This is a genomic window from Mycobacterium ostraviense (assembly GCF_002705925.1).
In the GTDB taxonomy this organism is placed as follows: domain Bacteria; phylum Actinomycetota; class Actinomycetes; order Mycobacteriales; family Mycobacteriaceae; genus Mycobacterium; species Mycobacterium ostraviense.
In genome coordinates, this window is sequence record NZ_NKRE01000001.1 from 3,703,193 (window position 1) to 3,759,061 (window position 55,869).

General features: G+C 65.2%; 54 protein-coding genes, 4 tRNA genes and 3 pseudogenes (1 of these 61 running past the window's edge). 28 read left to right on the forward strand and 33 right to left on the reverse strand.

Going from position 1 to position 55,869, the window contains the following annotated elements; genetic code table 11:
* The first annotated feature begins 20 nt into the window (after positions 1-20).
* Together CDN38_RS17245 and CDN38_RS17250 are read left to right on the forward strand one after the other, a co-directional pair.
* Positions 21-674 (forward strand): nuclear transport factor 2 family protein, encoded by a 654-nt coding sequence (locus CDN38_RS17245; protein WP_142361292.1) that lies wholly within the window; start codon positions 21-23, stop codon positions 672-674.
* A 44-nt stretch (positions 675-718) separates the two neighbouring features.
* Positions 719-910 carry an enoyl-CoA hydratase/isomerase family protein gene (locus tag CDN38_RS17250; protein ID WP_075510061.1) on the forward strand — a complete coding sequence of 64 codons (192 nt, stop codon included), beginning with the start codon at positions 719-721 and terminating at the stop codon, positions 908-910.
* Here the strand turns inward: CDN38_RS17250 and CDN38_RS17255 are convergent.
* Positions 865-1,671, reverse strand: coding sequence for a family 1 encapsulin nanocompartment shell protein (locus CDN38_RS17255; RefSeq protein WP_075510060.1), 807 nt, complete (start codon positions 1,669-1,671; stop codon positions 865-867). The two genes, CDN38_RS17250 and CDN38_RS17255, sit on opposite strands and share 46 nt — an antisense overlap.
* Positions 1,668-2,687: a Dyp-type peroxidase gene (locus CDN38_RS17260; protein WP_075510059.1), complete on the reverse strand. Its 1,020-nt coding sequence runs from the start codon at positions 2,685-2,687 to the stop codon at positions 1,668-1,670. The genes CDN38_RS17255 and CDN38_RS17260 overlap by 4 nt, the downstream gene beginning before the upstream one ends.
* A 52-nt stretch (positions 2,688-2,739) precedes the next feature.
* Between CDN38_RS17260 and CDN38_RS17265 the strand changes: the two genes are divergently transcribed.
* The 5 genes from CDN38_RS17265 to cpdA all read left to right on the forward strand — a co-directional run bounded on the left by CDN38_RS17265 (position 2,740) and on the right by cpdA (position 8,441).
* On the forward strand, positions 2,740-4,026 hold the full coding sequence (locus tag CDN38_RS17265) for a M18 family aminopeptidase (protein ID WP_075510083.1): 1,287 nt from the start codon (positions 2,740-2,742) through the stop codon (positions 4,024-4,026).
* An 11-nt stretch (positions 4,027-4,037) separates the two neighbouring features.
* Positions 4,038-4,385, forward strand: coding sequence for a VOC family protein (locus tag CDN38_RS17270; RefSeq protein ID WP_075510058.1), 348 nt, complete (start codon positions 4,038-4,040; stop codon positions 4,383-4,385).
* A 125-nt stretch (positions 4,386-4,510) separates the two neighbouring features.
* On the forward strand, positions 4,511-6,787 hold the full coding sequence (gene purL / locus CDN38_RS17275; RefSeq protein ID WP_099319417.1) for a phosphoribosylformylglycinamidine synthase subunit PurL: 2,277 nt from the start codon (positions 4,511-4,513) through the stop codon (positions 6,785-6,787).
* On the forward strand, positions 6,775-7,434 hold the full coding sequence (locus CDN38_RS17280) for an Rv0804 family intramembrane glutamic endopeptidase (protein WP_142361359.1): 660 nt from the start codon (positions 6,775-6,777) through the stop codon (positions 7,432-7,434). Before purL ends, CDN38_RS17280 begins: the two co-directional genes overlap by 13 nt.
* A gap of 50 nt (positions 7,435-7,484) precedes the next feature.
* Positions 7,485-8,441, forward strand: a complete 957-nt coding sequence (gene cpdA / locus CDN38_RS17285) for a 3',5'-cyclic adenosine monophosphate phosphodiesterase CpdA (protein WP_099319087.1) — start codon at positions 7,485-7,487, stop codon at positions 8,439-8,441.
* On the opposite strand, the pseudogene CDN38_RS17290 reads toward cpdA, so the two are convergent.
* From CDN38_RS17290 to CDN38_RS17300, 3 genes and pseudogenes are all read right to left on the reverse strand, one after another.
* Positions 8,386-9,980: pseudogene (locus tag CDN38_RS17290) on the reverse strand (stealth family protein). The gene cpdA and the pseudogene CDN38_RS17290 overlap by 56 nt on opposite strands.
* A 211-nt stretch (positions 9,981-10,191) precedes the next feature.
* Positions 10,192-11,454 (reverse strand): haloacid dehalogenase-like hydrolase, encoded by a 1,263-nt coding sequence (locus tag CDN38_RS17295; protein ID WP_233026916.1) that lies wholly within the window; start codon positions 11,452-11,454, stop codon positions 10,192-10,194.
* Between the two features lie 25 nt (positions 11,455-11,479).
* Positions 11,480-12,682, reverse strand: a complete 1,203-nt coding sequence (locus CDN38_RS17300) for an MCE family protein (protein WP_075510054.1) — start codon at positions 12,680-12,682, stop codon at positions 11,480-11,482.
* Between the two features lie 19 nt (positions 12,683-12,701).
* Here CDN38_RS17300 and CDN38_RS17305 point away from each other — a divergent pair, with 19 nt between their 5' ends.
* From CDN38_RS17305 to purM, 3 genes are all read left to right on the forward strand, one after another.
* Positions 12,702-13,094 carry a sterol carrier family protein gene (locus CDN38_RS17305; protein ID WP_075510053.1) on the forward strand — a complete coding sequence of 131 codons (393 nt, stop codon included), beginning with the start codon at positions 12,702-12,704 and terminating at the stop codon, positions 13,092-13,094.
* Between the two features lie 142 nt (positions 13,095-13,236).
* Positions 13,237-14,766, forward strand: coding sequence for an amidophosphoribosyltransferase (purF, locus tag CDN38_RS17310; protein WP_075510052.1), 1,530 nt, complete (start codon positions 13,237-13,239; stop codon positions 14,764-14,766).
* Positions 14,767-14,863: 97 nt separating this feature from the next.
* A complete protein-coding gene (gene purM, locus CDN38_RS17315) occupies positions 14,864-15,967 on the forward strand; it encodes a phosphoribosylformylglycinamidine cyclo-ligase (protein ID WP_075510051.1) in 1,104 nt (367 codons plus the stop codon).
* A gap of 142 nt (positions 15,968-16,109) precedes the next feature.
* Here the strand turns inward: purM and CDN38_RS30960 are convergent.
* From CDN38_RS30960 to ygfZ, 3 genes and pseudogenes are all read right to left on the reverse strand, one after another.
* Positions 16,110-17,910 (reverse strand): annotated as a pseudogene (locus tag CDN38_RS30960) (PE family protein).
* A 433-nt stretch (positions 17,911-18,343) separates the two neighbouring features.
* Positions 18,344-18,526, reverse strand: a complete 183-nt coding sequence (locus CDN38_RS17325) for a DUF3073 domain-containing protein (RefSeq protein ID WP_075510049.1) — start codon at positions 18,524-18,526, stop codon at positions 18,344-18,346.
* Positions 18,527-18,683: 157 nt separating this feature from the next.
* Complete coding sequence (gene ygfZ, locus CDN38_RS17330) at positions 18,684-19,775, reverse strand: CAF17-like 4Fe-4S cluster assembly/insertion protein YgfZ (RefSeq protein ID WP_075510048.1); 1,092 nt, start codon at positions 19,773-19,775, stop codon at positions 18,684-18,686.
* A 120-nt stretch (positions 19,776-19,895) separates the two neighbouring features.
* Between ygfZ and CDN38_RS17335 the strand changes: the two genes are divergently transcribed.
* A complete protein-coding gene (locus CDN38_RS17335; RefSeq protein WP_075510047.1) occupies positions 19,896-20,810 on the forward strand; it encodes an aminodeoxychorismate lyase in 915 nt (304 codons plus the stop codon).
* A 242-nt stretch (positions 20,811-21,052) separates the two neighbouring features.
* Here CDN38_RS17335 and CDN38_RS17340 read toward each other — a convergent pair whose 3' ends face one another.
* The 8 genes from CDN38_RS17340 to lmeA all read right to left on the reverse strand — a co-directional run bounded on the left by CDN38_RS17340 (position 21,053) and on the right by lmeA (position 28,752).
* The gene (locus CDN38_RS17340; RefSeq protein WP_075510046.1) at positions 21,053-22,552 is read right to left on the reverse strand and encodes a sensor domain-containing protein; all 1,500 of its coding nucleotides are present in this window, start codon (positions 22,550-22,552) and stop codon (positions 21,053-21,055) included.
* 109 nt (positions 22,553-22,661) lie between these two features.
* Positions 22,662-25,064, reverse strand: coding sequence for a hypothetical protein (locus CDN38_RS17345; protein WP_075510045.1), 2,403 nt, complete (start codon positions 25,062-25,064; stop codon positions 22,662-22,664).
* A gap of 129 nt (positions 25,065-25,193) precedes the next feature.
* Positions 25,194-25,865 carry a heme-binding beta-barrel domain-containing protein gene (locus CDN38_RS17350; RefSeq protein ID WP_036412818.1) on the reverse strand — a complete coding sequence of 224 codons (672 nt, stop codon included), beginning with the start codon at positions 25,863-25,865 and terminating at the stop codon, positions 25,194-25,196.
* A gap of 131 nt (positions 25,866-25,996) precedes the next feature.
* A complete protein-coding gene (locus CDN38_RS17360) occupies positions 25,997-26,299 on the reverse strand; it encodes a DUF1416 domain-containing protein (protein ID WP_075510044.1) in 303 nt (100 codons plus the stop codon).
* Between the two features lies 1 nt (position 26,300).
* Positions 26,301-27,143 (reverse strand): sulfurtransferase, encoded by an 843-nt coding sequence (locus CDN38_RS17365; RefSeq protein ID WP_075510043.1) that lies wholly within the window; start codon positions 27,141-27,143, stop codon positions 26,301-26,303.
* 39 nt (positions 27,144-27,182) lie between these two features.
* The gene (locus CDN38_RS17370; protein WP_075510042.1) at positions 27,183-27,650 is read right to left on the reverse strand and encodes a DUF4395 domain-containing protein; all 468 of its coding nucleotides are present in this window, start codon (positions 27,648-27,650) and stop codon (positions 27,183-27,185) included.
* Between the two features lie 98 nt (positions 27,651-27,748).
* Positions 27,749-27,955, reverse strand: coding sequence for a putative leader peptide (locus tag CDN38_RS32435; RefSeq protein ID WP_099319089.1), 207 nt, complete (start codon positions 27,953-27,955; stop codon positions 27,749-27,751).
* Positions 27,952-28,752 (reverse strand): mannan chain length control protein LmeA, encoded by an 801-nt coding sequence (lmeA, locus tag CDN38_RS17380; protein ID WP_075510041.1) that lies wholly within the window; start codon positions 28,750-28,752, stop codon positions 27,952-27,954. Before lmeA ends, CDN38_RS32435 begins: the two co-directional genes overlap by 4 nt.
* 1,050 nt (positions 28,753-29,802) lie before the next feature.
* On the opposite strand from lmeA, the gene CDN38_RS17385 reads away from it, so the two are divergent.
* The 6 genes from CDN38_RS17385 (at position 29,803) to pstB (ending at position 35,536) form a co-directional block, all read left to right on the forward strand.
* Complete coding sequence (locus CDN38_RS17385) at positions 29,803-30,567, forward strand: winged helix-turn-helix transcriptional regulator (protein WP_075510040.1); 765 nt, start codon at positions 29,803-29,805, stop codon at positions 30,565-30,567.
* A complete protein-coding gene (gene mshD / locus CDN38_RS17390; protein ID WP_075510039.1) occupies positions 30,564-31,508 on the forward strand; it encodes a mycothiol synthase in 945 nt (314 codons plus the stop codon). The genes CDN38_RS17385 and mshD overlap by 4 nt, the downstream gene beginning before the upstream one ends.
* A gap of 118 nt (positions 31,509-31,626) precedes the next feature.
* Positions 31,627-32,751: a phosphate ABC transporter substrate-binding protein PstS gene (pstS, locus tag CDN38_RS17395; protein WP_075510038.1), complete on the forward strand. Its 1,125-nt coding sequence runs from the start codon at positions 31,627-31,629 to the stop codon at positions 32,749-32,751.
* Between the two features lie 58 nt (positions 32,752-32,809).
* Complete coding sequence (gene pstC / locus CDN38_RS17400) at positions 32,810-33,835, forward strand: phosphate ABC transporter permease subunit PstC (RefSeq protein ID WP_075510037.1); 1,026 nt, start codon at positions 32,810-32,812, stop codon at positions 33,833-33,835.
* Positions 33,832-34,746, forward strand: coding sequence for a phosphate ABC transporter permease PstA (gene pstA / locus CDN38_RS17405; RefSeq protein WP_075510036.1), 915 nt, complete (start codon positions 33,832-33,834; stop codon positions 34,744-34,746). Before pstC ends, pstA begins: the two co-directional genes overlap by 4 nt.
* A 13-nt stretch (positions 34,747-34,759) precedes the next feature.
* On the forward strand, positions 34,760-35,536 hold the full coding sequence (gene pstB, locus CDN38_RS17410) for a phosphate ABC transporter ATP-binding protein PstB (RefSeq protein WP_036407678.1): 777 nt from the start codon (positions 34,760-34,762) through the stop codon (positions 35,534-35,536).
* Between the two features lie 10 nt (positions 35,537-35,546).
* Here pstB and phoU read toward each other — a convergent pair whose 3' ends face one another.
* From phoU to CDN38_RS17435, 5 genes are all read right to left on the reverse strand, one after another.
* Complete coding sequence (gene phoU, locus CDN38_RS17415; RefSeq protein WP_075510035.1) at positions 35,547-36,215, reverse strand: phosphate signaling complex protein PhoU; 669 nt, start codon at positions 36,213-36,215, stop codon at positions 35,547-35,549.
* Between the two features lie 44 nt (positions 36,216-36,259).
* Complete coding sequence (locus CDN38_RS17420) at positions 36,260-38,413, reverse strand: LCP family protein (protein ID WP_099319090.1); 2,154 nt, start codon at positions 38,411-38,413, stop codon at positions 36,260-36,262.
* Between the two features lie 152 nt (positions 38,414-38,565).
* Complete coding sequence (gene dusB, locus CDN38_RS17425; protein WP_233027203.1) at positions 38,566-39,708, reverse strand: tRNA dihydrouridine synthase DusB; 1,143 nt, start codon at positions 39,706-39,708, stop codon at positions 38,566-38,568.
* Positions 39,709-39,763: 55 nt separating this feature from the next.
* Complete coding sequence (locus CDN38_RS17430; RefSeq protein WP_099319092.1) at positions 39,764-40,780, reverse strand: acyl-ACP desaturase; 1,017 nt, start codon at positions 40,778-40,780, stop codon at positions 39,764-39,766.
* A gap of 109 nt (positions 40,781-40,889) precedes the next feature.
* Complete coding sequence (locus CDN38_RS17435; RefSeq protein ID WP_075510031.1) at positions 40,890-41,531, reverse strand: TetR/AcrR family transcriptional regulator; 642 nt, start codon at positions 41,529-41,531, stop codon at positions 40,890-40,892.
* Positions 41,532-41,606: 75 nt separating this feature from the next.
* On the opposite strand from CDN38_RS17435, the gene CDN38_RS17440 reads away from it, so the two are divergent.
* Positions 41,607-42,659, forward strand: coding sequence for an oxygenase MpaB family protein (locus tag CDN38_RS17440; RefSeq protein WP_075510030.1), 1,053 nt, complete (start codon positions 41,607-41,609; stop codon positions 42,657-42,659).
* Between the two features lie 9 nt (positions 42,660-42,668).
* Here the strand turns inward: CDN38_RS17440 and CDN38_RS17445 are convergent, their stop codons facing one another.
* The 3 genes from CDN38_RS17445 to CDN38_RS17455 are packed head-to-tail and all read right to left on the reverse strand — an operon-like array spanning position 42,669 to position 43,859.
* On the reverse strand, positions 42,669-42,881 hold the full coding sequence (locus CDN38_RS17445) for a zinc transporter Slc39a7 (RefSeq protein WP_082277037.1): 213 nt from the start codon (positions 42,879-42,881) through the stop codon (positions 42,669-42,671).
* A gap of 49 nt (positions 42,882-42,930) precedes the next feature.
* Positions 42,931-43,311, reverse strand: a complete 381-nt coding sequence (locus CDN38_RS17450; RefSeq protein ID WP_075510028.1) for an ArsR/SmtB family transcription factor — start codon at positions 43,309-43,311, stop codon at positions 42,931-42,933.
* Positions 43,312-43,358: 47 nt separating this feature from the next.
* Positions 43,359-43,859: a nucleoside deaminase gene (locus tag CDN38_RS17455; RefSeq protein WP_075510027.1), complete on the reverse strand. Its 501-nt coding sequence runs from the start codon at positions 43,857-43,859 to the stop codon at positions 43,359-43,361.
* Between the two features lie 89 nt (positions 43,860-43,948).
* On the opposite strand from CDN38_RS17455, the gene CDN38_RS17460 reads away from it, so the two are divergent.
* The gene (locus tag CDN38_RS17460; protein WP_099319093.1) at positions 43,949-44,854 is read left to right on the forward strand and encodes a class I SAM-dependent methyltransferase; all 906 of its coding nucleotides are present in this window, start codon (positions 43,949-43,951) and stop codon (positions 44,852-44,854) included.
* A 24-nt stretch (positions 44,855-44,878) separates the two neighbouring features.
* On the opposite strand, the gene CDN38_RS17465 is transcribed toward CDN38_RS17460, so the two are convergent.
* Together CDN38_RS17465 and CDN38_RS17470 are read right to left on the reverse strand one after the other, a co-directional pair.
* Positions 44,879-45,694 carry a TIGR04255 family protein gene (locus CDN38_RS17465; RefSeq protein WP_023367937.1) on the reverse strand — a complete coding sequence of 272 codons (816 nt, stop codon included), beginning with the start codon at positions 45,692-45,694 and terminating at the stop codon, positions 44,879-44,881.
* A 208-nt stretch (positions 45,695-45,902) separates the two neighbouring features.
* Positions 45,903-45,975 (reverse strand) — tRNA-Lys (locus CDN38_RS17470).
* 123 nt (positions 45,976-46,098) lie between these two features.
* On the opposite strand from CDN38_RS17470, the gene CDN38_RS17475 reads away from it, so the two are divergent.
* From CDN38_RS17475 to CDN38_RS17490, 4 genes are all read left to right on the forward strand, one after another.
* Positions 46,099-46,172, forward strand: a tRNA-Glu gene (locus tag CDN38_RS17475).
* Positions 46,173-46,209: 37 nt separating this feature from the next.
* Positions 46,210-46,283 (forward strand) — tRNA-Asp (locus tag CDN38_RS17480).
* 29 nt (positions 46,284-46,312) lie between these two features.
* A tRNA-Phe gene (locus CDN38_RS17485) sits at positions 46,313-46,389 on the forward strand.
* A 285-nt stretch (positions 46,390-46,674) separates the two neighbouring features.
* Positions 46,675-46,890, forward strand: a complete 216-nt coding sequence (locus CDN38_RS17490) for a hypothetical protein (RefSeq protein WP_075510025.1) — start codon at positions 46,675-46,677, stop codon at positions 46,888-46,890.
* Between the two features lie 191 nt (positions 46,891-47,081).
* On the opposite strand, the gene CDN38_RS17495 is transcribed toward CDN38_RS17490, so the two are convergent.
* From CDN38_RS17495 to CDN38_RS17505, 3 genes are all read right to left on the reverse strand, one after another.
* Positions 47,082-47,846: a hypothetical protein gene (locus CDN38_RS17495; RefSeq protein ID WP_075510024.1), complete on the reverse strand. Its 765-nt coding sequence runs from the start codon at positions 47,844-47,846 to the stop codon at positions 47,082-47,084.
* A gap of 98 nt (positions 47,847-47,944) precedes the next feature.
* A complete protein-coding gene (locus CDN38_RS17500; protein ID WP_233026917.1) occupies positions 47,945-48,742 on the reverse strand; it encodes a hypothetical protein in 798 nt (265 codons plus the stop codon).
* Between the two features lie 31 nt (positions 48,743-48,773).
* Entirely contained in the window at positions 48,774-49,178 is a 405-nt protein-coding gene (locus tag CDN38_RS17505) for a hypothetical protein (RefSeq protein ID WP_075510023.1), read from the reverse strand.
* Positions 49,179-50,306: 1,128 nt separating this feature from the next.
* Between CDN38_RS17505 and CDN38_RS17510 the strand changes: the two genes are divergently transcribed.
* Together CDN38_RS17510 and CDN38_RS17515 are read left to right on the forward strand one after the other, a co-directional pair.
* Positions 50,307-50,534: a hypothetical protein gene (locus CDN38_RS17510; protein ID WP_099319094.1), complete on the forward strand. Its 228-nt coding sequence runs from the start codon at positions 50,307-50,309 to the stop codon at positions 50,532-50,534.
* A gap of 10 nt (positions 50,535-50,544) precedes the next feature.
* Positions 50,545-51,324, forward strand: coding sequence for a hypothetical protein (locus CDN38_RS17515; RefSeq protein ID WP_075510021.1), 780 nt, complete (start codon positions 50,545-50,547; stop codon positions 51,322-51,324).
* A gap of 15 nt (positions 51,325-51,339) precedes the next feature.
* On the opposite strand, the gene CDN38_RS17520 is transcribed toward CDN38_RS17515, so the two are convergent.
* The 3 genes from CDN38_RS17520 to CDN38_RS17525 are packed head-to-tail and all read right to left on the reverse strand — an operon-like array spanning position 51,340 to position 54,551.
* Positions 51,340-52,944, reverse strand: coding sequence for a glycosyltransferase family 2 protein (locus CDN38_RS17520; RefSeq protein WP_161951606.1), 1,605 nt, complete (start codon positions 52,942-52,944; stop codon positions 51,340-51,342).
* Positions 52,945-52,970: 26 nt separating this feature from the next.
* Positions 52,971-53,096, reverse strand: coding sequence for a hypothetical protein (locus tag CDN38_RS31905; RefSeq protein WP_267888232.1), 126 nt, complete (start codon positions 53,094-53,096; stop codon positions 52,971-52,973).
* 39 nt (positions 53,097-53,135) lie between these two features.
* Positions 53,136-54,551: a condensation domain-containing protein gene (locus tag CDN38_RS17525; protein ID WP_075510018.1), complete on the reverse strand. Its 1,416-nt coding sequence runs from the start codon at positions 54,549-54,551 to the stop codon at positions 53,136-53,138.
* A 35-nt stretch (positions 54,552-54,586) separates the two neighbouring features.
* On the opposite strand from CDN38_RS17525, the gene CDN38_RS30970 reads away from it, so the two are divergent.
* From CDN38_RS30970 to CDN38_RS17535, 3 genes and pseudogenes are all read left to right on the forward strand, one after another.
* Positions 54,587-54,787, forward strand: a complete 201-nt coding sequence (locus CDN38_RS30970; protein ID WP_233026919.1) for a hypothetical protein — start codon at positions 54,587-54,589, stop codon at positions 54,785-54,787.
* Between the two features lie 72 nt (positions 54,788-54,859).
* On the forward strand, positions 54,860-54,952 hold the full coding sequence (locus tag CDN38_RS33060) for a DUF3592 domain-containing protein (protein WP_438502293.1): 93 nt from the start codon (positions 54,860-54,862) through the stop codon (positions 54,950-54,952).
* Positions 54,953-55,543: 591 nt separating this feature from the next.
* A pseudogene (locus CDN38_RS17535) lies at positions 55,544-55,708 on the forward strand (ribonuclease Z); the annotation flags it as partial.
* Here the strand turns inward: CDN38_RS17535 and CDN38_RS17540 are convergent.
* Positions 55,704-55,869 carry the 3' portion of a hypothetical protein gene (locus CDN38_RS17540; RefSeq protein WP_075510017.1) on the reverse strand. It continues 152 nt past the right edge of the window, so the window shows 166 of its 318 coding nt (coding positions 153-318); its start codon lies beyond the right edge, outside the window; it ends in the stop codon at positions 55,704-55,706. The pseudogene CDN38_RS17535 and the gene CDN38_RS17540 sit on opposite strands and share 5 nt — an antisense overlap.

The following is a 55,869-nucleotide window of genomic DNA, read 5'->3' on the forward strand; positions in this document are numbered from 1 at the left end:
CGGGCCGCCACACTGATGCGGTGGCACCCGCCGGTGTCCTGTTGCATGACCATCATCCGAAAGCACCGCGGAACCCTTGGGCTGCACAACTTTTCCGCAGAACCCACGTCGAAGACACCGAGCTCACAAAATTCGAAAGGGAAGATCGATCAATGTTGACACCACAATCCGCGCCGGTCGCAGATGTCGGGGGCGTGAACTTCGACGCCGCAGATCGACTGGCAATCATGAACTTGTTCGGCGCTTACGCCTACACCTACGACCAAGACAGGCTTGATGACTTTCGTGCCTTGTTCACGGATTCGCCGGAACTTGTCTTGCTGCACGACAACCGCGAGCTTACGGCGGACATCGATACGGTGCTGCGGTTGCTCTCGGTGCGGAAATCGGGTTTCAGGGCGTCGGTAAACAAACGGCGTCACGCCTTGAACTCGTTGTGGTTCACCGGCCAAAGCGCTGATGAAGCTACCGGGTACTGCTATGTCCAAGTGTTCTCGATCCGGCAAGGTGGTTCGCCCGTTGCCGATCTCACCGGCTGTTACGACTTCACCGTGATCAAGCAGCAAGGCGTATGGAGGATCAGTCGATGGGTCGTGACCGCCGACCAGACCGAAACCGGACTGCCGAGTGACGCCGGCTCGGCAAGCGTGAGCACGGTGTCGTCAGTCGCTTAGCCGGCGCGGGCGGCGGGTGCGCAACGGCAGCCTGCCTCATAGCCATGACCGCACTACCCGTTCCGGTGATCGCGGCGATCCGCGATCTTGCCGTAGGCGGCGGCTGCAAACTCATCGCCGCCGGCGATGTCCGTATCGCGGCCGACGACGCGCGCTTTGGCATCCCGATCGGCAAGCTCGGAGTCACGCTTTATTCCAAGGGTGGGCTGAGCGCGACCGAAGCCTCGGCGGTGTAGCACAAGAAGGTCAGGGTTTCCTGCAGATAGAGCTGCACGGTGTCGGCGTCGTGGCTGGTGTACCCGATCGCGACGTCGGTGCCCAGCTGCAGGTCGAAGTCACCCCCGCGGGTGGTCAACACGAAAGCCCCGTCGATGGCCGGCGCCCAGATGATATCGCCGTCGACCAGCCGGTTCAGGTGTTCGCGGATAGGGTAGCCGTGCTCGGTGGTCTCGCTGACCTTGGTGTAGACGTCGGCTGCGAGCAGCACCGAATACGGCCCGTCGACGCCGGCCAAGCGCAGCTCGGTCAACGCCTGCGAGATGACATCCGGGATTGCGCGCGGGTCCTTGGGCAAGGTCAGTGGGCGGTTCGAGCTGGCGCTGCGGATGCCCTCGATCGACGCGGCCGGGTAGCCCTCGAAGATGGTGCGGTCCTCGACGAAGGCCAGCTTTTTGGCGGCCGCCTTCACCGGGTCCCAGTCCGAGTTCTGGGAACCACGCTCGACATCGTCGATCTCGTTGCGAGACAAGGTGAACGGGACACGCAGCCGAACCAGAGGCTTGCTGGCACGCAGGTGGGCGATGACGCCGTCGGTGGGCGAGGTCACGTCGATCAGCCGACCGGTGCTGATGGCCGCGGCGACCGGCCCGCCGGGACCGCTGACGTCGACCACCCGGCGCCCGGCGATATGCCGCTTGAACGTCCGGGTGGCCTCCAATTCGATTTCGGCCCAAGCTGATTCGGTGACCGGAGCCAGTTCGCAGTACAGGTTGTTCATCGGGAGGTTCCTTTCAGGCTGCCGATCGAGAGTGAACCGTCGTCGGGGGCCGCCACGGTCGCCGCAGCGGGCGCCGGTGATTGGGGCAGCGGCGGTGGATCGTCGAGGAAGTCGACGGTGGGGGAGAAGAACAACCCGCCGGTGACTGCGGTGGAAAAATCCAGAATGCGGTCGGTGTTTCCGGCGGGATCGCCCAGAAACATGTTGTGCAGCATCTGTTCGGTGACTTCGGGCGCGCGTGAGTAGCCGATGAAGTACGTGCCGTACTCGCCCCTGCCGACCTCGCCGAACGGCATGTTGTGCCGCACGATCTTCAACTCGGTGCCGTCGTCGTCGGTGACGACGTTGAGCGCGATATGCGAGTTGGCCGGCTTCAGGTCATCGCCGAGTTCGATATCTTCCAGCTTGGTACGCCCGATCACCCGCTCCTGCTCGGTGACCGACAGCGAGTTCCAGGACCGCATGTCGTGAACATACTTCTGCACGTGCACGTAGCAGCCGCCGGCGAACTCCGGATCCTCGTCACCGACGGTGGTGGCGCTGACAGCGATTGCGCCGCTTGGGTTTTCGGTGCCGTCGACGAAACCCAACAGGTCGCGGTTGTCGAAGAAGCGGAATCCGTGGACCTCGTCGACCACGGTGACGGCGCCGGCCGTCGCGTTGAGAATGCGCCCGGCCAATTCGAAGCACACGTCCATACTCTCGGCTCGAATGTGGAACAGCATGTCCCCCGGGGTGGCCGGCGCGCGGTGCCGCGGCCCGTGCAGCGCGACGAACGGATGCAGCTTCGCCGGCCGCGGGCCGGCAAACAACCGGTCCCACGCGTCCGAGCCGATCGAGGTCACCACCGACAAGTGCTTGGCCGGGTCGCGAAACCCTGTCGCGCGCACCAATCCCGAGATGTCTGCCAGCGCGTCGTGCGCGGCCGCTTCACCACCGTCGTCGATGGTGGCCACTAGAAAGATCGCGGCCGGCGTCAGCGGCACGAGGATGGGTTGCGGCTGAACTGGAGGCACTCTGCCGACCCTAGCGTGAACCAGGCAGCGCCCGACAGCCATGATGGTGAGCATGTCCGGCGGGCCCACACCCACAGCTAGTGCGCGAGGCCTCTGCGAGTTCGTCGACGCCTCGCCGTCGCCGTTTCACGTGTGCGCCACCGCGGCGCGGCGGTTGCTGGACGCCGGATACACCGAACTCAGCGAAACCGACCGCTGGCCGCAGCAGCCGGGCCGTTACTTCACCGTCCGGGCCGGCTCGCTGGTCGCCTGGAACAGCGATAACGCCACCGCCACCCCCGTGCCGTTCCGGATCGTCGGCGCGCACACCGACAGCCCCAATTTGCGGGTCAAGCAGCACCCGGACCGGCTGGTCGCCGGCTGGCGGGTGGTGGCGCTGGAGCCCTACGGCGGGGCGTGGCTCAATTCCTGGTTGGACCGCGACCTGGGCGTCAGCGGGCGGCTGTCGGTGCGAGACGGCTCCGCGGTGTGTCACCGGCTGGTCCGCATCGACGAGCCGATTCTTCGGGTGCCGCAGCTGGCCATCCACTTGGCCGAGGACCGTAAGTCGCTGACGCTGGATCCCCAACGGCATGTCAACGCGGTCTGGGGGGTTGGTGCGACGCCCGGTGCTTTTGTCGACTATGTCGCTGACCGCGCCGGAGTGTCCGCATCCGACGTGCTGGCCGCCGACCTGATGGCCCATGACCTGACCCCTGCGGCGCTGATCGGAGCCGGCAGCGGCCTGTTGAGCGCGCCGCGGCTGGACAACCAAGCCAGTTGCTATGCCGGGCTGGAAGCATTGCTGGCCGCCCAACCGCGCGATGTGCTGCCGGTTTTGGTGATGTTCGACCACGAGGAGGTCGGCTCGTCCTCGGACCGCGGCGCGCAGTCCAACCTGCTGGGCACCGTGCTGGAACGGATCGTATTGGCTGCCGGCGGTACCCGGGAGGACTTCCTGCGGCTGCTGCCGGCGTCGCTGCTGGCGTCCGCCGACATGGCCCATGCCACTCACCCCAATTACCCCGATCGGCACGAGCCGGGCCACCTCATCGAAGTCAACGCCGGGCCGGTGCTCAAGGTGCACCCGAATCTGCGATACGCCACCGACGGACGTACCGCCGCGGCGTTCGCCATGGCCTGCCGGCAGGCCGGTGTGCCGCTGCAGCGGTATGAGCACCGGGCCGACCTGCCGTGCGGGTCGACCATCGGGCCGCTGGCGTCGGCCCGGACCGGCATCCCCGCCGTTGACGTGGGTGCTGCCCAGCTTGCGATGCATTCGGCACGGGAGCTGATGGGCGCTGCCGACGTGGCGGCCTATTCCGCAGCCTTGCAAGCGTTTCTGTCGCCCGGGGCATAGGGTTTTGGGGCATGGCGCTCAGCGTGGAGATGGTCACTTTCGACTGCGACGACCCGGTGCGGCTGGCCGGCTGGTGGGCCGAGCACTTCGGCGGTACCACCCGCGAGTTGCTGCCGGGCGAATTCATCGTGGTGACCCGCGACCAAGGGCCGCGGCTGGGTTTTCAGAAGGTGCCCGATCCCACACCCGGGAAGAACCGGGTGCATCTGGATTTCACTGCCGAGGATGTGGACGCCGAGGTGGCGCGGTTGACGGCCGGCGGTGCCACCGAGGTGGAGCGGCAGCAGTTCGGCGAGAACTTCCGTTGGGTGGTACTGGCCGACCCCGAGGGCAACTTGTTCTGCGTGGCGGGACGGTGACCCAGGCGCGTCGCCCAGCGTGACGTGGCTGCGAGAATTTGGCCGCAAATCGCGCGCTGACGTCACGCTCGGCGACAAGAATCGCCCGCCCTAGACTGTCTGGCGTGACGAGCGCGCAGATCCACGTGATTGACACCGTCGAACATGCCGCCAGCACCCCCGACCAACCGCAACCCTTCCACGAGCTGGGCCTCAAAGACGACGAGTACCAGCGGATCCGCGAGATCCTCGGCCGCCGGCCCACCGACACCGAGCTGGCCATGTACTCGGTGATGTGGAGCGAACACTGTTCGTACAAGTCCTCCAAGGTGCACCTGCGCTACTTCGGCGAGACCACCACCGACGAGATGCGCGCCGGGATGCTGGCCGGCATCGGTGAGAACGCCGGCGTGGTCGACATCGGCGACGGCTGGGCCGTCACGTTCAAAGTGGAATCGCACAACCACCCGTCCTACGTCGAGCCCTACCAGGGCGCGGCCACCGGTGTCGGCGGCATCGTGCGCGACATCATGGCCATGGGCGCGCGCCCGGTCGCGGTGATGGACCAGTTGCGGTTCGGTGCGGTCGATGCCCCCGATACCCGCCGCGTCGTCGACGGCGTGGTCCGCGGTATCGGCGGCTACGCCAACTCGCTGGGCCTGCCCAACATCGGTGGCGAGACCGTCTTCGACCCGTGCTATGCCGGAAATCCGTTGGTGAACGCGTTGTGCGTCGGCGTATTACGCCAGGAGGACCTGCATCTCGCGTTCGCCTCCGGGGCCGGCAACAAGATCATCCTGTTCGGCGCGCGCACCGGGCTCGACGGCATCGGCGGGGTGTCGGTTCTGGCGTCGGATACCTTCAGTGCTGATGGCGCCGACGGCGCCGCGCGCAAGAAGTTGCCCTCGGTTCAGGTCGGCGACCCATTCACCGAGAAGGTGCTCATCGAGTGCTGCCTCGAGCTGTACGCGGGTGACCTGGTGATCGGCATCCAGGATCTTGGCGGAGCCGGGCTAGCTTGTGCCACTTCGGAATTGGCTTCTGCCGGGGACGGTGGTATGGCGATCCGTCTCGATGCCGTCCCGCTGCGCGCCAAGGACATGACGTCCGCCGAGGTGCTCTGCAGCGAGTCGCAGGAACGCATGTGCGCGGTGGTCGCCCCGGAGAACGTGGACGCCTTCATGGCCGTGTGCCGCAAGTGGGAGGTGCTGGCCACCGTGATCGGCGAAGTCAGCGACGGTGACCGGTTGCGGATCAGCTGGCACGGCGAGACCGTCGTCGATGTGCCGCCCCGCACGGTGGCCCACGAGGGGCCCGTGTACCAGCGCCCGGTCGCCCGCCCCGAATCGCAGGACGCCCTCAACGCCGACACTTCGGCCAAGCTGCCGCGCCCGGTCACCGGCGCCGAGCTGCGCGCGACTTTGCTTGCGCTGCTGGGCAGTCCGCACCTGTGCAGCCGGGCGTTCATCACCGAACAGTACGACCGGTACGTGCGCGGCAACACCGTGCTGGCCGAGCACGCCGACGGCGGCGTGCTGCGCATCGACGAGTCGACCGGCCGCGGCATCGCGGTCTCGACCGACGCGTCGGGGCGCTACACCATGCTGGACCCTTACGCCGGCGCCCAACTCGCACTGGCCGAGGCGTACCGCAACGTCGCCGTCACCGGCGCCACGCCGGTCGCGGTGACCGACTGCCTCAACTTCGGCTCGCCCGAAGATCCCGGCGTGATGTGGCAGTTCGCCCAGGCGGTCCGTGGACTCGCCGACGGCTGTGCGGCCCTGGGCATTCCGGTGACCGGCGGCAACGTCAGCTTCTACAACCAAACCGGGTCCACAGCGATCATGCCCACCCCGGTCGTCGGGGTGCTCGGCGTCTTGGACGATGTAAGTCGACGCCTTCCCACCGCGCTCGGCCGTGAGCCCGGTGAAACGCTGATGCTGCTGGGCGACACCCGCGACGAGTTCGACGGATCGGTCTGGGCCCAGGTGACCGCCGACCACCTGGGCGGCCTGCCGCCCAGTGTCGATTTGGCCCGCGAGAAGCTGCTGGCCGAGGTGCTGCGCTCGGCCTCGCGTGACGACCTGGTGTCCGCCGCGCACGACTTGTCCGAAGGTGGGCTCGCCCAAGCCGTCGTCGAAGCCGCGCTGGCGGGTGAAACCGGTTGCCGGATAGTGCTTCCCGAAGGTGCCGATCCTTTCGTGATGCTGTTCTCCGAGTCGGCGGGCCGGGCATTGGTCGCGGTGCCGCGCACCGAAGAGGGCCGGTTCCGGGCGATGTGCGACGCGCGCGGCCTGCCCGCGGTTCGAGTCGGCGTCGTCGATCAGGCCTCGGATGTCATCGAGTTCCACGGATTGTTCACGGTGTCGCTGGCCGAACTGCGCCAGACGTCCGAGGCGGTGCTGCCGCGATTCTTCGGGTAAGCCGTTTGCGCGCAGTGTCTTTGGCTACCGGCCTGGTGGGCTGGAGCTTCATCGGTCCACGGCTGCCCACTGCCTGGCGGGTACCGCTGCAGGCCGGGCTGGGGTGGTTGCTGGTGTGGCTGACCCGGGCGCCACTGGGTCTTCGTCCACCGCGGCTGTGGGCCGGGTTACGGCTGGGCTCGGCCGCGGCGGCGGCGGCGACGACGGCGATCGCGGCGACGACACCGGTGCCCGCGGTGCGATTGTCGATGTCGGCGCGGCCGTTGCCGGTATCGGCGCCGGGCTGGCTGGTACTGCACATACCCGTCGGCACGGTGTGGGCCGAGGAGGCCGCGTTTCGGGCGGCGCTGGCCACCGCCGGCACTCAGGCATTCGGCCCGGCGGGTGGGCGGCTGTTGCAGGCCGGGGCCTTCGGTCTTTCCCACATTGCCGACGCGCGCGCGACGGGTGCGCCGGTGGTGCCCACGGTGCTGGTCACCGGCCTGGCGGGGTGGGTGTTCGGATGGCTCGCCGAGCGTCGCGGCAGCCTGGCGGCGCCGATCCTGACGCACCTGGCGATCAACGAGGCCGGCGCGGTCGCGGCGCTGACCGTCCAGCGGCGCCGGCGAGCGAGCGCTGCGAGCACGCTGGCACGCCGTTATACTTGACGGGCTGTGCTTTTCCAGCGATCACCAGACCGAGAGGGTTGGCACCTCAGGTGCACAGACTTAGGGCCGCGGAACATCCGCGGCCGGAACACGTTCTCCTGCATATCAGCGACACGCATCTGGTTGGGGGGGATGACCCTCTCTACGGCGACGTAGACGCCGACGGACGGCTGGGTGAGCTGCTCGACCAGCTGACCCACTCCGGAATGTGTCCGGATGCCATCATCTTCACCGGCGACCTGGCCGACACCGGTGAGCCGCAGGCGTATCGCAAGCTGCGAGCCGTGGTGGAACCGTTCGCGGCCGAGCTTGACGCCGAACTCATCTGGGTGATGGGCAACCACGACGACCGGGCAGCGCTGCGCAGCTTCCTGCTCGACCAGGCGCCGTCGATGGCACCGCTGGACCGGGTGCACATGATCGACGGCCTGCGGATCATCACCCTGGACACCTCGGTACCCGGCTACCATCACGGCGAACTGCGACGCTCCCAATTGAGCTGGCTAGCAACCGAATTGGCGACGCCAGCCCCGCACGGCACCATCCTGGCGCTACATCATCCGCCGATTCCCAGTGTCCTGGACCTCGCGGTCACGGTGGAACTCCGGGACCAGGCTGCCCTGGGCCGGGTGATCGAGGGCAGCGACATCCGGTCCATTCTGGCCGGGCACCTGCACTACTCGACGAACGCCACCTTCGTCGGGATCCCGGTGTCGGTGGCATCGGCCACCTGCTACACCCAAGACCTCACCGTTGTCGCTGGGGGGACCCGCGGCAGAGACGGCGCGCAGGGTTGCAACCTGGTGCACGTCTACCAGGACACCGTCGTGCACTCGGTGATCCCGCTCGGTAGCGGGAAAACCGTGGGCACCTTCGTCTCGCCTGCCCAGGTAAAACATCAAATCGCCGAAAGCGGAATATTCATCGAACCGTCGCGACGGGATTTGCTGTTCAGCCACCCTCCAATGGTGCTGACGCCAGCGGCGCGGCCGGGGCCGGCCCGCTGACGTCCGCGGCGACCTTCTCCCACGGCGCGGGGATCGGAAAGTACCGCTCCAAGAAACTGACCACCCGTTGCGCCCGCTCGGCCGGGTCGACTTCGGGGAAGCTGCCGTCGTTCAGGCAGAAGAAGTGGTACTGACGGTGTTTCCGCAATTCCTCCAGCAGGTCCAGGCCGGCGTGGGTGGTGGTGTCGACGTACAACACCTTGGCCTTTTCCTGTTGGACGGCACGGCCGGTCATCAGCGCATAGTAGTGATACAGCGAGTTGGTCACCGAAATGTCGGTGCCGGACCGAAACGCGCTGGCCTGCGTGCGGGCGAACTCGTCGGGAAATTCCTGTTCCATCTCGATCAGCACGCTTTTGCGCAGCGGAACAGCCGTGTGTTCGAGGTGACGGGTAATCAGCTGCCCGAATCGCTCGAACAGCAGCTGACGGTTCACCCGGGCCGCGTTCTCGAAGCCGCTACGAGTGGGGTCGTTCGCCCCCAGACCTATCCGGGTGGTGGCTTCGACGAACCTCGTGACACCGCCCGGAGAGAAAAACATGGTGGCTTTCAGCGGCCGAAGAACATGTCGTCGTTGGAGTACAGGAAATGCTCGCTCAGCCCGGGGATGTGGTGTAGTTGGCTTTCCACCGCATGCGAGTTATAGGTCGGCAGCGCGGCAGGATCGGTGAAGTGCTCCTCGGCACGGACAATGGTGATCTTGGGATGCTCGGCTAACCACCGGGGCGGGGCTGAATCGGTCGCAATGAAGATGCGACGGATCCACGGGGCGAACATGTTCACCGATCGCAGCGCGTATTTCAATTCGTCGATCTGGCGGATGCGCGCTTCGGCGTCGTCGCCTTCGCCCACCACGTGAGCCGACATTTGCGCTGCGCGCCGCGCCCGGAACTCGGGGTCACTGCCGTCGACCCAGGAGAACACCAGGTCAATGTCGAATGTCACGTCGCTGGCATGGGGTGTGAACATCCCCTCCAGCGTCGGCCACTTGTACCCGTACAATTTGACAGTCGCCGGGGTCAGCTCATTGCGGGGCAACACTGTGCGGGTGAGTGAGTTCTCCACCGGACAGCGGATCAGCGTCTCGTCGAAAACCCAGAATTGAAGCTCAACGCCGAATGCCGGGCCATACCGAAATCCGCCCGGCGCAATCCGTCGCCGATACAGCCGGAGAATTCGCGGATCACCCATTGCGGAGAGCCGGCCATTGGCCAGCAACACCGGCGGGATTCCCTTTTCGTCCATTGTTTTGGCGTACATCGGTTCAGTGACACACGCCGCAGCAAGTGCCTGCCCGACGGCAGGCCGGAGTTGGATGTCGACGGCCAGAATCGGCCTGCTCTTGTGGCCGCGGACGAAGAGAAAGGGAATACCAGCCCGGCTCAACGTCTTTCGCACAAATACCAGATCCTCGATCTGTGCTTCCTGCGGAGTGAGGCTAGATTCCAGGCGGGCGATCTTGCCGCGCCGGGTAACGATGATGGGCTCCAGGACCGGCTTGGCGGACCAGCTGCCATCGCGTGAAGTGAATTCGGACATCGGAACACCGCCTTAGGTATAAGTGGTTGGGGGCACGGAGAGGATCTCACACTTTGTGCGCCGGTGCAGGGTGAGCGTGCTCTCTACTGGCGAAGCGCATTGAATGCGAGGTGATCCAAGTCTACAACGCTTGCGCGACAGCCGATTTAGCGTTGCCCGGATACGCGCCGGCAACCTGCCTGTTGCGGCTGCGTCACACCGAGTTCGATCTTCAGTGGACCCGGTCCTGCTGGTCGGGCACGACGGTGCCGTCGGCTTGACGAAGCGGTGCCTGGCCGCCGTCGGGCTCGTCGAATCCCTGGGTTGCGCACGGGTAGGGCGGGCTCATCGGCAGGGGATTGATAAAGGTCGGGTTGACCATCCACTTGCCGTCGGCATTGGCGTACGCCCGGCACATCAACTCGATCTGGTTGCGATTCAGGACGAGGCGCAGCGTGGTCGCGTCGGCGATGAACGTCACGTCTCCGTCGGAGTCGCCGGCGGCGAACACCTGCCGACGCTGCTCGGGCAACTGCTGGAAAGCAGCTGCGCCCTGAACACCGGAAACCTGCTCGTTGACCCGGCACCGCTTGCCCTCGTTGAAGGGGATCGACGGTTCGCCGCCGCACAGCGCCAGCCGTGGCGTCAGGACGTCACCGTCATGGTCGGTGCGCACGCCCATCACGTGGTCCCCCGGGATGCCGATGTGGCCCGCCCACACCCGGACCACCGGCTCAGCCGACGCGGAGATGATCCGCACGTCGAACCCATTGGCTTGCAGCGTGCCGACGAGGTCTCGCATCTGGGTGTAGTAGCGCACCCAGCCGGTCTGTCGGGTACTGCCCACGGTCTGCTCGGACCCCTCGGCGGCGTCGAGGCTCTGCTTCCTGGCCGCGGCAGCGAATTCGGTGATCTCGGCATCGGTCCAGCCGGCGAGCAGCTCGGCCGCCCAGGCGTCGCCGGGTTGTATGCGACGGCGGTTGTAACCGGTGAACGCCGCTGCCCCCGAACGGGTTTCATGCCTGGTATAAACGGTCACCAGCTCATCAGCGCAGCCGGTGTTGGAGCCGGTGGGCAGCGGTTGTCCGGGATCCGCGAGGCCGCCGCAAGCGGCGGCCAACGCCGCTGCCGCTTCAGTGGTGAGGTACGCGCTGGTGGTAGACCAGTTGCCACCGGCAGGCTGACGCATTTTGGAGTTGTTAATCATCCAATAGAACGTCGCGTTGCCGACGTCGTTTCGAACCATGGTGTTGTCCCAGTCGAACGACACCAAAGGAGCACCGGCGGTGGCCGATTCGGCCTTGCCGCAGCTGCCCAGCCGGTTGATCATCGCGTCGATGCGCTCGCGGTTGTCGCCATGCCAACCCGGGTCGGCGGCCAAGGTGCGGCAGTTGTGCGCGGCCGCATCCGAATGCCGGCCGGCGTGGCTACAACCGGTGAGCGCCAGCACCGGTGCCAGCGCAGCGGCAAGCAGCCGCAAAGGCCACAGCCTCATCGATTCTTCCCGTCGCCGGCGTCCGTCAAGGATTGATGGTGTACTCGCCGAACTGACGTCCCCAGACATATTCGGTGAACATCGGCTGGCCGAGTTCGACATGGTTGTAGGGTGCCACGCTGGCGCCGACGTCCATCACCAGAAACGGGGCGGGCCACAAGTCGTGAGTGATCGGTTGCCAGCACCCCGGTTTCCCGCCGGGTCCTCCCCGGGCGTTGACCCGCGGCAGGTTCTCCGGATAGATGTAGGGGTTGGGTGCGCCGGTAATGCTGCCGGAAGCGGCCCCCAGCGAGTAGCCGGTGAAGCCGAGGGCGGCGCGGATTTTGGGCCCGACTTCGTTGTAGTTGCGGATGGTACAGAAGATTTCGGGGCTGTACTCGTCGAGCAGTTGGCTGGGGATGACCAGATCGGCGGCCCCCCGCGCCAGGTATGGCCCGCCGCGACCGAACACGTCAGAACCGTTGTTGCCCAACCCAACCGCCGCCAGCAATGCCGCATCAAGGCCGGCCTGCTGGTGGTTCACAGTTCGCGCGGTGGTGACCGCCTGGTCCAGCGCGGTCCACAAGTCCGGCGCCGCGTTGGCGTAGACGTCGCCCAGGGCCGCCAAGCCTTGTATGTCGGCCCGGACCCGAGGCAGCCGCGGGTTCACGTCGTCGAGGATGGCGCTGCCGTTGACCAGTGCGGCGCCGAACTTGTCCCCGAGACCGCTCAGGGCCTGGGCGGCCGCGCCCAGCGTCAGGTTGAGCTTGACCGGATCGACCTTTTCGGCAATGGCCGTCAGCGTCTGGAACAGCGTGTTGAACTCCGTCGTCACCGCCGTCGCGTCGATCACCATGGATGGGGTGATGTGCTGTGGATCAGCGCTTTTCGGTGACATCAGCGACACGTACTTGTTGCCGAAGACCGTCGTCGCCTTGATCTCGCCGGTCACATTGGCCGGAATCGCGTCAATGTACTTCGGATCGACATCCAATACCAGCTTGGCCGCCGGAACGCCGTCCCGCGTGACCTCCGATATGCTGGCCACCCGACCGATCGGCACACCGTTGTAGGTGACCTTGGCGCCCGGATCGGTCACCAGACCCGCGCGCGGAGCAAGCATCGTCAACTTGGTCTTCGGGATGAAAGTCCCGCGAAACTGGGCGTAGAGCCCGGCGCCGACGAGCGCCAACACCATCAGCCCCAGCAGACCGATGATCTTGTACGGTGGCCGCGTTCGCGGATCCATGATTCTGAGACCCTAGAGCATGGCCATCCGCGGTAAAGCCGATCCGGCTAAGACTCGGCAGGCTGTGTTGGCCGTTGCGGACTGGCTGCGCGACGAGACGCGTCCGGTGCCAGACCGGGGTGCCCTAGGGACGGCGGTTCGGCTCACCGCGCGCACCCTGGCCGCACTGGCTCCCGGCGCCAGCGTCGAGGTCCGGATCCCGCCGTTCGTCGCGGTGCAGTGTGTTTCCGGGCCCAGGCACACCCGCGGCACGCCGCCCAATGTCGTGGAAACAGCTCCGCGCACCTGGTTGCTGCTGGTCACCGGGCTATTGACGATCGAGGACGCAGCGGCCAACGCAGGGCTGATCCTGTCAGGTCCGCGGGCGCGCGAGATCGCGCCGTGGCTGCCGCTGCCGGATCTGGCGATCTGAACATCGGCGGCAGCAAGCCGCTCCTGCGGTGTGCCGGCACGACTTGCGGTGCTTGGACACGCCACGTCGATTCGGCGACATGCCCGGGTTACCCGTAGACTTCCTATACGTCACCATTCGCGCCCCAGGGAGTCGCCTAACCGTGACCGTCCAGCAGCCCGAGCAAGACCTGAACTCGCCCCGTGAAGAGTGTGGTGTATTCGGGGTGTGGGCCCCGGGGGAAGATGTCGCGAAACTGACCTACTACGGCCTGTACGCATTGCAGCATCGCGGCCAGGAGGCCGCGGGGATTGCGGTAGCCGATGGCTCGCAAGTGCTGGTATTCAAGGACCTCGGCCTGGTCAGCCAGGTATTCGACGAGCAGACTTTGGCGGCCATGCCGGGCCACGTCGCCATCGGGCACTGCCGCTACTCCACCACGGGCGACACAACCTGGGAAAATGCCCAACCGGTGTTCCGTAATACCGCTGCCGGCACCGGGGTCGCCCTGGGACACAACGGGAATCTGGTCAATACCGCCGCCCTTGCCGCCCGCGCCCGCGAAGCGGGATTGATCGGCGGCCGCTGCTGCCCCGCTCCGGCGACCACCGACTCCGACATCCTGGGCGCCCTGCTGGCCCACGGCTCGGCCGATTCCACCCTGGAACAGGCGGCACTGGAACTGCTGCCGACCGTGCGCGGCGCGTTCTGTCTGACGTTCATGGACGAGAACACGCTGTATGCCTGCCGAGACCCGCACGGCGTGCGGCCGCTGTCACTCGGGCGGCTGGATCGCGGCTGGGTGGTGGCCTCGGAAACCGCTGCACTCGACATCGTCGGCGCATCCTTCGTGCGCGACATCGAACCGGGCGAATTGCTGGCGATCGACGCCGACGGCGTGCGATCGACCCGCTTCGCCAACCCTACGCCGAAGGGCTGCATCTTCGAATACGTCTACCTGGCACGGCCGGACAGCACGCTGGCCGGCCGGTCGGTGCACGCCACCCGACTGGAGATCGGTCGTCGGCTGGCCCGCGAATGCCCCGTTGACGCCGACCTGGTCATCGGGGTGCCGGAATCGGGCACACCCGCGGCCGTGGGATACGCGCAGGGGTCCGGCATCCCCTATGGGCAGGGGTTGATGAAGAACGCCTACGTCGGGCGCACCTTCATCCAGCCGTCACAGACCATCCGCCAGCTCGGCATCCGGCTGAAGCTGAACCCGCTCAAAGAGGTGATCCGCGGCAAGCGGCTCATCGTCGTCGACGATTCGATCGTGCGAGGCAACACCCAGCGCGCGCTGGTGCGCATGCTGAGGGAGGCCGGCGCGGTGGAAGTCCACGTGCGCATCGCCTCGCCGCCGGTGAAGTGGCCGTGCTTCTACGGAATCGACTTCCCCTCGCCGGCTGAGCTGATCGCCAACGCCGTGGAGGCCGAGGCCGAGATGCTCGAAGCGGTCCGGCATGCCATCAACGCCGACACGCTCGGATACATTTCGCTGCGCGGGCTGGTCGCCGCGACCGAGCAACCCGCCTCGCGGTTGTGCACCGCCTGTTTCGATGGTGTCTACCCCATCGAACTGCCCAGCGAGACCGCGCTGGGCAAGAACGTCATCGAGCAGATGCTTGCCAACGCGGCACGCGGAGCCGGCCTGGGTGACCTCGCTGCCGATGAAGTTCCGATCGGTCGCTGACCAAGCCCGCCCCCGCAACCGATTCCGATAGGCGGTCGGCCTGAGAGCGTCGGTCGCTGATACCGATGATGCGTGCCGCCCGGTAGCCTTTATCGCGATGACGGAACCGCCACAAAGTCCAGAAAGCTCGCTAACAGGCCTTACTAACCAGGGCATCACCTACGCCTCGGCGGGGGTGGACATTGACGCCGGTGACCGCGCCGTCACGTTGTTCAAGCCGCTGGCAACCAAAGCCACCAGACCCGAGGTGCGCGGCGGACTGGGCGGTTTTGCCGGATTGTTCGCGCTGCGCGGCGGCTATCGGGAACCGGTGCTGGCCGCCTCTACCGACGGTGTCGGCACCAAGCTGGCGGTTGCGCAGGCGATGGACAAGCACGACACCATCGGCCTCGACCTGGTCGCGATGGTGGTCGATGACCTGGTGGTCTGCGGTGCCGAGCCGCTGTTTCTGCAGGACTACATCGCGGTCGGTCGCACGGTGCCGGAACGGGTGAGCGCGATCGTCAGCGGCATCGCGGAGGGCTGCGTGCACGCTGGCTGCGCACTGCTGGGTGGCGAGACCGCGGAACATCCGGGCTTGATGGAACCCGATCACTACGACATCTCGGCCACCGGCGTCGGCGTGGTGGAGGCCGACGATGTGCTGGGTCCCGAGCGGGTGAAACCTGGCGACGTGATCATCGCGATGGGATCGTCGGGTCTGCATTCCAACGGATACTCGCTGGCGCGCGCGGTCCTGCTGGAGATAGACCGGATGAAGCTGGCCGGTTACGTGGAGGAGTTCGGTCGGACCCTGGGCGAAGAATTGCTGGAGCCCACCCTGATTTACGCCAAGGACTGTCTGGCGCTCGCCGCCGAAACGCACGTCCGCACGTTCTGCCACGTCACCGGCGGCGGGCTGGCCGGCAACCTGGAACGGGTCATTCCACACGGTCTGGTCGCCGAAGTCGACCGAGGCACCTGGACACCCGCACCGGTGTTCGCCATGATCGCCCAGCGTGGCCGGGTAGTGCGGGAAGAGATGGAAAAGACGTTCAACATGGGCGTCGGTATGGTCGCCATCGTCGCACCCGAAGACACCGACCGGGCGTTGGCCATACTGACCGCACGGCACCTGAACTGCTGGGTTTTGGGAACCGTCCGCAAAGGCGGGAAAGACGGTCCACGTGCCACGCTGGTCGGCCGGCATCCTAGGTTTTAGACACCGGCCCCATTCTGTTTGCGCTGATCCCGCCTCGCACTCGGCCGCGGACAGCATGAAAGTCCCTGCTGTGATTGCGCCGGTCTGCCCAGCCCTATACGGCGGAAAGATCCGCCGACTGCGCTTGGCGCGGGCGACCGGGCTAGCCGGGGGCCCCATTGAGCCCGGCAGCGCCCGGGTCGCCGCTGTGTCCGGGTGCGCCCGCATTGCCGGCCATAGCCGATCCGCCTGCCCCACTCGCGCCACCCGTCCCGCCGGCGCCGCCGGCGCCGCCTGCGCCGCCTGCCCCGCCGGTGCCGCCTGCGCCGGGGCTGCCTGAACGGCCGAATAGCCCGCCCGCGCCAGCGGCTCCGCCGGCACCGCCATTGCCGCCGCCACCGCCGTCGCCGCCGTCGCCGCCTGCCCCGCCGTCACCGCCGACACCGCCGGCGCTAACCCCGGATCCACCGTTGCCGCCGGTGCCGTCGGCGGCACCGGGCGCACCGTTGCCGGCGTTAGCGCCGCCGCCGCCGGCGCCGCCGTCACCGCCGACACCGAACAAGAGGCCGCCCCGACCGCCGGCACCCCCTTGCCCGCCGCCGCCACCACCGTGACCGGCCACTCCGGCACCACCGGTACCGCCAGCACCACCGCCGCCACCATTACCGGTAGTAACACCCTTTCCGCCGTTTCCGCCGTGGCCGCCCGGCGCGCCGATACCGCCAGCACCGCCAGCACCGCCGCCGCCACCGCCGCCTCCGTCGCCGTTGCCGCCGTCGCCGCCGTGGCCGCCGGGCGCGCCGGCACCACCAGCACCACCGCACCACCACCGGCGCTGGTTCCCGATCCAGACCCGCCAACACCGCCGCCGACGCCACCGCCGTTGCCGCCGGAACCGCGTGGCCGCCGGCACCACCGTCGACGCCGCCACCGGGATTGCCGGTAGCGGCGGAACCGCCGCTACCGCCGCTACCGCCGATTCCCCCGCCGCCTCCGCCGCCAGCACCAAGGCCGGAGCCGGAGTCGCCGGTGCCGCCGGTGCCGCCGGTGCCGCCGGGTGCCCCGGGACCGCCCGCTCCACCTGCACCCCCGCCACCACCACCATTAGCACCCGGGGCGGTGCTGTCGGTGCCGCCGGTGCCGCCGCTGCCCCCAGCTTGCCCGGTGACCGTGCCATCGGAGCCGGGCCCACCTCCGGCATGGGCGCCGGCGTCGGTGCCGTTAGCCGCGGGCGTGGTTGGTGTGGCGAGGCCGGGATTGACTCCGTCTGCGCCGAGTGCCCCGGCTCCACCGCGCCCGCCGGCTCCGCCGACACCGAACAACCCGGCATCACCGCCGGCTCCGCCGCTGCCACCGAAGCCCCCCGCCACGGCCGCGGCCCCGCCGGGCCCACCGGCACCACCATTGCCGTATAGCCAGCCTCCGGCACCTCCGGTGCCGCCGGCTGCCCCGGCCCCACCAGCACCCCCAGCGCCTCCATTGCCGATCAACCCCGCGGCCCCACCAGCACCACCGGCAACGCCCGCGATCGTGCTGGCACCACCATTGCCGCCGTTGCCGTACAGCAAGCCCCCTGGCTCACCGGATTGACCCGGTGCGCCCGGTGTCCCATCACCAATGAGCGGACGCCCCACCAACGCGCGCGTCGGGGCGTTGACCGCATCGAGCACCAGCTGCTGCACATTGACCGCTTCAGCACCGCCATACCCATGTGCTGCGGCGACCAACGCCTGCACAATCTGTTGTTCAAAGGCTGCCGCCTGGGCGCTGAGCGCCTGATAAGCCTGCCCGTGGCTGGCGAACAACGCCGCCACGGCCACCGACACCTCGTCGGCGGCAGCAGCTACCACCGTCGTGGTCGCCCCCGCCACGGCCGCATCCGCAGCATCAACCGCCGATCCCACCCGGGCCAACGCCGCCGCCGCCTCTACCATCCGTACGGGTTGGGCCACCACAAACGACATTGCATGTCTCCATTCGATGGCCACCACGCCGCAATCAGACGTCCCGAGTATGACAGCACATAGTCACCCGGAATCCCCTTTTCCTCGCAGGACTGCGTGTCTGTCGACCGGACTGCAAACGGCGATATCTGTTGATGCCCGCGTGCAGCTCAAAGATGATTGAGCCGATTCTTATTGGCGTCGCGTGGCAGAAGATAGGGACAATAAACGGACAACGTCATTGCCGGAGGGACCGAAAGCAACACCACACGCACCCCCCCGGGTCCACCACTTCATAGGCGCACTCGCACCTCCAGTTGAGCTGGATCGCCCCCACCGATGGCTCACCGGCAAACGCGGCTCTACCGCCAGGTGTTCATACGCGTATTTGTGAAATCAGCCCGACGGCCCGCATGGTCGCAGAACGGGTGAAAACCGGGCCCTGGGTGCGCTTCTAGCGGCGCCAGCTGTCCTCGTCGGCCCACGAGTCGTCGACGCCGTCGTCTGCCTGGTCGGATGTATCGGCACTTGCTCCCGACAGTTCGCGCTGAAGCCGCTGGAAGTCGGTCTGCGGGGAGCTGTATTTGAGTTCTCGAGCAACCTTGGTCTGCTTTGCCTTAGCCCGGCCGCGGCCCATGGGGGGACCCCCTCGCGAAATAACGGAGCGGCCTACGAGTAGGCGGCTCCGATCTCTTAGTGTCGTAATTGTCCTGCCGACAGCTTACCGTGCCCGTGCCAGGGCGTGGGCACGCCCTGGCACCCAAGTCCCAACGGCATGGCGGACGTCACAGGTCTCACCGGGCACCGCGTCGTAATCGTTCGACGGCCAGCCTCCCGGCACCGACGTCGTCGGCAGGCGGCAAGGACTCGGCGTCGATCACCGCGGCGATGTCGGCATCGGGGCCGGTCGTCAGCTCGGTGTCGGTGGGCAGCCCCCGCTTGACCAAAGCCAAGGCGACGGGGCCGAGGTCGACATGCTCGACCACCGTCCCGACGCGTCCGACAGCGCGACCGCCCGCCATCACCGCATCACCGGTGGACGGCCGATCCCCCGAGCCGTCCAGATGCAGCAGCACCAGCATCCGTGGCGGTTTGCCGAGGTTGTGCACCCGAGCGACGGTTTCTTGTCCGCGGTAGCAGCCCTTGTCCAGGTGTACGGCCCCTAGCCCCGGCCCGCCGATCCAGCCCACCTCATGGGGAATCGTGCGTTCGTCGGTGTCGACGCCCAGCCGGGGGCGTCTGGCCGCCACGCGCTGCGCTTCGTAGGTCCACACCCCGGCCGGACGGACACCCGCTTGTGTCAAGCGGTGCTGCCAGTCAGCGCAATCAGCGCGCGGCACCAGCAGGTCCAGTGCGATGTGCCCGGCGAGAGCCGGCATCCGGCGCACGAATCCACCGCCGGACAGCGGTATCGCGGCCATTTCGGCCGGCAATGCATCCAGGCCCAACACATCCAGCACGGCCCGGTCGGATAACCGCGGGCCCAGCAGCGACAGCACCGCCAGATCGGCGGCCTCTGGGGTGACGGCGGCCCAGAACACCATCTTGCGCAGATAACTCAACAGCGGTTCGCCCCGCCACGGTTCGGTGTCGAGGTAGGTGGTGTCAGCCAACTCGGTTTGGATCCAGTGGTCTTCCACCCGGCCTTGTCCGTCCAGGCTGAGATTCTCGGTGCTGGCGCCCTCGGGCAGATCACTGACGTGCTGCGTGGAAATGCTGTGCAGCCAGGTCTGCCGGTCCTTGCCGGTCAAGGTGATGACGGCCCGATGGGAGCGGTCGACGAATACGGCCCCGGTTTCGGCCGCGCGCTGCTCACCCAACGGATCACCGTAATGCCAGATCGCGCCGGCGTCGGGTCCTGAATCGGGGGCTGGAACTGCGGTCACACGTCGACTCTACGGAAAACTCGACGCAGCGAACTCTTTGGAGCGGGCAGGCATGAACCCCCCGCTGCGCGCGGCACTGCCGCGCTTGCTGCCGCCACGGGGCCATTAGGCTCCTGGGGCATGGCTGGGCAGACGGGCGTTGTCGTCACGCTCGATGGTGAAATCCTCGAGCCGGAGACGCCGTTATTGCGCGCCGATGACCTCGCCGCGGTCCGGGGCGACGGCGTCTTCGAGACGTTGCTGGTGCGCGACGGTGCGGCCTGTCTGGTGGAGCCGCATCTGCAGCGGCTGACCCATTCGGCCCGACTGATGGATTTGCCCGAACCAGACCTCGCCGGCTGGCGGCACGCCATCAACCTGGCGACCCAGCGGTGGGTTGCCCACACCAGTGACGAGGGTGCGATGCGGCTGATCTACAGCCGCGGCCGGGAGAGCGGTCCCCCGCAAACCGAAGGTAGGCCCGCCACGCCGACGGCCTATGTGATGGTCAACCCCGTCCCCGACCGGGTCGGCGCGGTCCGGCGTTCCGGCCTCGCGGCGATCACCATGGACCGCGGACTGCCAGCCGCCGGCGCCGACACAATGCCCTGGCTCATGGCCGGCGCCAAGACGCTCTCGTACGCGGTCAACATGGCCGCCCTGCGTCACGCCGCCCGGCAGGGCGCCGGCGACGTCATCTTCCTCAGCACCGACGGCTACATCCTCGAAGGACCCCGCTCCACGGTGATCATCGCCACCGACGACGACGGCATGGCCGGCGGTAACCCCTGCCTGCTCACACCGCCGCCGTGGTATCCGATCCTGCGCGGCACCACCCAACAAGCACTCTTCCACGTCGCCCGGGCCAACGGCTACGACTGCGACTACCGGGCATTGCGAGTATCCGATCTGGTTGCCGCGCAAGGGGTTTGGCTGGTTTCGAGTATGACCCTGGCCGCTCGGGTGCACACCCTCAACGGCCGGCGACTACCCCCTGCCCCGATCGCCGCAGCGTTCGCCGAACTGGTCGATGCGGCCATCGTCAGCGACCGCTGAAGACGCCAATTCTGTTGTCGGCAGCTCGAAGTGGGGGTACGGTCGGGCGTACACAAGGAAGGAGGTGGTCCGCGAAATTGATAGCTTCATGGACATGTGAGGTGGCTGCGCGCTAGCTGCCATGGCTCGGAAGAGCCGGCGTTCAACGCGCGCTGGCGAATCCCACGTAGCCACCCGGCCCCCGAGCTTCCGGTCTGTCCAACCGGAAATGCGCTCGGGGGCCGCTCCACATCTAGCCGGTGTTACTTCCCTTTGGTGCTCATCTGGTCCGCGATCTGGCCGGCTCCGTCAGCGATGTCCGTGCCGCAGGCCTCCACCTCGATGACTACATCGGATACCGCCTTCAGCACATGTTGGCAGGTCTTCCCGCTGCCGTCGGTCTCCGTGCGCACCTGGGTGATCTTCGGGGGAGCCCCGGTCACGTCGCCGAAGGTCCACTCGCTGCTCTTGCTCGAAGTGGTGAACTTGACGGTCTTGTTGGCGCAGGCCGCCCATTTGTCTGCGGACGCCTGCAGGAATGCACGAGCTTTCTCGGCCGACGGGAAGCCCACGGCGGCTTCGATTACCCGGTGCGCCGGATTCTCGCCCTGGGTGTGCAGCACCTCGCTGTGCACGGCGGTCGGGTCATGGGGCCGATACATCGATTCCTGCAGCGGCTCGAAGGCTGCCAGGCATTCCGGATCTGACAGCGTGCCCTGCGGGCTGCGCAACTGGTCGCTGTGCGCGGCCGACACCATATTCTGGTCGCCGACGAGGTTCCCGATTTCCGCGGCGCCGAGGAGCATCGAGTCGATGCGGGTGGACGCCGCCGCCGCGGTGGAGGTCGCCGGCTTGGCCGCCGGTTTACGGTTGCCGCCCTGAGTGGCGAACACGGCGATCAACGCGACCGCGACGACGACGGCTAACACGGCCCCGCCGATGACGAGCAGCCGCTTGTTCGACTGGCCGTTGGCCCCGCTTGGCGCGGCTTGTGGCGATGACGGCCGAGACGGGGTGCTGGGTGCGGGCCCCGCCTCGGTTGCCGGCGCCGGACTCGCTTGCGGTTTGGCTTGCGGTGTTGACGACGCGCCGGCCGGACCCGCTTCGACGGCGCCGATTTCGCCGAGCACATTGTCGATTTCGGTGCGGGTGCGGTAGGTGACGTCGTGTCGCATCCGCAGCATGCGCAGCAGCTGGGCGATGTCGCTGCGAGCGCTGGGATCGTCGCCGTCCTCGTCGAGCCCGGATCGAAGCTCCACCAGCATTTGGAGCTGTTGCTGGGGGCTGAGCTCCTTTTCGGCGAGGGCGTCGCCAAGCCGCATCAGGTAGCCGAAAGGTACGGGTGGTTCCTCGGGCAGCGGCGACGGCAGCGGCGGCACCTTGTCGCGAAGCGCGTGTATTGCCGTCACCAGTTGAATCCCGGCATCAACGGTCGGGTTCTGGTAGTTGATGATCTGCAACGTCGAAACGGGATTGACTCGCACACTGTCGACCGGCCCGACCTGTACCGGAAGGATCGGCCGTTGCAGAGCTTGCGCGTAGCGCAACTCCGCCTGACTGGGCTTGGACTGCAGCCAATGATTCGACAGCGCGACGATGAACACATCAGATGCGCGAATCTGCTCCAGGATCTTGTTCCACCAAGCGTCGCCGCCGCCCAGCTCTTGATCGAACCAAACTTGCTGCTGGGCACGCCGAAGCGCGGTCGTCAGGGCTTCCAGCGACGACCGGTCTTGGCTCGAGTAGCTGATAAATATGGCCATAGCAGTCTCCGATTGAGGGGGCGCAGGGAGCTAACACGGCGAATCCGTCAAGCGACGGTAGCGCATGGCATTGAGCACAGCAATCTGGCTTTGGCAAACGTACGCCGCATCATGACGCCGGTTGGCGCCGATGGGTACTACTATCCGGTCCCTCCTGGGCGTCCTCACCCGCCGGCGGACGAAGTTCGACGTAGCGGCGGGCGAACTCGTCCCCGGGAACCGGCCATTGCTCGCCGTCACTGCCGCGTACCACCCAGTCTCCGTCCGCGGCGGTCGTCGGCCCTTCCAAGGTGTTGATCGTCTCGCCCGCGTGGGCGGGCCGACCCTGCACCTGCCCCTTCCTGCGCCATTGTCCGTTGCCGACGTCCTCGTAGGTGGCCCGGAAGATGTCGTCGCGCACCGACCAGGTCTTTCCGTCGGCGTCGACGGCCCAGTCTCCCGCGGCCGCGCGCATGGTCTGTCCAGAATCCGACTTCCAGGTCCACGGGCTGGTTCGCTGCTCAGCGGTGACCGTCCCGACACGAGTGAAAGATCGCCACAGCGGGCGTGACCGGTAGCCCAGCTGGCGCAGACTCCACAGCGTGGCCGCCAGGCTGCGCACCGCAGCGTTGAGCAGATCGGGATTGCTTTCCACCTCCGACCAGTCGACGAGCTTGTCGTGGATCCGTCGGGAATCGTCGCGGGGGGTTCCGTACTTCCAGCCGTTGCGACGGTAGTAGCGACACCAGTCCTCGTGTTCGGCCTTGGCCATGCCCAGCGCCGAGTAGCGGTCGAAGCCCATCAGGGCAAGCTGTTCCAGCGGCGGCAGATCGGCCATGTCCCGGCCGGACAGCTGGGCCGGCGGGCAGCCCCAGGTGTTCCAGGTGTGTCCGGCGATCCGTTCGACCATCCACAGCGCATTGCGCACCTGGCGCCGGTTGGACCCGCGGTAGAACTCGTCGAGCTGGGCCCACGGCATCACCGCCGGGGATCTCGGCGCGTTCGGGTCGATGGTGGCGACATAGCGCTCGTGGATCAGCCTCGCCGCGCGTTCCCAGGCGTCCTGTACCTGACCCTGGCGGGTGTCCAGCGCCAGGCTGTAGGTCTGCAGCAGGCCGACGATCTGCGACGATTCGTCGGTGCCCCGGGCGTTGGGGTCCCAGGCGTAGACGGGCATCGCCGGCAGACGCGCGCCCAGCCTGGTTCCGGTGGCCGCGGAATGGGTGTCGACCAGAATCACTGCGCACGTTGCCGGGTCGGCGTCACCGATCAGACGCAGCAGAGTCGGTACCGTCGGCGCCTCCGGCACCGCGTCGATCGTCGGCCCCTCGGACAAAAAGCCGGCCTGCTGGCGGTAGAACTGGTGATCCTTGAGGTAGTCCTCGGCGTCTCGTTCCACCAGCGTGAGCGCCGGCAGGGGCGGCACCCCGGGCGGGGTGTAGAAGTCCCGTTCGAGGGCTCGCCGGGTCAGGTCGGCGCACAGTGCCAACGTCAATTGTGAAGTGCCGCAAATAAATACGCGTTGTATGTTGGGCGTTGCGATGATGCCGTCGAGGAGTCGGCCGGCGGTCACCTCGTTGCGGCCCACCACGTCGGCCGCCCATCTGGTGTCGGATCCGCCGAACTGCTGGGCCCGCCAAGCCTCGGCCAGCCACGGGTCGTCGATGCGAACGATGAGCGGCAACCGCTGCTTGTCGCCGATCTCGGCGAGCCGACGACCGATCAGGTCCAGCCACATCAGGTTGGTAGCCGGATCGGGCGACATCAGATAAAGCCGGCCGAGATGGCGCCACAGGCGCAGCGACACCAGGGTGGACGGGGCGTTGAGGTCGACCAGCACCACCCGGGCGCCAAGCCGGCGGACCCGCTGCACCCGGTCGTCGCCGGCGTTGGTGATCACCACCAGGGTGCTGCGCCGGTCCAGCGTCCGCGCAATTGCGCTGACCATCGATTCGGTGTCGCCGTCGACACCCACGATCGCGGTGACCGAGTCGGCGAGATTGGCCCGCAGCCGGTCCACCTGGGAGCGGAAGACGCCGACGACGACGCCGCCCAAGCCGGTGAAGATCGCCGACAGCGCCGCTATGCGGGCCAGTTCCAGGCCGACGGGTGTGGGATTGGGGCAGGTGCGCCCGCTGAGCGAGGTGTCCCCGGTGCTGCCTTTGACCAGTTGGGCGGTCCACATCAGCGGAGTGAAGACAGCCGGATGGTTGGCGTCATGACAACCCCAGTACGAAGTGAGGCCCAACACGGCGCTCATCGTGATGAGCAATGCAATCACGGTGAACGAAACACCAACCAGCCGGTGGCTGCTGTTTCCCCGGAAGTTCAGCACCGAGACCGCGATCAACACCGACACCACGACCGCGATGGTCGCCATCGATCCCGGGCGGCCGAACCAGCTCAGCCATGACGGCAGCACATCGAGAATCGCTGGTTGCAGGGCTACCGCGGCGAGATACCCGATCAACAGCACCCCGAGGACCGACACCACCCAGCGAGCCACCGGCGAGGGTGTCCTGCTACGCGCCATCCGCCGGCCCCTTTCGTTCGCGAATCGGCTGCTCGGACGTCGAACAGTACACGCAGAACCAGCGGCCGAAGGCAACAAACCGGGGCCGTTTGCCTTCGGCGGGTCAGACCGGGCTCCCGGGAATCCAGGTCAGCCGATGAATCTGGACAAGCGCGCAGACAGATGCGGTACCAACCCGCCGTCGGCGTCTACCCGCTCCTCGACATAGGCGAGGTCGCCGCCTTCGACGATGCCGTAGAGCCGCTTGGCCCCGCCGACCAGTACGCCGGAGCGGCTCCGGGCCAACGCGTCGGTGACCAACTCCCAGGACGACTGGGTACGCGGGCGGCCGTAGAACAACTCGACGTAACCGGCGGAGTGCGCCAGTAGCAGCTCGATCGCTTGCGACTCGCTCGGGTCGTCGGGATCGCTGACAAATCGCCAGAAACCCGTCTCCCGTAAACCTGGTTCGAGGTACTCGCCGGTGTCGCTGAGGCGCCAGGACCGGGCTTCCCAATTCAAATAGTCTCCACCGTCGTGGGAGACGACGACCTGCTGGCCGAAGCGGTAGTCCCCGTCGTGGGCGCGGCCCTCGCCTTCGCCGCGCCACACACCGACCAGCGGCAGCAGTGCCAGCAGTGCGTCGTGCAGGCTGGCGCCTTGGCGCAGGTTCGCGGTGTCGGCGGGTAGCGGCAAGTCATCGAAGGCGGGAATGTTGCGGGCCGCGGTCAGCTTGGCGCGTTCGGCGGCTTGAAAAATTCCAGCGACACCACGGTCGCCGGAGCCGGCGACCGGCCCGTTATGGCCGTCGTCTGAGGTCACGACTCGTCGGTGATCAGCCGATAGAGCGCATACAGCGCGAACCAGGAGATGACCACCGTCGCCAGGATCAGCATGATCTCGAAGAACAGCACCACGTGGATGAGTCTATCCGGGATCAGCCTGGCAGGCGGTCAGGCGATCTTGACGTCGACCTCGTGAATGCCCGCGCCCGACGGTCTGACCACCGCGTCACCGTTGCCGACTTTCGACAGCGCGCGCACCGTCCAGGAGCCCGGCGCGGCGAAGAACCGGAAGTCACCGGTGGCCGACGCGACCACCTCAGCCGTGAACTCGTCGGACGAGTCCAGCAGTCGGACGAAGGCGCCGCCCACGGCTTGGCCGTCACCGTCCACGACGCGGCCGGTGATCACTGTTTCCTTCTCCAGGTCGACACTGGCAGGCAGCGTCAGTCCTTGCTTCGGCGCAGTGCACATATCAGTTTCCCAACTCGATCGGGGCACCCACCAGGGAGCCGTATTCCGTCCAACTGCCGTCGTAGTTCTTGACGTTCTTGTGCCCGAGCAGTTCGTGCAAGACAAACCAGGTATGCGAGGACCGCTCCCCGATTCGGCAGTACGCGATCGTTTCTTTCGCGCCGTCCAGGCCGGCATCGGCGTACAACTGGGCCAGCTGCTCGTCGGACTTGAAGGTGCCATCCTCGTTGGCGGCCTTGCTCCACGGCACGTTGATCGCCCCGGGAATATGGCCGGGCCGCTGGCTCTGTTCCTGCGGCAAATGCGCTGGCGCCAGGATCTTCCCGGAGAATTCGTCGGGGGATCGCACGTCGACCAGGTTCTTGACGCCGATGGCCGCGATCACCTCGTCGCGGAATGCGCGGATCGCGTTGTCCGGCGGGGCCGCGCTGTAGGAGGTCGCGGGCCTGGCGACCGCGTCGGTGGACAGCGGCCGGCCGTCGAGTTCCCACTTCTTGCGGCCGCCGTCGAGGAGCTTGACCTTCTCGTGGCCGTACAGCTTGAAATACCAGTAGGCGTAGGCGGCGAACCAGTTGTTGTTGCCGCCGTAGAGGATCACGGTGTCGTCGTTGGCAATGCCGCGGTCGCTGAGCAATTTCGAGAATTGCTGGGCGTCGACGAAGTCGCGCTTGACGGGGTCCTGCAGATCGGTGCGCCAGTCCAGCTTGATTGCGCCGGGGATGTGGCCGTCGTCGTATGCGCTGGTGTCCTCATCGACTTCGACAAAGACGACGTTGGCCGCTTCCGGATTGCTGAGATTGCTCTCAGCCCAGGCGGCAGAGACCAGGACGTCGGAGCGTGCCATGGTGGGGATCCTTTCGATTTGCGTCAGATATACAAGCAGTTAGGCGGGAAGGGCACGGCGCCGCAGGCGGGCAAGCGGCGGGTAAAGCTGGCAGCCCAGACAGATGCCGTAGGCCGCGTTCAGGAAGGCGGCCCCCAGTGCGAACGACGTCGCAACGACGCCCACCACGACAGGGCCCACAGCGAAGCCGGTGATGCCGCAGATCGTGAACACAAATCCGACCAGTTGGGCAAACTTCAGCGGTGGCACCGGTTCTCGTTCTCGCACCGGTCCCAGGCGGGGCGACACAAACGTCGAGAACAGCTGCCCATAGGGATGCCGGCGAGGCCCGAATGCGGCTCCGACAGCGAACACGACGGCCTGGATGCTCAAGGCGACTGCGGCAGCTGCCGGGTTGACGGCGGAGATGATCAGGACGAGCCCCAGCACCCCCGTCGTCAGCCACGCGCCGAATCGCGGCCCGCGGACGTCCACACCCACTTGGGCGGGGATGGTATTACTCGACACGAATTACTCCTAGATACGCCGATCGCACGGAAAAGTGGGAGATACGCCGCGGTGGGTCTCCGAGGCTGCTCCGAGCGCTGCGCGGACGACGCGGCTACTCAGCAGCTACAGCAACAGCAACAACAACAGCCCGTGATGCGGCACAGATCAACTGCGCGTCGCTTGGTGAGCTTGAGCTCGAGGCGGGCTGACACGTCGGTCAGCTTACCCAATGACGCAGTGATCAAGCCAACAGTGTCGTCGGGCGATCTGCGGAGCAGGGGCGCCGGCGTTGGGCTGCCGTGGGGCGTCGATCCGGTGATCATGACTGCCTGAATCCGGTGAGCGCAACGGTCACGTCGTAGATGATGCCTTCGATGATGACGTCCGACCCGCGTGCGCCCACGGTGTTCGGCGCGACCCCGAACGGCAGCTTCTGGTTGGGCAGCCTGCTACTGAAGGCGTGCAGTACCGCCTCCCGCTTGTCGTCCGGAACGGTCTGGTCCGCGGTGTCGGGGCCGGTCACCACCCGTGTCGGCGTGATCACCAAGGTCTCCTGGCTGTGGGGATCGATGGACAGATCCACCGCGACGCTGACCCGACGATCGAAGTCGGCTGACTTCGGTGTTCCGCTGAAAACGAGCCCACGACTGCCCGATATGCCCGATTCGGTGGTGCCGCCGGTGGCGTCATTGCTCTCCTGGGGAGGCGCCTGCACCATCAGATCGGCCATTCCCAGGTAGCGGCCCAGGTGCATGGAGTCGATGATGATGCGGCTTTCCAGCTCGTGCACTGACAACCTCGCGTCGGGCTGTATCAGCCAGGATGCGTGAGACAGATCGATGGAGTGCATGGTGGCTTCGAGCGTGGCGGTGCCCACCGTCGAGTGCTCGATGGCGTACGCCTTGATCTCCAGCTCGCCGTAGCGATCTCGCATCGCTTGTGGGATGAACGGAAAGCCGAGGATGGCGACGAAGGGATCAGAGCTCAGGTTGGCTGCTTTGCGCACGCTGGTCGAGAGCCGATATTCGGCGTAAATGCTGGCGCCGAAGTCGACACCGACAGCGCCGAGGACGACGACGGCCACGGCGGCGACACCGATTAGCACCTTGCGCATCCGCATATTGTGGCCTATCGCCCCGGCGCTATCCGATTGTCTGGCCGAGCTCGGGGGCGTCGCCGTCACTGGCGTCTCATGGCCAACCGCGTCTGGAGTTGCCGATGTGGTCCATGTGGCCGCGATCTCGATATTGACCCTCTGGCGGCAGGCGCGAATCTGCGGTTGAAGCCGGTGCCGCGCCGGGGTTTCCCGGTACCGCCGACACAGCAGTCACAGCAGCCCCTGTATTTGTCGGTACCCGATGTGCCCGGCTTGGAGCGACAACCGCCGACGCGTGCGCGGCTGCGCCAGCGCAGTCGCTAATAGCGTTGAGGGGGCTAGGGGCCCGGCGTGGGGTTGCGTCGAGTGTGTGTTGGCAGCGCCGAGTGTGCTCTGATGGCGCCGAGTGTGCGCTGGCGGGTCCGACTGTGCCGTCAGGGCGGTCTGAGCGCCAAACTCCCGCCCTACATACACAGTCAAAGCCGCCACTGCACACTCAATACGGCGGCATGACAGCCGATTCGGTGAGCACGTGCGACATCCCCCGAACGTCTGCCATCACAAGCGGTTTAGCAAAGGTGCGGTATCGGCGTGCCGTAAACAGGGCCAAGGACATCGTTGATCAGCAGCATTCGTGGCCACCCGAATTTTCGAATCAGCTGGGCACAACGGGTATCTCCTCCCCGGCTGGGGCAGAAGGGGCGAATGTGACATGACTCCCCGTCCGGGGGCAATTTCGCAGGCCTCGTCACCGGGTTGGGGTCGGATTTGCCCGGCTCCTCGGCAGGCAGAGCCTGCCTCGTCACCGGGTTGGGGTCGGATTTGCCCGGCTCCTCGGCGGGCAGAGCCTGCCTCGTCACCGGGTTGGGGTCGGATTTGCCCGGCTCCTCGGCAGGCAGAGCCTGCCTCGTCACCGGGTTGGGGTCGGATTTGCCCGGCTCCTCGGCAGGCAGAGCCTGCCTCGTCACCGGGCCAAAGACCAGGTGGCAGGTTATCGTTAGACGATCTGGCCGCTAAAGTTCACCGGTTGAGCTGAATCAGGGAGATGCCTTCCCCCGACGCTGGAGGGGATCGTTGGAATTACTACTACTGACCTCGGAGCTGTATACCGACCCAGTCCTGCCGTCGCTGTCGCTGCTTCCGCATAACGTGCGGACGGCCCCGCCGGAGGCTTCGTCGCTATTGGAGGCCGGTAACGCGGATGCGGTGCTTGTCGACGCGCGCAACGACCTGTCGGCCGCGCGCGGTCTGTGCCGTCTGCTGAGCACCGCGGGCCGGTCCGCGCCGGTATTGGCCGTGGTGACCGAGGGCGGGCTGGTGGCAGTCAGCGCTGACTGGGGGCTGGACGAGATCCTGCTTCCCAGTACCGGGCCGGCCGAGATCGACGCCCGACTGCGCCTGGTGGTTGGCCGGCGAGGCGGTCTATCCGACCAGGAAGGCGTCGGCAAGGTCAGCCTGGGGGAGTTGGTGATCGACGAAGGCACCTACACGGCGCGACTGCGCGGCCGACCGCTCGACCTTACCTACAAGGAATTCGAACTACTGAAATACCTCGCCCAACATGCCGGACGGGTCTTCACGCGGGCGCAGCTACTCCACGAGGTATGGGGATACGACTTCTTCGGCGGCACCCGCACGGTCGATGTGCACGTTCGGCGATTGCGCGCCAAACTTGGCCCCGAACACGAAGCCTTGATCGGCACCGTCCGCAACGTTGGTTACAAGGCGGTGCGGCCTGCGCGGGGCCGGACCGCAGTCGCCGAGCCCGACGACGAAGGACCGGGGTCCGATTCCGCAGATTTCCAGGACCCGCTGGTCGACCCGCTGCGCAGTCAGTGACGTCGGGGGAGTGGCGCTCGGCGCTGACCGTCGATGAGCAGCAGCAAGTACGCGAAATGATCTCGGCAGCAACGGAATTCGACGGCGTGGCCCCGGTGGGCGAGCAAGTGCTGCGAGAGTTGGGACAGCGGCGCACGCACCATCTGGTGGCCACTGATGCTCGAGCGGGCAACGCGATCGTCGGCTATCTCAACCTCACCCCGGAGCGCGACGCCGATTCCGCGATGGCCGAGTTGGTCGTGCACCCGCAAGCCCGGCGTCGCGGTATCGGCACCGCCCTGGCCCGCGCCGCGCTGACAAAGACTCATGGAAGAAGCCAGTTCTGGGCGCACTGCACCCTGGAGGCCGCCAGGGCCACGGCCGCCGCGCTGGGTCTGGCCCCGGTGCGTGAACTGGTGCAGATGCGCCGCTCGTTGCGCGACATCCCAGAACCGACAATCCCCGACGGGCTGCGGATCCGCAGCTACGCCGGCCCGACCGATGACGCCGAGCTGCTTCGGGTCAACAACGCCGCGTTCTCATACCACCCGGAACAAGGTGGCTGGACCCAAGTACAGCTGGCCGAGCGGCGCCGCGAACCTTGGTTTGATCCGACAGGCCTCTTCCTGGCGTTCGACGCTTCCCCGGGCCACGAGGCCAGGCTGCTGGGTTTCCACTGGACCAAGATTCACCACGACCAGCCTGGCCTTGGCGAGGTCTACGTTCTCGGCGTCGATCCGGCAGCGCAAGGGCGTGGACTGGGCAAGGCGCTGACGTTGGTCGGTCTCAGCTCGTTGGCGCGGCGGCTAGCCGTCGTGGCCCCTGCCGAAGAACCCACCGTGATGCTGTATGTGGAGTCGGACAACGTCGCGGCCATGCGGACCTATCACAACCTGGGATTTGTCACCCATAGCGTCGACACGGCCTACGCGCTGGTCGGCTCAGATCCGGCATCCGCCTGACGATCGCCAACCGGCAAGTTCCGGCACGAAGCATAGTTAGTGGTTGACTTGGCAATTCGTTTTGAAGACGGCCGTGCAGCGCCGCAATCGTCGAAAATGCATTCAGGGAGCGAGATCGATGAGGCTCGACACGGTGGGCAGGGCATTAGCGGCGGCGGTGGCGATGATCACCGGTTGCGGTGGGACCCTCACCGCATGCGGCAGCGATCGAAACCTCGGTGGTTCCTCGGCGAATGGCTCCGGAGCGCCGCTGCCGAAGGCCGACTGCAGCGGCCGAGATGCGCTGACGGCCGAGGGATCGACTGCCCAGCAGAATGCCATGGCGTTGTTCAACCAGGTATGGGGCCAGGCGTGTCCGGGCAAGAAAGTGTCCTACAACCCGACCGGGTCCGGCGCCGGTCGCGAGCAGTTCATCGCGGGTCACGTCGACTTCGCGGGATCGGACTCGCCCCTGGTCGCCGAACAGATCGGTCCGGCGGCCAACCGCTGCAAAGGAAACCCGGCCTGGGACCTACCGCTGGTATTCGGGCCAATTGCGTTGGTGTACAACCTTGCTGACGTAAAGACCCTGGTCCTCGACGCCGATGCGATGGCCAAGATCTTCAGCGGCTCCATCCGGACGTGGAACGACCCGATCCTTGCAGCCCTCAATCCTGGTGTGGCGCTTCCTAATACCAAGATCATTCCGGTGTACCGCAAGGATTCGTCGGGAACCACCGACAACTTTCAGAAGTATCTGACCGCCGCCGCGCCACAAAGCTGGAGCCGAGGTGTCGGCGGCGAGTTTCACGGCGGTGTCGGGGAAGGCGTCGAAAGGTCGGCCGGTGTCATCCAAGCCGTACAGGCCACGCCAGGTTCGATCGGCTATGTCGAGAAAGGTTTCGCCGACCGCGCCGGAATACCGTTCGCCCAGATCGACACCGGCAACAGCGTCGTACCGCTCACCGAGGAAACGGCTCGCAAGGCAATCGACTCCGTCACGTTTGCGGCGAACGGAAACGACCTCGTTCTGGAGCTGAATTCGATCTTCGCCATCCAGGACCCGGGCGCCTATCCATTGGTACTGGCCACCTACGAGATTGTGTGCTCAAAGGGATACGAGCCCGCCACCGCTGCCGCGGTCAAGGCGTTTCTCACCACTGCCGTCAACAACGGTCAGACCGGCCTTACAGCGGCCGGCTACGTTCCGGTGCCAGATAGAGTGAAAGAACGCCTGGTCACCGCCATAAACGCGCTGCAGTGACTGCTTGACCACGAACGACGCTGATGGAAGACGAGCCAACAGGATCGACGGGATCGCAGTGACAGTGCCCAACCCAGCGGAGGCGGGTGCCATCGTCGCCACGCCTTTTCCGGAGCCGCCCGCCACATCCATCAACCCTTGGGGCAACGGCAAACCGAGTCTGGGAGATCGGCTGTTTCGCCGGTTATCGCAGGGTTCCGGCGTCTTGATCATCGTCCTGATCGCCGCGATCGGCGGGTTTCTGCTGTGGCGCGCGATACCGGCACTGGTGCGCAACAAAGAGAACTTCTTGACCTACGGCGGAACCTGGAAGACCGCCGACCCATCGGCGATGCACTTCGGAATCCTCGACCTGTTGCGAGTGACCACGTTCGTATCGCTGTTCGCTCTGATACTGGCCATGCCCATCGCGCTGGGCGTCGCTATCTTCCTGACGCAGTATGTGCCGCGGCGGTTCGCCACGCCGCTGGCCCACCTGGTCGATCTGCTGGCCGCGGTGCCGTCGATCATCTACGGCGTGTGGGGCTTGCACGTGCTGGCGCCACACCTGCGGCCGGTCGCGACCTGGCTCAACCACACCTTAGGTCACTGTTTCCTGTTCGCCGGCGGCAATACGTCGATCGGCGGCGGGGGCAACGTGTTGACCGGTGGCACCGTCCTGGCGGTGATGATCTTGCCGATCATCGCCGCGGTCACGCGTGAAGTGTTCGCCCAGACCCCGCACGGCCAGATAGAGGCGGCGCTGGCGCTCGGCGCCACCGGCTGGGAGGTGGTCACGACAACCGTGTTGCCGTTCGGACGGTCCGGATACATCAGCGGCGCGATGCTGGGCCTAGGACGGGCGCTGGGGGAAACGGTCGCGCTGTTGAACATCCTGCACGGTACCCAGCAAGCCTTCGGGTGGTCGCTGTTCGACGGCGGTTCGACCTTCGCCACCAAGATCGCCGCGGCCGCATCGGGCCTGGACAACCCCTACCAAGCCGGTGCCTACCTGGCCGCGGGACTGATGCTCTACCTGCTCACCTTCGTGGTCAACGCCGCGGCACGCACGGCCCTGGCCGGAGCGGGAAGGGCCACCCGATGAACTCGATGCTGGACCGGCCCGTCAAAGCGCGCGTACTACCCGCGCCTGGCCGGCGCCGTCGAGTCACCGACAACGTGGCCGCCGTGCTGGTCACACTGTCGATGGCGATCGCGCTGACTCCGCTGGCGTGGGTCCTGTGCTCGGTGCTGCTCAACGGGCTCCGGGCGGTCATGTCGAGCACTTGGTGGACGCATTCACAGGCCGGGATGACGTCATTGAAAGCCGGCGGTGGTGCCTACCATGCGATCGTCGGCACGGTGTTGCAGGGTGCGGTGTGTGCGGCGATATCCATACCGATCGGCATCCTGGTGGCCATCTATCTGGTCGAATACGGCGGCGCCAGCGCGCTGCGCAGGCTGGTCTCCTTCATGGTGGACATCCTGACCGGCGTGCCGTCGATCGTGGCGGCCCTGTTCATCTATGCGCTGTGGGTCGCGGTCCTGGGCTTCCCCCGCTCCCAGCTCGCGGTGTCCCTGGCGCTGGTGTTGTTGATGCTGCCGGTGATCGTGCGCTCGACCGAAGAGATGCTGCGCATCGTCCCGGCAGATCTGCGTGAGGCCAGTTACGCGCTGGGAGCGCCCAAGTGGAAAACCATCGCCAAGATCGTGATCCCGACCGGGTTGTCCGGCATCGTGACCGGCATCCTGCTGGCCTTGGCCAGGGTGATGGGGGAGACGGCGCCGCTGCTGATCCTGGTTGGTTATGCACAGGCAATGAACTTCGACATATTCAGCGGGTTCATGGGGTCGCTGCCGGGCATGATGTATGACCAGGCGACGATAGGCGCCGGCATCAACCCGGTCCCCACAGAGCGGCTGTGGGGTGCCGCGCTGACGCTGACGTTGCTGATCGCGATGATCAATATCGGCGCCAGGGTGGTCGCCGCCATCCTCGTCCCCAAGAAGTCGTAGGCAGGAGCACTCAGTGGCCAAGCGGTTGGACCTCAAGGACGTCAACATCTACTACGGGTCGTTTCAGGCCGTCGCCGATGTGTCCTTGTCGATTCTGCCTCGCAGCGTGACGGCGTTCATCGGCCCGTCGGGGTGCGGCAAGACCACAGTGTTGCGCACGCTGAACCGGATGCATGAAGTGGTCCCCGGCGGGCGCGTCGAAGGCACCGTGCTGCTCGACGACGAAAACATCTACGGGCCCGGCATCGACCCGGTCGGGGTGCGGCGGGCGATCGGGATGGTTTTCCAGCGGCCCAACCCGTTCCCCGCGATGTCGATTCGCGACAACGTGGTCGCCGGCCTGAAGTTGCAGGGCCTGCGCAACCGCAAGGTGCTCGACGAAACCGCCGAATATTCGCTGCGCGGCGCCAATCTATGGGATGAGGTCAAAGACAGGCTGGATAAACCCGGCGGCGGATTATCCGGCGGGCAGCAACAGCGGTTGTGTATCGCGCGGGCCATCGCGGTCCAGCCCGACGTGTTGCTGATGGACGAGCCGTGCTCGGCGCTGGATCCCATCTCCACGATGGCGATCGAAGACCTGATCAGTGAATTGAAGCAGGACTACACGATCGTCATCGTCACGCACAACATGCAGCAGGCCGCCCGGGTGAGCGATCAGACGGCGTTCTTCAATCTGGAGGCCGTAGGCAAGCCCGGCCGCCTGATAGAAATCGACGACACCGAGAAGATCTTCTCCAACCCGAGCCAGAAATCCACCGAGGACTACATCTCCGGCCGATTCGGCTAGCGCGGACGAATTAGCGCGAGTGTGGCGTCGTCTCGTCTTCGGGAAACTTCCCGGTCGCCTGGAAGATCACGCGTCGCGCCACTTCGACGGCATGGTCGGCGAAGCGTTCGTAGAACCGGCCCAGCAGCGTCACGTCGACCGCCGCTGCCACGCCGTGCTTCCATTCCCGGTCCATCAGCACGCTGAACAAATGCCGGTGCAGATCGTCCATCGCGTCGTCTTCCTCGCGGATCCGCGCCGCTTTCTCCGGGTCGCGGGACAACACGACCTCCTGCGCGCTGTTGCCCAATTCGACTGCGACTCTGCCCATTTCGGCAAAATACCCTTTGACCTCTTCGGGTAACGCATGCTGCGGATGCCGCCGACGGGCGATCTTGGCGACGTGCAGGGCAAGTGCGCCCATCCGGTCGATATCGGCCACCATCTGGATCGCGCTCACGATTGCTCGCAGATCACCGGCGACCGGGGCCTGCAGGGCCAGCAGGACGAACGCGCTTTCCTCGGCCCGGGCGCTTAGCGTCGCGATCTTCTCGTGGTCGGAGATCACCTGTTCGGCCAACACCAGATCAGCCTGAAGCAAGGCTTGGGTCGCCCGCTCCATGGCGATGCCTGCTAGCCCGCACATCTCACCGAGCCGCTCGGACAATTCCGAGAGTTGCTCGTGGTAAGCGGTTCGCATGTGATAAAGCCTACGTTCTCGACGCCGGATACGCCGTGAAGCGCTTACTCGCAGGTGGTGTCGGCGGCGTTGGTGACCGTCAGATCCTCGGGCAGCTTGGTCGGCGGGGTGCTGGAATTGCGGCTGATCTGCATGCTGACCGGCGAGCCGCTGGGCGGCGGGGCGGTCACCGAACTGAAATCCGGGCCGAGGACTACCTGAACCACCTGTCCGATCCCGGTGACCCGCTCGACTTTCGAGTTGCCGAACGCCGCGGCCACGGTTGCCGCGGCCTGCTCATTGCCCGGGGAAAAGAACACCGTGGTGGCCTTCAACGAACTCGGGTAGTCGTCCGGCGTCATCACGTTGAAGCCGTTTCGCTTGAGCTGGGTGGCTGCGGTGGTCGCCAGGCCGGCGGTGCTGGTCCCGTTGGACACCTGCACCGTGATTTCTTGCGGCGATGTGGTGATCACCTGTTCGCGCTGGACGTCGCCGGTGCTGTTCGGCGGGGGCGCCTTCTTCGTCGTGGTCGGCGCGGTCGTCGGCGAGTTCCCCAACGTTTGCGCGTTGTGGTCGTTCTCCAGCGGCAGCGGATCATCGTTGATGATGGCGGCGAACAGCGCCTTCATGTCGGCCGTCCGGGGCGGCTCGTCGCCGTTCTGGTCCGTCACGCCGGTGGGCACGGTGACGAACGTGACGTGGCCGGCCGCCATATGCTGCAACGACTGGCCCAGCTGTACCAGGTCCTTGGTCTTGACGTTGTCGACGTAGCTGTTGCCGATGAACATGTTGACGACGTTGTTGAGCTTATTGAGGTTCATCAACGTGTCCTCGGAGATCAGCGAACGCAGCAGTGACGACAAGAACAATTGCTGACGTTTGATGCGACCGTAGTCGCCGTTGCTCTCGGTGGTGACTTGGCGGGCTCGCACATAGTTCAAGGCGGTCGGCCCGTCGATGACCTGACGTCCGGCGTGTTCGAGCACCGTGCCCAATTCGTAGTCGCGCAGCGCAGTGGTGTTGCACACCTCGACGCCGCCGAGGGCTTCGACCATTCGCGCGAAACCGACGAAGTCGATGGCGATGAAGCGGTTGATGCTCAGGCCGGACAGCTTCTGGATGACCTTCACCAGGCACTTCGGGCCGCCGAAAGAAAACGCCGAGTTCAGCTTCGTCTCGGTGTAGACCATCCGGGGACCCCACGTCCCCTTCTTCTCGTCGTAGATGGGCCCATACTTGCCGGTGTCGGGGTTCCATGCCTCGCATTGGATGGGGGTGATCGCCAGGTCGCGGGGGAACGACACCGCCACCACCCGCTTGCGATTAGCCGGGATGTTGACCAGCATCACGGTGTCCGACCGGGCGCCGCCGGCGTCCTCGGTATCACCGGCACCGATCTCGGAATTCGCGCCGGCGCGCGAGTCCATGCCGACGATCAGGAAGTTTTCGTCGCCGTACTGTCCGTTGGGGTCGACGATGTCGCCGGAGTTCGGGTCGAGCGCACTTACCGTGTTCAGCCGCTCGTTTTTCGATGCGCTCCACTGCCACGCCCCGCCGGTCAGGACCAGCGCCAGCACGGCGAACATAGCCGCCAGTGACCGCCCGGCCAGCAGCATCGGCCGCCGGCCTGAACGCCGTTTCTTCGTCCGGGTCTCCCGGCGCTTCGGGGTCTTTGAGCGCTTGCCGGCGCCCGGGGGGCACGCCTCGCCGTCGGGGGGCTCGGCTGCGGCGGTTTCCGGTGCGAAGCCGGCTGACCCGAGGTCGGGCAGCTCGGAGAGGAGTTCTGATGAGTAGGCCGGAGTGGCGATGACCTGGGTGTCCAGTTGGTCCGCGTCGTCGTCGGGGACCTCCACGTCCAGCTGGGATGGTTGCGACGGCTCCGCGATGGGATCGGGGTCCGGCGCGCTGTGGCGACGAGTGGGACGGGCGGGCGCAGGTGCGCCGAGTTTGGCGATCAGGTCGGCGACGCTGACTCCGCCGTTGACGTGACAGCCGACCTGTGTGGGCTCTGCGTGGTCCGGGCCGTGATGTCCGGCGGCGGCGCCGGATGACACCCCCGACCAGCGGAGCAAGCCGTCCTCGGGCGGCGGCGCGAACAACCGCTCCCACGGCGCGGCGCCCGGTGTCGCCGGCGGGTCTAGGGTGACCCGTTGGGCGTCGTTGCGGGAGCCGGACACGCGCCGAAGGTCAGAAGTGGCGTCTTTGTCGCCGTCACTCATGTCCTATCGGCCTCCGAAAAATATGATCCGGACATTAGGGTTGTCCGTGCGCACACATCAGTGCAGCGCCGAGCCGATCGGCGCCGCGCCATGCATAAAGCCCACATCGTACTGACTTGTGGTCGCAGACGCGATCTCGGAAGAGTTTCGGTTCAACCACCGGAATGCATGACGTCGGCACCGTCGGGCACCCGGCAGTCATCGGCGTCGTCCAGCCAACCGTCGGGAAGGGCCACCCGCGCAGGTGAACCCTGCCGGCCGCGCGGGCCGTTTCCCGCGCTCGGGAACGGGACGTCGCCGTCCAACCGGTTCAGCAGGTCGTCGAGTTCGCCCAACGTTTTGACCAGCGCTAACGTTCGCCGGACGTCTGATCCGGCCGGGAACCCATGCAGGTACCAGGCGATGTGCTTGCGGATGTCGCGCATGCCCTTGTCCTCACCGAAGTGTGCGGCCAGTAGCGCGCCGTGGCGGCGGATGACGTCGGCGACCTCACCGAGCGTGGGCGGCGTGGGAGCCGGGCGGCCGGTAAAGGCGGCCGACAACTCGGCGAACAGCCAGGGCCGACCCAGGCAACCTCGGCCGATAACAACGCCGTCACATCCGGTGGTGGCCATCATGGCCAGCGCATCGCTGGCGTCGTAGATGTCGCCGTTGCCCAGCACCGGAATGGTCGTGACCTGCTGCTTGAGCCGGGCGATCTGGTCCCAGTCGGCGGTTCCGGAGTAACGTTGCGCGGCCGTCCGGGCGTGCAGCGCGACCGCGGCGGCCCCTTCGGCTTCCGCGATGCGTCCGGCATCAAGATGAGTGTGGTGGGCGTCGTCGATGCCGATGCGGAACTTGACCGTCACCGGTATCCCGGTGTCCTCGGTGGCCCGCACGGCCGCGGCGACGATTCGGCCGAACAGCCGTCGCTTGAACGGCAAGGCCGCGCCGCCGCCGCGCTTGGTGACCTTGGGTACCGGGCAACCGAAATTCATATCGATGTGGTCGGCCAGGCCTTCGTCGGCGATCATCCGCGCGGCCGCGTAGGTGGTGTCCGGGTCGACGGTGTAAAGCTGCAGCGAGCGGGGCGATTCGTCGGGGGCGAACGTCGTCATGTGCATGGTGACCGGATGCCGCTCGACCAGCGCACGGGCGGTCACCATTTCGCAGACGTAGAGTCCGCTGACGGTGCCGACCTTCGACTGTTCTCGTGGCGATCGCAAGGGCGGCGAAGCCGGACGCGGCGGGTCGCCACGCATCGAACCGAAGTCACGGCACAGGGTGCGGAACGCGACGTTCGTCACACCGGCCATCGGCGCCAGCACAACCGGGCTGGCAAGCTCGATCGAGCCGATGCGCAACGGCCACCTACCGCCCGGTCATCTTCAGCGTGCCCTTGGTGGTGAGCACCTTCCTGGCGGTGATGCGCTCATCCATGCGGGCCTGGCGCGCGAGGTAGCGCTGCTTGGACGCCTCGAACTTGTCGCACTCCGCCTCGAGCTCTTCCATCAGCTTGCCGAGGTCGTCGCGCATCTGGGCGGCTTCGCCGGTGAAGTCGTCCCGCTCGAAGATGCGCCACTTCTTCAGCACCGGCTTGACCACCTCGTCGAGGTGAATGCGAATGTCATAGACGCCGCCGACGGCGATGATGACCGCCTTGCGGCGGAACTCGGGCACCAGGAAGCCGGGCATTTTGAAGTGGCGCAGAATCAGGTGCAGCGACTTCATCGCCTGGTTGGGCGCCAAGTCGAACGCAGCCTCGCTGACGTCGCGGTAGAAGATCATGTGCAGGTTCTCATCGGCGGAGATCCTGGCCATCAGCTGGTCGGCCACCGGGTCGTTGCAGGCCTTACCGGTATTGCGGTGCGAAACCCGGGTTGCCAGCTCCTGGAAACTCACGTAGATGACAGAGTCGGTGACGCTCTCGGCGAAATACTCGCCCTGATGGTTCTGGCCCGGGCTGAAGCCCCGGTTGACCACCTCGAGGCGAAGCTTCTCCAGCTCCACGGGGTCGACGGATCGGGTCACCACCAGGTAGTCGCGCAGCGCGATGCCGTGCCGGTTCTCCTCGGCGGTCCAGCGGTTGACCCACTGTCCCCAGGCGCCGTCCATGCCCATGTTCATCGCGATCTCGCGGTGATAGGACGGCAGGTTGTCCTCGGTGACCAGGTTCTGCACCATAGCCACCTGGGCGACGTCGGAAAGCTTGCTCTCTTCGGGATCCCAATCCTGGCCGCCGAGCGCGTAGTAGTTCTTCCCGTCCGACCACGGGATGTAGTCGTGCGGGTTCCAGTTCTTGTGCATGCTGATGTGCCGGTTGAGGTACTTCTCGACGACCGGTTCGAGTTCGTGCAGCAGCTGTAAGTCGGTCAGCTGGGCTGACATAGTCCCTCCGGTTATCTGTGTCGATGGGTTGCAGTCAATATATCTGTGTCGACCGGTATCAACAAGTTTGCCCGCGGCGCGGTGAGTCACGATTGTGACTGTGGCAACGTCAGTCGCGAGGCCGGGCCGCGGTGGAGTGCCCGGCTTCGTGGCCGGGTCGGTGCGGCACATGGCTGGCCGCCGCATTGAGCAGCATGTCGACGCAGTAGTCGATGAATTGCTGGCGGGTGGCTCCTAGTTGACCATTCAGGTACGCGGTAAACAGGCCGGTCAGAGCGCCGATCAAGCTGGTGGCGACCAGTTTCTGCACAACCGGATCGACAATGCGGGAGAGCTTTCGCTGCAGCAGCTCGATGAAGTTGGGCATCCACTCCGCGCCGGAGCGGGTCAGTACCGGTTCCACCGTCGGTGCCAACAGCAGCACCCGCCCGCGCACCGGATCATCGACCATCAGGGCGACGAATCGCTCGACGGCTTCCCGAGCGGTATGGGCCGACATGAGCGTGGCCATGGCCCGGGTGCAGACGTCGTCATATACTGCGCGCACGAAGTGGTCCCGGTCGGTGAAGCTTTCATAGAAGTAACGCTCGGTCAGGGCCGCCTTGCGGCAGACCGCACGCACCGTCAGCGCCGGCCCGTCCTTCTCGCCGAGCAGTTGCACACCGGCGGCGATCAGATTTTCCCGACGTACGGCGTGGCGGTCTTCCAGCGGGACGCCGGTCCAGCGGCCTCGGTTTTGACCGGCCTGCACATCGCTCCTAAACTTCAAGTGACAACGCGTGTAGTCAGAATTGCTGACGTCGCCCTAACCACCGGGAAAGCACCAGTGACTCAAGATACGTCTGCTTCGTGCCCGCTGACCAGCGCCAAGGTGCAATCCTCGGCGGTCGGCGCCGCTGCCGGTGCGGCGCCGAACGACTCGGTAGCCGCCGGTTGCCCGGTTTCACCGCTGGGCTATGACGCACCACCGGTGCCGCTCGGCCCGGAATCGCTGACCTGGCGATACTTTGGCGACTGGTGCGGCATGCTACAGGGTCCCTGGGCCGGGTCCATGCAGAACATGCATCCCCAGCTGGGGGCGGCGGTCGAGCAGCACTCGACGTTCTTTCGGGAGCGCTGGCCGCGACTGTTGCGGTCGTTGTACCCGATCGGCGGCGTGGTTTTCGACGGCGACCGGGCTCCGGTCACCGGCGCCGAGGTGCGCGACTACCACGTGGACATCAAGGGCGTCGACGCGGCCGGGCGCCGCTACCACGCGTTGAACCCGGACGTCTTCTACTGGGCGCATGCCACGTTCTTCGTCGGGACCCTGCACGTCGCCGAGCGGTTCTGCGGCGGCCTGACCGAGGCGCAGCAGCGTCAGCTTTTCGACGAACACGTCCAGTGGTATCGGATGTACGGCATGAGCATGCGGCCCGTGCCGGCGTCCTGGGAGGAATTTCAGGTCTACTGGGACCACATGTGTCGCAACGTGCTGGAGAACAACTTTGCGGCGCGGGCCGTGCTGGATTTGACTGAGTTGCCCAAACCTCCTTTCGCCCAATGGATTCCGGACAGGTTGTGGGCGCTGCAGCGCAGGCTGCTGGCGCCGTTCTTCGTCTGGCTCACGGTCGGCCTCTACGACCCGCCGGTGCGCGAACTGATGGGCTACCAGTGGTCGCGCCGCGATGAATGGCTACACCGGCGCTTCGGTGACCTTGTCCGTCTGGTCTTCGCCGTCGTGCCGCGCCGGTACCGGAAGCACCCGCGTGCGCGGGCCGGCTGGGACCGGGTCAGCGGGCGGATCCCGGCCGACACCCCGCTGGTGCAGACTCCGGCGCGCAACCTGCCGCCACTGGATGAGCGCGGCAACCCCGCGCACTACTGCCCGAACGTCTGAACCCTCGACTCAGCTGTGCGCGTGGCTGTGCACCTGTTCAACGTCTTCGAGGCCGCGCTGATGGACGTGCTCGTGGGTGTGCTGGGTCCCGTCGTCGTGTGAGTGCGGGTGCTCGTGGGCGACGTGCTCGTGCTCATGGCTGGTATGCGAGTGGCTGTGGGTCATGTCGCCGTGCTGGTGGTCGTGTGTGTGCGGCGCGTCATGGGTGTGGTTGGCTACCATGATCGTTACCTCCTCAATGTGAAATATGTTGTGGTGCTATTGGATTCGGTTATCCAGCGTCTGGTGTTCCGGTGATTGCCTGCAGTCCGTCGCCGCGGTGGTGGCGGGGCACGCCGGGACCGGCGTGTTCGGCGTTGAAGACGGCATCGATGACGAGTTGGCGCACGTGGTCGTTTTCCAGGCTGTAGAAGATCGTCGTACCGTCGCGGCGGGTGCGTACCAAGCGCGCCATCCGTAGCTTGGCCAGATGTTGGGACACCGACGGCGCCGGCTTGCGTACGTGTTCGGCCAGCTCGTTGACCGACATCTCGCTCGTTGCCAGGGACCACAAAATCTGCACGCGGGTGGCGTCGGCGAGCATCCGGAACACCTCGACCACGAGGCCGGCCTGGTCGTCGGGCAACCTTGTTGGTCTGTTATTTGCGCGCATACGCAGATAGTAATGCAGGTTGGTGTGCTGTCAAGATTTTCGCTGGGTCAGCCGGGCGGGGCGACGGTGGCCGTGCGTTGCCCGCCGTTGCGCTCCTGCCAGAAGCGGTAGACGTCGACGGCGGTAGCGCGCGGTTGGTACCGCATCGGCAGCCGCCGATGCCGCCAGTCTTTGGCGAATTCCTCGTAAAAGGTGGCAAGTTCGAAGTATTTGCGGTCGTCGACGTAATGCGGCTCGTAGGCGTCGCGGGTCGTCAGAAATACCACTTCGTCGGGTGAGCAGTAGTACAGCGATCCGAGGCACATGGGGCACGGGTGCGCCAACACGTAAATAGTGGTACCCACCAGGTGCTCGGTGCCCAGCTTGGTGCAGGCCTCCCGGATGGCGAGGATCTCGGCGTGAGCGGTGGGATCGTTGGTCTGGGCGACCTTGTTGGCGCTTTCGGCAAGGATCTCGCCGTCTTTGACGATGACCGTCGCAAAGGGGCGGCCGCCCTCGGCGACGTTCTGGCGAGCGAGATCGATGGTGCGCTGGGCGAAGTCGACCATGGTTGGTCAGAGTAGCCCGGCAGACACGGTCGAGCCTGTGATAGTAACTAGGTTATCTATATTTTCTTGGTTTCGATCAAGGAGCTTCCATGGTGCGTTCCGATCGTGATCGCTGGGACTTGGCGACGAGCGTGGGCGCGACGGCAACCATGGTGGCCGCTCAGCGCGCGCTGGCCGCTAGCCGCGAGTTTGCGCTGATTGACGACCCGTTCGCCGCGCCATTGGTCCGAGCGGTCGGCATGGATGTCTATACCCGGATGGTGGACGGGCAGATTCCGGTCGAGGAGGACTCCGAGTTCGACCCGGAGCGGGTGGCCCGCGGGATGGCCTGCCGGACCAGGTTCTATGACCGGTTCTTCCTCGAGGCCGCGCGGAGCGGCATCGTCCAGGTGGTTATCTTGGCGTCGGGCCTGGATGCCCGCGCCTTCCGGCTGCCGTGGCCGACGGGCACCGTCGTCTACGAAGTCGACATGCCAGAGGTGATCGCGTTCAAGACGTCGACGCTGAGCGGTCTCGGCGCCGAGCCCACCGCCCAGCGCCGCACCGTCGCGGTCGACTTGCGCGACGACTGGGCCGCCGCGCTGCAGGCGGCGGGATTCGATGGGAAGGTCCCTTCGGCATGGAGCGCCGAAGGGTTGCTGGTCTACTTGCCGGAGGACGCGCAGGACGCCCTGTTCGACAACATCACCGCGTTGAGCGCCCCGGGCAGCCGGCTGGCGTTCGAATTCGTGCCCGACACCGCAATTTTCGCCGACGAGCGATGGCGCACCCATCACGACCGGATGAGCGAACTCGGGTTCGACATCGACTTCAACGAGCTGGTGTATCACTGCCAACGCAGCCATATCATCGAGCATCTGTCGGACCGGGGCTGGCAGACGTCGTCACGCACCGTCAAAGAACTCCACCAGGCCAACGGCTTCGAATATCCCGACGACGAACTCGCGACCGCATTCGCCGACGTGACCTACACCAGTGCGGTGCTCGGATGCTGAAGTGTCGGCCCTCGCCTGAGTGGTCTATTGACGAAGCAGCTCGTCTTTGAGCCGGGCGGTGATCAGGTCCTGGAACACCTCGCGCGCGGGACCGTACAAGTCGGTCAAGGTGGATACGAGCGCGTCCCGGTTGTATTCGGGGATGGAGCCGCCCACCGGAGTCCAGAAGCTGTCGATGTCCATGAGGAAGAACGGACCGGTCTGCGGCGGCGTGATGCGGCGCAGATGGTAGCTCTGATCCAGCGCCTGGCCCACACCGGGCCCGTACCGCAAGATCAGTGACTTGCCCGGTTGGGGTTCGCGGTAGACCGCGGCACCCTGCCACTCGGTCAGCGACAGGCCGCCCGGTGCGATGCGGTAGGGCCCGAGCAGTTGCTCGTCGATCCAGTTGCCCCAGTTGACCCGGCCGTCGACCCCAACCGGGACCCGGATCTCGAGGACGTATCGCAGGCCGATGCGCTCTACTCCGACGATCGACGAAACCTGCGCGCGGGCGTCGGCGACCCGTAACACGAGGTCGCAAAAGGTCTCGAAGTCGCGGTAAGCGCTGGTTTCGACGACGATAGCCTGGTTCTTCAGTGAGGCCGAAACCGTATTGTCCCGGTTGCCGTAGCGGACGAAGCGGTCCGCAACGGGGGTCGGGGCGGCGCCGGGTGCCGTCACTCCCCAACTCACGTCCTGCGCCTGCCGCTCGATCGGCAAGTCGTTGATCAGAAGGTGTTTGAGTTCCCGGCTGGTTGATTCGGTGAGGGAATCCGTTGCCGGGTGCCGGATTTCCATCGTCACCAGGGCGACGGGCGCGTTGGGTTGGATTCCATCCTGACTCATTTCGGGAAGCATAGCCGCAGCATAGCCAAGCGGTGCAGGGCTTCAAACGCCGGCCGACCATGCGCGCCCTCGCCGGCGCGGCGTGGTTGCCAGGAGGCGGTCGATCGGCGCGATCGGCGGCCGCGGTTGGGCGGCTTGCGTGGGCAGTGTCGACGGTCGCCGCGGGCGATCGGCCGGGGTACCGCCCGGCATGGGCGGCGGGCGAATTCGTGGTTCTCGGTGCCCCCACCAGGACTCGAACCTGGGACCTGCGGATTAAAAGTCCGTAGCTCTACCAACTGAGCTATAGGGGCGCGGAGTCCCAGGATACTGCGTGCCCGGGCGAAGCTCGTTTGAGGATTAGGCCCGGGGTGACCTAAGCTGACGTGGCTCCCAATGATGACCAGGTTGCGAGTGCCCCGGAGAGATTCGGTTCTGCCCCCTTCGTCTAGACGGCCTAGGACGCCGCCCTTTCAAGGCGGTAACGCGGGTTCGAATCCCGTAGGGGGTACCCTGCGATGCGGGTATCGCGGAGCAGTAGCAAGCATGGCCCTGTGGCGCAGTTGGTTAGCGCGCCGCCCTGTCACGGCGGAGGTCGCGGGTTCGAGTCCCGTCAGGGTCGCCTATACGGCCAGGCACATGCTGCCTTCCGGCCAGGTAGCTCAGTCGGTATGAGCGTCCGCCTGAAAAGCGGAAGGTCGGCGGTTCGATCCCGCCCCTGGCCACCAGTTCTGATCTGCATGGACGAGGTGACGGCACTCTATGGATGTTCTGGTGTGTCCGGTTCCTGTCCGTTCGCTTGGTTCGCGACGGAGCTGTTGAGCCGGTCAAGGTTTGTGGCGACATGGTCACCTCGGGATCGGGACGTTGCGTTGCATCGTCAGCCACCCGACCAGGATCTTCGATCCCGGTCGCTCGGGCCAACGTCGTCGCCTTGCTTGCCATCTCGGGGAGTCTCCTCCATCCCCGCCCTCGGGTCACTAATTGTCAGCGGGCGGGCGCCTCAGCCCAGGTTGGCAGAGAGGGATCCCGAACGCTACGCCGCCGACTTCTCCAAGATCATCAACGAAGTGCTACAGCCGCTGGCCGGTGTTGAAAGCACGGAACTCGAAGTGCGGGTGGATATCACCGCCACGAATCCGGCAGGCTTCGACGACACTAAACGCAGGGTCGTCGGTGAGAACGCGACGACGTTGAAGTTCGAACAACAAGGGTTCGAGCACGAGTAGGCCCCAGAACACTGCCCACCTACCGCGAGAACAGGCTTTGGTTCGTTGGACCCCGGCCTCAAGCGAAGTGGCGAGGCCGGGGCCATTCGACTAGCGCACAGACCGCACGGTCATCCCCAACGCTGGTGACGAAGCCGTTTGTTTCACCGGCCGCATCGGAGTGCACTACGCCAAGTGTAGGGGACCCCATCTCAGTCAAGCGGCGGCCACACACCCCCAGTAAACGTCGCCGTTCCCGGATCGATCCGGCCCGAGACCCGCACGAGCAGTCGCATGTGCCAGGGGGCGAGAGGGCCGTTGTTCTGCAGCAACTCCACCGCACCGCCCCCGGATCGCACCTGCCGTGCGTAGTCGATAAGTAGGTCCGGTATCCAACCCACTGCCGCGCCCTCGGCCGTCGTGAGGAGAAGGGCCCGTGGGTTGGCCTCGTTGGTGTCGTCGTCGACCACCATGAGGTGGTCCCCACCACGGAGCGAACTCGCGGCAGCTTCCGTGCCGTACTGGCGAATCGCATAGCTGACCCCACGAGCCAGAAAAACCGCTTGAGTGCCTCCGTCGTCAGCGACGGGCGGTGCCTCAGCGAGGTACACGTTGTCGCCCTTTTGTTCTCCGCCGCTGCGGCTGAGGATGTCGAGCCGCGGCGCGTCAACTGTGAGGCCTAGCCATCGCACGTACTGCGGGAAGTCGGGTCGTTTGCGGTCCATCACGCGTAGGTCAAAGAACGGCCAGAGCCGGGCCGACTCATAAACCCGGTCCAAGTCCGGAAACCCGATGAATGGGCGGAACCCCTCGACGGTCTCGTCAACCTCTGCGAGGTACCGGAACCGATAACCACCGGCACGCTGATCCAGAACCCCAACGGGTGCGGTGATGCCCCGCGGTCTGTTGCGCCAGGCGATGGCGAAGCGCCGCACGACCTGTTTGGTCTGCGGTTTTAGCAGCTCAGCAGAGGACATCGAGCAATCTCCCTCGGTTAATCATGACCAGCTCGACGGTGAAGTGGCGCGCAACGTCGGACAGTCCCGGTGCGGCGGCAACCAGATCCCCAACGGACTCAGACTCCACCGGCCAAGATTCGCTCACGCCAGTAGCCGCGTGTGCTCGGCTCGCAGAGTGCCACTGCAGATCCGGCCAGTTCGACAAGCGTCTGCCATCGGGTGCCCGGGCGATGCTCGAACCGGCGCGCGTAGCCATGTCTCGCCCAATCTGCGATCGTCCCCTTGTGCAGATGTTGAGCGCGCGCCGTGTCGGTCAGCGTGAAGCCGAGGCTGGCCGCGTGATCGAACGACGGGCACAACGCTTCCGTTTGCATCGCTCCCGGCGGCGGCACGACGACAGCCCAATTGCGATCATGACGGTCGCCGTGAGCGATCAACGCATCGAAGACGAGGTAACCGGCAAATGCGTCGAACGCGCCGAACTGCTTCGGCACGGGCGACCCGGGCGGCACAGCGAACCGCGTGAGGGCTTGACGAATATTGTGAACGTTGTGTCCGCGCTGTCCTGGATCATGCGGGTCATAGTCGGGCACGACCTCGGGCATCAATACCTGCCCAGCCTGCAGTTCCCACTTCGTCAATCGCACGTCTTCAACCAGAGCGCCACGGATGCCGTTCCGGACAGCCAGTTCGACTGGGGCCGCGGGCACTCCAACCAGCTGCGCGAACTCGCTGCCAAGCTTCTCCACGATGTCTTCACTGAGCGAGCGGTCGCGTTCGGGCCGGGCCGGCTTGAACAGCCATGTGCGCTCTCGCGATGGATGCTTGAGCCAGTCGTGTGGATGCTGACCCTGACTTTCAAGACCCGCGATGGACCAGTCATCAGCAGAGATGACTGGCCAGGAGGCGAGCATGGGGTCATTGTGCCTCGCGCGAGCCTGGAGATCAGTCGCTGTCTCCGGCGGTGTTCACTAATGTTTCAGTCGGTTCAGTGACGCTGTCGGCGCCAGCGGCTTTCAGCAGCTCATCCCGGGCGCGGTAGAGCCTGTCGAGGGCGCATTTCAGGTCCAGAGTGGCATCGGCGAATAGGGAATGGGCCGCGGGGTCACCGTGCGCGGCAAGCCTCGCGGCCGCCGATTTGAGGGCCTCAACGTGGCCGATGACGTCAGCCGTATGGCGAGCGGTGCGCAAAGCGGTGGCGCCGCCGGGCCGCTGGAGGTGATCGGTCATCAGCCCCGCCCAGTCATCGAGGGCATGTCGGTCGAAGGCGTAGAGCGCGTTGAGAACCCAGCGTTGCCAAGCCGGTGGGCGTCGTGATGGGAAACGGAGAGGAAGCGGAGGACTCGCCATGGCCGGACTCTACGACGACGAACCGGCGCGTTGCCACACCCATTGTTCAGAAAATGCAGGGCGCTGAAGACGGTAATCCGACCTCGGCTTGCTGAGCGCGACCGCACTCTTTTCATCGGCTCGACATCCCGTGCCGATAACGCCGCCGCAAGCTGGGATGCGAACGCTGGTCCGTCATTGACAAGCGCGTAGCCACCGGCGAGTCCGCTCGATCACATAGTTGTCGTCGTCGCCGGACCGTTCGGTAGCGTACTTTTCCAGTCGCGACATCCACGCTTAGGACCGCGCGGGTCGCCGTCCGCGGTACGACAGCCGTGGGGAAGCGACGGGTGCAATTGCCATAGACGGCTTGGGATCGTGACCAGCTGTTCGGGGGCATTCAGGGTGACCACCTGGGGGTAGGGGTCCGGCACTGACGGTGGGCAGCGTGTCGGCTGGTTGTACCCCGGTTTGGTCGTTGTGGTGCCGGGGCGGCACGGTGATCAAGTCCTTGGTAGGCGACGGCCCTCCCGTCGTCTCTTGGCCGAGTGCTTCGTGAAGTAGATCGCCAGGCGCTTGGGGTCGCAGGCATGCAACCGTTGCGGATGTCGACGGCCGTGCCGGCGAGCAAGTGGCGAACACGTTCCTCGGGGTCAAGATGCAGAAGCGGCTCTTGTCGAGCCCCGCCGCCCTCAGGTCGAGCATCGTTAAGCGGCTGCTCGCAGTCGCCCGCGGCAGCGGCCTGGACGTCAGCGCTTCTGTGAGTAGCCGGTGATCGTGACGATTTCTGCGATACCAGTGACGATACAGGCAAACCCGTACACGACCACCCCCCATGAAAAAGCCCGTGGCAGGCCCCCAACAAGTCGGCCGCGAAATCGCGACGAACGACTTTTAGTTCAGGTTGGACAGCAGCAGCTGCAGCCCGCTGCAGCCGCCGTGGAGTGTGCTCACTCACTCCACGGCGGCGCACTCCACGCATATCAGCGCACTCCGAATTACCAAGAGGTAGCGAGCGTCCTCATACGGAAGCTGGCTGGGTTTGACCTCGGCCGTTAGGTCGAGGTGCTGATAGGGCGAGGGATCTCCGTGTTCGGAGATCCCTCGTGTCGGTCGTAGCCTCGGGTTGTTGAGACCAAGGAGGCGGTGATGGCCGACTATGCAACTTTACTGCGCGATCATGTGACGCTGACCTGTCACTCGGTGGATCGGATCTTTCTGCAGGCCCCGTTCACTCCCGAAGACCTGCGCGCCGGCTACGTCTACGAGCTGGCGGTTCGGCAGTTCGAGATCTCCGACACCAGGGTATTCGACCGACCGGCGGCCGGGCGGTCATTTTTCGAACAGCTCATCCGCGACCACCTCGACATTAGGTAAGCCGGAGAAGGTGGCGCTGATCTTCGACCGGCGGATCAACAGCCGCACCCCGGGCACCTTCCGCACCCAGGTCATCACCAAAGACGTTGACCCGCAGATCAGCTGCTACCACAAGTCCAGCCGGATCAAACAGTATTTCAAGGAGCATCGGGTGCTGCGCACCGAAACGGTCATCTGCAACACCCGCGACTTCGGCATCGGCCGGCGGGTGACCGCCGAGAACTGGAAGGCCCTACGGGCGGTTGGCGACAACGCCAACCAGCGTCTATGTCTATGTGACGCGCAAGCCGCCGATGCCCGTCCCGCTCCGGATGTGGCCACCTTCGCCGAGGTGACCCGGCCGTCGGTGGTCGACGGTCAACACGCCCCCGGACTGCCGTTCGGGGACCCGCGTGTGATGGCGTTGTTCGCCGCCATCATCGGATTCACCCATCTACTCGCCGGCTTCGACAACCCTGCCCTGGTCCGGGCTGTCACCACCCTGGTGGGCTGCCCGTATACCAGCAGACAAGCCACCTACGACCTGCGCCGACAAACGCAAAGGGCTCATCGTCAGGTTGTCGGGCCATCACCGCTACCAACTCACACCGCTGGGTCGGCGCGTCGCGGTCCTCTTCACGAAGGTCTACGGGCGTGTCCTCGCACCCGATCTGGCCGAGTTAGACCCAAGGCTCCCAATAGATCTCGTCCACCGCAGCGATCTGGCGCGCGCCTGGCGCCAGCTCGACCGAAGTATGGATCGATTCACAAACGCTGCCCTCACCGCAGCCTGAACACCGACTTGGTCTGATTGTGAACTTCGCCCTCAGCAAGCGAAGCTAGAAAGCCGTCTCATGACCAACCCGTCAATGGTGGCATCTGTGATGGTTTCATGCCTGTTTTGAACCTGACCTCCGTAAACAATGACGCACAACAGCAGTTGCATTGGTATGAGGGCTACCACCAAGTAGCTGATCACCACATTTGGGGCCAACTCACTGCGCCAACCTCCGACAATCAGCGCAGCGATAGCCAAAGTGGCTATTGTCACAATAAGCGTGTTATGCAGCAGCACTTGGAGAGCTCGCGGCTTCTCCTCACCGGCTTTCGAGGTAATGCGCCACCCTTGCTTCTTGCCTACCATAAAATTCACCACAGCGCGTATCTGAACCGCAGATATAAATGACTCTATGAGGAACATCCCCGAGTAGAGGTCCCATACTCGTTTGATGAGCGGGAGACGGACCACGCTGCCGTGGTGGTGCCACAAAAAACCGGCGTACAGCATTGGCGGGAAGAAATTGATGACGAACGTCATTACCGCTACCTGGCCTGGAGGGAAGGCGGTAAACCATAAGAACATCGCAGGATAGATGAGAGGGCTCGCGGCATAGCTTACGAGCAAGGTCAGCAGATCAACGCGCTGTGTGAAAGACAGCCCCTTTGCTGACGCAATATGACGGAAATATTTGAATAAGACTTGGAATCCGCCATATGTCCAGCGCATCCACATGCCCTCGAGGGCCTTCAGGGAACTCGGCACCCATTCACCTGTTGAAATATTCAGATACCGAGAGGTAAAGCCGTTAGCATAGACGCCCAGCGTCTTCAGTAAGTCTTCAGTGACAATGATATTGCCGCGGTAATGTTCCAGCCAAGATCCATTGAGTTGCAGCAGCGACCGTCTCCACATTGCGTTGTGACCGTAAAACATCGCGAAACCTCCGCTTGCCCTGATGAGCTGGCCTATGCGTAGTGAATGTTGCGCAATTGCAACTGCCCGACTCAATTGATTGAAGTGATTGTTTGTCGGGACTGTGTGGAACTGCAGTACACCTAGGTTAGGATCGGCTTCGAATTTGTTTACTGCGATGTCAAGGAGTTCCGCATTCAGAGGCAACGATGAATCGATGTCGAGGAAAACGACATACTTGGACCTCTTAATAACCGTCAGCGCTCGGTCAATATTTCCCGGCTTCGAGCCCGCTGCGTCCGTATTGTGATGAAATACAATGCGAACGCGGTCATCCAGCCCTATGTGGGATTCTACGTAAGATTTCCACATTCGGAATTCGCGGTCACCAGTGTCTTGGGAGTTGTCTACAACAATGATTTCACGGACGCCTGTGTATCGAGCCCGATAGGCGCAGTCGAACGTGATTTTGGCAACGGTGAATGGTTCTTTACACGATGGAATTATTAATGCCAGATCAGGAAGTTCCGCATATTCTGGCTCTATGCGAGGTGACGAAAATAGGTCCTGGCGATGAAGAAGCCAACCTTTCACGAAAAGAAGCCGATGGTAAACATTGACATAAACAGGAACGATGGATATCGCAAGAACTACGCACGCCCACACAGTATTTAGGTGTTGGAAGGACAACCCTAAGAACATGCCAGCGATAACGACGACTGTCAGCAAGAATTTCACGCTGACAACCTGCCGGTCTGGGCCGTTCAATGTGGTTGGGGCGCGGTAACGGCCGGTGTCACGGTAGGCGGGTTCTGGTAGGCACGGGTGTCGGTGTCGGCTGCAACGATCTCCCGCAACGAGGCCTGCACCGTCGCCTCGGTCTCTGACACGCTCTGTACTTCGACCGCGTTTCGACATGGTCGCTGATTTCACGAGGATGAGCCTTCGCTGACCGCCCCGTCGAGGATACGATCGGCGACGCGGACCAGTACCGCCTTCATCGCATCGGCGTATCGGTACACCGAATCGCGAGCGATCGGATTATCCGGGTAGGAGATGACCAGCTGAGTCCTGTCGGGCATGACGCCAACCCACATGCGTATCTCGTCGGCCAACCTGTGATCACCCCAAAGCCCAATGTTCGAAATACCCGCCATGTTGGTGGCGGGGTGCCGTCGGAAGTCTATGAAGGAGAGCAGTGGTACTGCCTTGTCGGCGAAAATAGGGCCCGGCACGGACGGTTTCATCTCCAGCAGGTGATCGAACGGAACTTCGCCGAGCGTCCTGCTGCCGTTTAGCGACTCCTGTGCCAATAGGAGTACTTCCTCGAACGTAGAGTTTGCAGTCGGAATCACCAGCGGTACTAAGCTAGCGAACCAGCCGACAGAAGACACGGCGGTGAGCGCCATGCGGTTGGCGAGCGGAGTAATACCGAAATACGTTTCAGCGCCGGTCAACTCGCGCTCAGCCAATGCCGCAGCCGCAAACACCCCCGCCCAGAAGCGCCCACCGACTGCACGGCACGCGACCTCGAAACGTTGCCCTTGACCTTCGTCCATCAATTCGAGGACATCCATGGCCCCGTTCATTTCGTCGGTGACCTCGCCGAGCGGCAGCGGGAAGCTGGGCAGGGCGCCACCAACTTGTTCGATGAACCTATACCACGCACGCACCTGTGGCGACTCCGACGTCAGGCTCGCGGTGTGGGCCTGTTGCGTTGCACAGTAATTCCGGTAACTCCCGGACTCTGGCAGGACGGTCGGAGCCCCCTGAAGCGCCATGACGTAGGCCATGTATAGCTCGAAAATTATCGTTGGGAACGACATGCCGTCGATGTGGAGATGGTCAACCGCCGCATAGATGGTAAAGCTGTCCTCGCGCTGAATGACACCGAAGCGAAAGCAATCCCACTGCAGCGGGTCGGGTGTATCGAGCAGCATTTGTCGGGCCTCTAGCGGTGTCATTGGGCCGCGATCCACAGGGCGAAACTCTAAAGCTAAGGCTTCGGAATCTTTGATGGTGCGTCGAACAATGTAATCGTCTTCATTGAACGCAAACCAGCTACGGTATGTGTCGTGTCGCCGGATGTGCGTGTTGAGTGCGTGCGTCATGAACTCCACATCACACACGCCCTGGACATCCCACGCAAAGATGAGTAACCGTGGAATGTCCCGGCCAAGTGCTTTCTGTTCGCGGTAGACCCGCAAGTGCCGGCGCTGCTGGTAGCTGGCCGGAACCTCGTCTATTGGCGCCTGCCTGGCCAGTGCGTACGAAGCTTCAGTGGGCAACCAGGAGATGATGAAGCCTTCCGGAGCCCAATCATCTACCGTTCCTTTGAAGAACATGTGTACTTCCTTCAGTGTTGTGCTAGGGATTAACCGTGGGCTGGTCTCGGCTAGCGAGGAAATTCAGTGCGGGCCAGCGGGTGACGCGCTCCGGCCAGAAGCAGGCGATCGACACCTTCGCCGAACTCAACGCACTCAGCGCCAAGCGGGAGCGGCTGATGCGCGAGGGCTTGTTGGGTGTCGCAACGATCGTCAGCATCCGTGAGAAGGTCGCAACCACGATGCTGGGTTCCTAGCACGAGCTGGAGCTGGACGTACAGCTTTCGGACCGCGACCCATAGCGCGCCACGCGGCGCATCGCCCTGGAGCTGTCGACGGCCCCGCATATCAAGGTTGGTGCCGAGGTGCCGGTACGAGTCGATCCACAGGACCCGTCGAAGGTCCTTGTCGTCGCAACGTAATGAATGTCGCGGCCGATTTCCTTTATCTCCCAGGCGATTTCGCCGCTGTGGGTCGTGCCCTTTCGTGCGCGCACGGCGGTCGGCAGACTAGCTGGTGCCGACGCAGCCGCTGACGTTGACGTACCGACCCACATTGGCGCATGCGTTGACGTGGCCGGCCGGAGCTGGCGGGGGTGGGGACGGACTGGATTCTGGCTGTGATACCTACTGTTCGACGGTGCCGGCGACATCTCTTGCCGCTGCGCATCGGCTGGGCTGTGCCATCCATGTCGATTCCCCTGTCTGGTTGACTTCGTTGCAAACCGCTGTTTGCCGCACTGATTACTGTCGGCGGACGATCGCACCAAATCAATCGGATAAACGCCGGATTTGAAGGATGAAATCCTCTCCCCCTATTGGGGGAGGGCAATGACGTCGTCGACTCCGACACGGCGAATGCATGAATCGATGCCTTTCAATGAAACATGCCGCCGCAGTGATGTTTTCAACTATCTATCACGCCCCGACGGACGATGCACGGTGTTGCGGCCGGCCAGCACCGGGCCTCCGGGGGCACTGGCGCTGGGGCAGTGGTTTTGGCATACCTGTGGCGTGATTGAAGTTACTTTGCTGGGCACGGGAAGCCCGATTCCGGATCCGCTGCGGGCTGGCCCGTCTATGCTGGTGCGCGCGAGCGGTCAAATTTTTCTGGTGGATTGTGGCAGGGGGGTGCTGCAGCGCGCCGCTGCTGTCGGTGTGGGCGCGGACGCGCTCACCTGTTGACGCGCAGTTCGGTGTCGAGGCTCTTGAGTTGGGCGGTGACGTGTTCGGCGGAGCGGGTTTCGGCGGTGGCAAATGCGGCGGCGGCGGTGAGTTCGGCGCGGTTGAGGTCACGGCGGATCTGGCTGCAGTGGCGGCGAGCTTCCCGCAGCACGAGG

What these genes read in the sequence shown, in the direction of transcription:
- CDN38_RS17250 (WP_075510061.1), top strand. Translation starts at nt 719, where the DNA reads ATGACCGCACTACCCGTTCCGGTGATCGCGGCGATCCGCGATCTTGCC.
- CDN38_RS17255 (WP_075510060.1), bottom strand. Translation starts at nt 1,671, where the DNA reads ATGAACAACCTGTACTGCGAACTGGCTCCGGTCACCGAATCAGCTTGG.
- CDN38_RS17265 (WP_075510083.1), top strand. Translation starts at nt 2,740, where the DNA reads ATGTCCGGCGGGCCCACACCCACAGCTAGTGCGCGAGGCCTCTGCGAG.
- CDN38_RS17270 (WP_075510058.1), top strand. Translation starts at nt 4,038, where the DNA reads ATGGCGCTCAGCGTGGAGATGGTCACTTTCGACTGCGACGACCCGGTG.
- CDN38_RS17295 (WP_233026916.1), bottom strand. Translation starts at nt 11,454, where the DNA reads ATGAGGCTGTGGCCTTTGCGGCTGCTTGCCGCTGCGCTGGCACCGGTG.
- CDN38_RS17300 (WP_075510054.1), bottom strand. Translation starts at nt 12,682, where the DNA reads ATGGATCCGCGAACGCGGCCACCGTACAAGATCATCGGTCTGCTGGGG.
- CDN38_RS17305 (WP_075510053.1), top strand. Translation starts at nt 12,702, where the DNA reads ATGGCCATCCGCGGTAAAGCCGATCCGGCTAAGACTCGGCAGGCTGTG.
- purM (WP_075510051.1), top strand. Translation starts at nt 14,864, where the DNA reads ATGACGGAACCGCCACAAAGTCCAGAAAGCTCGCTAACAGGCCTTACT.
- CDN38_RS17325 (WP_075510049.1), bottom strand. Translation starts at nt 18,526, where the DNA reads ATGGGCCGCGGCCGGGCTAAGGCAAAGCAGACCAAGGTTGCTCGAGAA.
- CDN38_RS17335 (WP_075510047.1), top strand. Translation starts at nt 19,896, where the DNA reads ATGGCTGGGCAGACGGGCGTTGTCGTCACGCTCGATGGTGAAATCCTC.
- CDN38_RS17340 (WP_075510046.1), bottom strand. Translation starts at nt 22,552, where the DNA reads ATGGCCATATTTATCAGCTACTCGAGCCAAGACCGGTCGTCGCTGGAA.
- CDN38_RS17345 (WP_075510045.1), bottom strand. Translation starts at nt 25,064, where the DNA reads ATGGCGCGTAGCAGGACACCCTCGCCGGTGGCTCGCTGGGTGGTGTCG.
- CDN38_RS17360 (WP_075510044.1), bottom strand. Translation starts at nt 26,299, where the DNA reads ATGTGCACTGCGCCGAAGCAAGGACTGACGCTGCCTGCCAGTGTCGAC.
- CDN38_RS17365 (WP_075510043.1), bottom strand. Translation starts at nt 27,143, where the DNA reads ATGGCACGCTCCGACGTCCTGGTCTCTGCCGCCTGGGCTGAGAGCAAT.
- CDN38_RS32435 (WP_099319089.1), bottom strand. Translation starts at nt 27,955, where the DNA reads ATGATCACCGGATCGACGCCCCACGGCAGCCCAACGCCGGCGCCCCTG.
- lmeA (WP_075510041.1), bottom strand. Translation starts at nt 28,752, where the DNA reads ATGCGGATGCGCAAGGTGCTAATCGGTGTCGCCGCCGTGGCCGTCGTC.
- pstS (WP_075510038.1), top strand. Translation starts at nt 31,627, where the DNA reads ATGAGGCTCGACACGGTGGGCAGGGCATTAGCGGCGGCGGTGGCGATG.
- pstA (WP_075510036.1), top strand. Translation starts at nt 33,832, where the DNA reads ATGAACTCGATGCTGGACCGGCCCGTCAAAGCGCGCGTACTACCCGCG.
- phoU (WP_075510035.1), bottom strand. Translation starts at nt 36,215, where the DNA reads ATGCGAACCGCTTACCACGAGCAACTCTCGGAATTGTCCGAGCGGCTC.
- CDN38_RS17420 (WP_099319090.1), bottom strand. Translation starts at nt 38,413, where the DNA reads ATGAGTGACGGCGACAAAGACGCCACTTCTGACCTTCGGCGCGTGTCC.
- dusB (WP_233027203.1), bottom strand. Translation starts at nt 39,708, where the DNA reads ATGGCCGGTGTGACGAACGTCGCGTTCCGCACCCTGTGCCGTGACTTC.
- CDN38_RS17430 (WP_099319092.1), bottom strand. Translation starts at nt 40,780, where the DNA reads ATGTCAGCCCAGCTGACCGACTTACAGCTGCTGCACGAACTCGAACCG.
- CDN38_RS17445 (WP_082277037.1), bottom strand. Translation starts at nt 42,881, where the DNA reads ATGGTAGCCAACCACACCCATGACGCGCCGCACACACACGACCACCAG.
- CDN38_RS17450 (WP_075510028.1), bottom strand. Translation starts at nt 43,311, where the DNA reads ATGCGCGCAAATAACAGACCAACAAGGTTGCCCGACGACCAGGCCGGC.
- CDN38_RS17455 (WP_075510027.1), bottom strand. Translation starts at nt 43,859, where the DNA reads ATGGTCGACTTCGCCCAGCGCACCATCGATCTCGCTCGCCAGAACGTC.
- CDN38_RS17460 (WP_099319093.1), top strand. Translation starts at nt 43,949, where the DNA reads ATGGTGCGTTCCGATCGTGATCGCTGGGACTTGGCGACGAGCGTGGGC.
- CDN38_RS17465 (WP_023367937.1), bottom strand. Translation starts at nt 45,694, where the DNA reads ATGCTTCCCGAAATGAGTCAGGATGGAATCCAACCCAACGCGCCCGTC.
- CDN38_RS17495 (WP_075510024.1), bottom strand. Translation starts at nt 47,846, where the DNA reads ATGTCCTCTGCTGAGCTGCTAAAACCGCAGACCAAACAGGTCGTGCGG.
- CDN38_RS17500 (WP_233026917.1), bottom strand. Translation starts at nt 48,742, where the DNA reads ATGCTCGCCTCCTGGCCAGTCATCTCTGCTGATGACTGGTCCATCGCG.
- CDN38_RS17505 (WP_075510023.1), bottom strand. Translation starts at nt 49,178, where the DNA reads ATGGCGAGTCCTCCGCTTCCTCTCCGTTTCCCATCACGACGCCCACCG.
- CDN38_RS17510 (WP_099319094.1), top strand. Translation starts at nt 50,307, where the DNA reads ATGGCCGACTATGCAACTTTACTGCGCGATCATGTGACGCTGACCTGT.
- CDN38_RS17525 (WP_075510018.1), bottom strand. Translation starts at nt 54,551, where the DNA reads ATGTTCTTCAAAGGAACGGTAGATGATTGGGCTCCGGAAGGCTTCATC.